This window comes from Lentzea sp. NPDC036949 (genome assembly GCF_055608075.1).
This window is the reverse complement of the sequence record NZ_JBVJRA010000001.1, coordinates 671,806-729,068: the sequence shown is the minus strand read 5'-3', so window position 1 is coordinate 729,068 and position 57,263 is coordinate 671,806. Positions and strand designations below refer to the sequence as shown.

Sequence of the window (57,263 nt, the reverse complement as noted above, 5' to 3'; positions counted from 1 at the left end):
CCTGCATCCGAACGCGTCCGCATTCGGTGCGATGGCTCGCCTCGTGCGGGTGTGACGAGCTGCCGGTCCGGCGCGTCCTCCAGCACGCCCGCCAACGGGTCGTCGCCCGCCATCCGCACCCGGTCGCGCTCCGGGTGGTAGATCTCCCGCAGGACCAGCACGCACAACCCGATGACCGCGGCGTCGCGCAGCAGCACGGCACCGAGGAACCAGTCGATCGGCAGCCCCTTGTTCTCCGTGCCCAGGTAGAAGTACATCCGCGGCACCCACACGAGCGCGTCGACCGTCATCCACGCCAGCAGCAGCTTCCACCGCGGCAGCGCGAGCACCGCCAGCGGCACCAGCCACAGCGAGTACTGCGGGCTCCACACCTTGTTCGTCAGCAGGAACGCCGCCACGACCAGGAACGACAGCTGCGCGAGCCGCGGCCGCGTCGGTGCCGACAGGGTCACGTACGCGATCCCGGCGCAGCAGACGATGAACAGCACCATGCTGACCGTGTTCAGCACGGTCGGCGCCTGCCCCTGGGTGAGACCGGGGTCGAAGCCCTGCCACCCGGTCCACTGCACCAGCACGTTGTAGAGAGTGTCCGGGTCGGCGTTGCGCTCGGTGTTGAGCCGGAAGAACTCCTTCCAGCCCGTGTGCGACGCCGGGTTCAACGCGATCGGCGCGTTCACGAGCGCCCACGCCCCGATGGCCGCCGCGGTGGCGGCGAAACCGGCCTTGAGCCGTTGCGAACGCCAGCACAGCAGCAGGATCGGCCCCAGCAGGAACAACGGGTACAGCTTCGCCGCACCGCCGAGCCCGAGCAGCACACCGGCCAGCACGGGCTTCTTCCGCGCCCACGCCAGCAACCCGGCCGTGGCGAACGCGGTCGCGATCGTGTCGAAGTTCGTGAACGCGTGCACGACGACCAGCGGTGACACCGCCACGATCGCCGCGTCCCACATCCGCCGCCGCGCGATCCGCGCCACCGAGAACACCGTGATCAGCCACGCCACCGCCAGCCAGAACGTCGTGACGTTGAAGTACACGATCACCGTCATCGGCAGCCCCGGCACCAGCACCGCGAGCCCCTGCGCCACCCGCGCGTTCAGCCACTGGAAGAGCCCCGTGACCACCGGGTACTCCATGTAGCGGACGTGCTCGGTCGGCTTGCCCTCGTCGTCCTTCCACGAGGTGATGTACGGGAACGACCCGCGCTGGTCCAGCCGCTCCGCCGTGTAGAGCGGCACGGTGTCGGAGTAGCAGAGCGCCGTGAACTGCTTGCTCCCCCGCCAGTCCAGCTGCACCTGCCCCTTCTCGTCCACGTACTGCTGGATGCACGGCGACTTCTGCAGGTACCCGAGCAGCAGCGTCAGCACAGCGAGCAGCAGCACCACCCGCAGCGCCGACCAGAACCAGTGCCGCCCGACCTGCGCGTGCCGGCCCAGCGGACCGCCGAACGGTCTGCTCAGGGTGCGGGCGAGCGACTCGGTCCAGGTGGGCGCGACCCGCTGCTGCGGGGTGAGCGAGTCGGTGTCCTCTGCGGGGAGCTCGACCTGGTTGGGCTCAACAGGGCTGGGCACGGGCGGGATGTTACGGCCAAGACCGTTTCGCCGTGGTCAACATCCGGGCCGGGGCACACCGCGCCCTTCACGGCGAAGGGGCCCGACGGCGGTGCGTCGGGCCCCTTCGCTTCCTGTCGGACAGCGGAACTGCTACGTGTCACCAGGGTCTCGGCCACCCGTGGGGTTGCCGGGTCCTGGCTTCGTGGTCGTCGGCTTGGTGCCCGACGGCGGGCACGGCAGGATGCCGCAGTTGCCGTTGTCCGGGTCGGTCGTCTTGGTCGGCGGCGTCCGCGTCGGCTCGGTGGTGGTCGTGTTCGTCTGCGTGCTCGGAGCGGTGTTCGACACCGGCGGCTTGGACGGCGGCGGCGGGTTGAAGTTGCCGAGCGGCCTGGGCTTCGCGAACGACTCCTTCTGGTAGCCGTCCAGCGCGACGTCCATGAACTTCTTCCAGATCAGACCGGGCAGGCCCGAGCCGAAGACCGGCCTGCCCGACCGGTCCCTGATCGGCTGGTCGCCCTTGTCCTTGCCGACCCACACGGAGGTGGACAGCTGCGGCGTGTAGCCGACCATCCAGGCCTTCGAGTTCTGGTCCTTGCTCTCGGGGAGCTCGTGCGTACCGGTCTTGCCGGCGCAGGGGCGGCTCGCCGCGCACGCGATCTTGCCGGTCGGGATCTCCTTCAACGTCTCGGTGACGTTGTCGGCGATGTCGCGGCTCTTCTCCTCGACCGGGTCGAACGCCGGCGTGCTCTTGTCCACGTGCTGGTAGAGCAGGTCGCCGTTCGGCGCCTCGATCTTCGTCACGAAGAACGGCGGGCGGTACATGCCGCGGGCGGCGAAGGTCGCGTACGCCGAGGCCATGTCGAACGGACGGACGCGGGCGTTGTCCGCGCCGATGGAGATACCGGTGTTGGGCGGACCGCCGCCTTCGCCGACGAGCGTCTGGAACGGCTTGCCGTCGTACGGCACCGTCTCCGGGATGCCGGCCGCGTGGGCCGCGTCCGCGACCGCCTTGGGGCCGGTGTCGTTCGCCACCATGTCGTAGAACACGGTGTTGAGCGACTCCTTCATGGCCTGCTTGATCGGGCACTGCGGGCCGCAGGTGCTGCTGGAGGCGTTGCGGATCTCGACGCCGGCGATCTTGCGCGGCGAGGTGCCGTCGTAGGTGTCGCCGATGCCCTTGCCGATCTTCAGGGCCGCCACGAGGTCGAACGGCTTGAACGACGAGCCGGCCTCCTGGATCGTGCCCTTCGCGTAGTCGATGCCCTTCAGACCGTCCTTGCCCGGGTAGTACGCCCGGACCGCGCCCGTGGTCGGGTCGATCGCGCTGAGCGAGGTGCGCAGTTCGGGGTCCTCGCCGTTCATCACGGCGTTGACCGCTTCGACCGCGGCGTTCTGCATCTTCGGGTCGACCGTCGTGTGGACGGTGACGCCGACCTTCTGCGCGCGCTCCATGGTCAGGCCGACCATGTCGCTGTCGATCTCGTTCTGGACCTGCTGGCTCACGCGGGCGAGCGGACCCTCGAGGCTCTGCGGCTGGGTCTCCTCGAACGGCAGCGGGACCGGGACCTTCTGGGCGTCGTAGTAGGCCTGGTCGATCCAGCCCTTCTGGAGCATCTGCCCCATCACGAACTCCCAGCGCCCCTGCGCGTGGTCCTTGTCCTCGGAGTACGACGGCAGCTGGATCATGCCCGCGATGTAGGCGGCCTCGGAAGGAGTGAGGTCCTTCATCTCCTTCTTGTAGTAGACCTGGGCGGCGGCCTTCATGCCGTTCGCGCCACGACCGAAGTACACCGTGTTGAGGTACGCGGTGAGGATCGTGTTGTGGTCCGACTCGTTGCTCATCTTGTAGGCCTTGACGAGCTCGGTGAACTTGCGGGTCAGCGTCGCTTCTTCTTTGCCCGTGGCCTTCTTGATGTACTGCTGGGTCAGGCCGGAACCACCCGAGCTGCCGCCGGTCGCCTGGATCCACACGGCGCGGACGATGGCCTTCGCGTCGAAGCCGGGGTTCTCGTAGAAGTTCGCGTCCTCCGCGGCGAGCACCGCGTGCTTGACGTTGTCCGGGATCTCCTCGTAGGTCAGCATCGTGCGGTTCTGACCGGGCGAGGTGATCTTGCCCATCTCCGAGCCGTCGGAGTACTTCAGCGTGATCGTCTTGTCCTGGTCGGCCGCGATCTCGTCCGGGCGCGGCCAGTTCACGAGCGGGTACGCCACGGCGACGGCGATCACCGGACCGAGGATCATCAGTCCGAGCGCGACGAAGGCACCGATCCGGACGCGCTTCCAGATCTTCTTCTTGCGCAGGCGGCGCTCCTCCTCCTCGGTGAGCTCCGGCTCGTCGTCGTCGTAGTACTCGTCGTCGTCGACCGGTGCGCCGGCGAGCAGGAACTCGTCGTCGGGCTCGCGGTGGGTCAGCAGGTCGGGTTCGCGCTGCGCCGGCGGCCGGTTGACCGGGGGCAGCTGCGTGGTCCGCTCCTCACCGGGCTTGCGCGGGGGAACGCCGGGGCGACCGGGACCACCCTGCGGGCCGGCGGGACCACCGGGGCCACCGGGGCGGCGGGCGCCGGGAGGCGGTGGGACCGGCATGCCACCGGGCGGCGTGGGCGGACGACCGCCGGGACCGCCTGGACCCTGACCACCGGGACCACCAGGACCTTGACCGCCGGGGCTGCCGGGACCAGGTGCACCGGGACCGCCCTGCGGACGGCCGGGACCACCCTGAGGCCCGCCAGGGGCGCCCTGGGGTCCGCCTGGTCCGTTCGGGCGGCGTGGGGGCTGCTGCTGTGGGAAACCACCGGGCGGCGTGCCACCCTGGGGAGGGCGTGCGAAACCGCCGGGCGGAGTGCCCGGTCGCGGCTGATTCGGGGCATCGCGCCTGCCGCCGTCCGGGTCGTCCCCGGTCGGCCACTGCGGCTCGCCGCCGCGCTGCCTGTCATCATGCTGGTCGTTCACGTGAAAAGGCCTCCCAGACCGGCGTGCATCAGCACACGGTTCGGTGGTCGTACTTCGTTCGCAGCAGGCTCACCGGTGGTTCACTCCGCCGCAGTCCTCCTGCGTGGCTTTTCCAGCCCACGCTTCCCCAGGACGTATGACTGCACCAGGTGGTTCCAACTGCATGTGCGACAGACTTCCACCACGTACACGGTGAACTCGTCGAAGAGGGTTGCCATGCGCGCGAGTTCTTCAGCTGTGCGGGCCGAGCCGGTCGCGTGCTTCAGCTCGTCACCGTAGACCCACGACACGTGGGTCAGCGGTTCCTTGCGGCACACCGGGCACGGCACGTCCGTCTGCGTGCCGTGAAACTTCGCAGCTCGGAGCAGGTAGGGGCTCGCGTCGCAGACCTCCATGGTGCCCGTCCGGCCGGAGTAGACCTCGGCCAGCAGCGCACGCCGCTGCAGCGAGTAGTCCACGACCTGCCGTTGGGTCAACACGTGACCAGAGTACGTGCCGAGTCCTTTCCGATGATGGGCCGTTCAGGGCAGCAGGGTCCGAGGCGGTATCACGGTGTGCCACATCCCACAACGAAGAGGGGTCCGCGATGTATCGCGTCGATATAATCACCTCACCTATCGGTGCAGGTGCGAGGAGGTGACTCGTGTTCGAGTTCGCGCTGCTCGGCCTGCTGCACGAGGCGCCCATGCACGGCTACGAGCTGCGCAAGCGCTTGCACGACCTGCTCGGAGCGTTTCGCGCGTTCTCCTACGGATCGCTGTACCCAACACTGCGGCGACTCCAGCGTGCGGGCCTGATCGTGGAGGAAGGGCCGGAGGAGTCGGCCCTTGCTTGGGGACGTCGGGCGCGCAAGGTCTACAAGCTCACTCCGGAAGGCAAGGAGAGGTTCGCCGACATGCTCGTCAACGCGGGTCCGCAGACCTGGGACGACGACTCGTTCGGCGTGCACCTGGCGTTCTTCTCGCGGACGCCGGCCGACGTCAGGATCCGGATCCTGGAAGGCCGGCGGCGGTGTGTCGAGGAACGCAGGGAGGGGCTGCGGGAGCGGCTCACGCGCACGGGTGAGCAGATCGACCGCTACACCCGTGAGCTGCACCGGCTGGGCCTGGAGGGCACGGAGCGCGAGGTGCGGTGGCTCAACGAGCTCATCGCGCACGAACAGTCCGAGCAGGACGAGTAGTACTCACCGTTGATCAAGGAGGACTGGGCAATGGGCGGAAATCGCCGCACCGTTCGCGTGGCCATCGTCGGGGTTGGCAACTGCGCGGCGTCGCTGGTGCAGGGCGTCCACTACTACCGGGACGCCGACCCGAGCACCCGCGTGCCCGGCCTGATGCACGTGCAGTTCGGCGACTACCACGTGCGCGACGTCGAGTTCGTCGCCGCGTTCGACGTCGACGCGAAGAAGGTCGGTGTCGACCTGGCCGAGGCGATCGTGGCCAGCCAGAACAACACGATCAAGATCGCGGACGTGCCGCCGCTGGGCGTGGTCGTGCAGCGCGGGCACACGTTCGACGGTCTCGGCCGCTTCTACCGCGAGACGATCGAGGAGTCCGACTCCGAGCCGGTCGACGTGGTCGCGGCGCTGCGCGAGGCCGAGGTCGACGTGCTGGTCTCGTACCTGCCCGTGGGCTCGGAGGAGGCCGACCGCTTCTACGCCCAGTGCGCGATCGACGCGGGTGTGGCGTTCGTCAACGCCCTGCCGGTGTTCATCGCCTCGGACCCGGAGTGGGCCGAGAAGTTCCGCGCGGCCGGCGTGCCGATCGTGGGTGACGACATCAAGTCGCAGGTCGGCGCCACCATCACGCACCGCGTGCTGGCCAAGCTCTTCGAGGACCGCGGCGTCCAGCTCGACCGCACCATGCAGCTGAACGTGGGCGGCAACATGGACTTCCTCAACATGAAGGAGCTGGAGCGCCTGGAGTCCAAGAAGGTCTCCAAGACCCAGTCCGTCACCTCGCAGCTGTCCCGCGACATCGGCAAGGACAACGTCCACATCGGCCCGTCCGACTACGTGGCGTGGCTCGACGACCGCAAGTGGGCGTACGTGCGCCTCGAAGGCCGCGCGTTCGGCGACGTGCCGCTGAACCTGGAGTACAAGCTGGAGGTCTGGGACTCCCCGAACTCCGCGGGCATCATCATCGACGCCGTGCGCGCCGCGAAGATCGCCCTGGACCGCGGTGTCGGCGGCCCGATCCTCTCGGCGTCGTCGTACTTCATGAAGTCCCCGCCCGTGCAGTACTCGGACTCCGAGGCCCACGCGGCCGTCGAGGCCTTCATCCGCGGCGAGTGATGTCCGGTCGTCTGCAAGTACCACCAACACGGGTGTTGGTGGTACTTGCAGACGCCGTTCAGCGCTTCGAGAGGCGCAGCCTCTGCCAGGTGCCGTCCGCGGTCCACCCGCCGTCCACCGGCAACGCCACCCCGTTGACGTACTTCGAGCCGTCACCCGCGAGGAACCGCACGGCCTGCGCGATGTCGTCCGGCGCCGCGAACCGCCCCATCGGCACGTGGTCCGTGATGTCGTCGTCCACGTAGTACCCGCCGGCCTGCGACTCGACGTCCATCTCCGTCTTGACCCAGCCGGGGCACACCGCGTTGACCCTGATCCCCCGCCCGCCCCACTCGACGGCGAGCGTGCGCGTCAACCCGATCAACCCGTGCTTCGTCGTGTTGTACGCCGCCCGGTCCGCCACCCCCTGCAACCCGGCGACGGACGCGATGTTGACGACACTGCCGCTGCGCTGCGCGAGCATCACCTTGCCCAGCGCCTGCGTGAGCAGGAACGGTCCGGTCAGGTTGACCGCCATGATCTGCTGCCACTGCTCCAGCGTGGTGTCCTCGAACGGCACGATGCCGGCGATCCCCGCGTTGTTGACCAGCACGTCCACCCGCCCGTAGGTGCTCGTGACGTGCTCGGTGAGGCGCTGCACGTCCTGGGCGTCGGCGACGTTGCCGACGATCCCGCCCTCGCTCTCCCGCAGGTCGAACCCGACGACGGTGAACCCGTCCGCGCGCAGCACCTCGGCGATGCTCCGGCCCATGCCCTGCGCCGTGCCGGTCACCACAGCCACTCGTTGCGTCATGAGCGCGAGGCTAGGCACCGCGCGGGCGCGGCGGGAGATGTGCGCACTGTGGTCTGGTGCTCAGCACCAGTCTTCGCGGCCGGTTACGCGAGCGCGTCCGGCAGGTCGGAGATCGACTCCAGCACCGTCACCTGGGCCAGCACGTCCTCCGCAGGCGGGAAGTGCGGGTTCGGCACGGCCAGCACGGTCATCCCGGCCGCCAGCGCGGCCTTCAACCCGTTCGTCGAGTCCTCCACGGCATAGCAACGAGCCGGGTCGACGCCCAACCGCGAAGCCGCCAGCAGGTACACGTCCGGCGACGGCTTCCCGGCGGCGCAGGACTCCGACGACACCGCCACGGGCACCGGCAACCCGGTCACGTCCAGGAACACCCTGATCAGCACGGCCGGCGCGGACGAGGCGATCGCCACCGGGAAACGGGACGCCACCGAGCGGACCGCGTCCACGGCGCCGGGGATCACCGGCAGGTGCGCCGCGTAGGCCTTCTCCATCTCCGCGATCACCCCGGCGGAGGCCTCGTCCGCCGACAGCCGGACGCCCAGCGACACCAGGTAGGCGCCCCACTCGGGTGTCGACATGCCCTGCATCGCCCTGGTCGCCTCGGCGGTCCACGTGCCGCCGTGCGCCGCCGCGAATGCCCGGCGCACCTCGTCCCACACCTGCTCGGAGTCGATCAGCACGCCGTCGAGGTCGAAGATCACCGCTTCCACGACTAGAACCGTACTGTGACGCGTTGTACTTCGCTATGCTAAGTAAATCTGTTAGGGTAGCTAAGTGAATTTCAAGGCTCAGCCCAAACAGGTGTGGATCACTGCTTTCGCAGCCGTGATCGCCTTCATGGGGATCGGGCTCGTGGACCCGATCCTGTTGTCCATCGCAGAGGGTCTGCACGCAACACCGTCGCAGGTCACCCTCCTCTTCTCCTCCTACCTCGGCGTGCAGGTCGTGGCGATGCTCTTCACGGGCGCGGCGACGGCGCGGTTCGGGGCCAAGCGCACGCTCGTCGGCGGGCTCGCGCTGATCGTGGTCGCCACGCTGGCGTGTTCGGCGGCGGGGAGCATCGGTCAGCTCGTCGGTCTCCGCGCGGTCTGGGGGCTCGGCAACGCGTTCTTCATCGCGACCGCGCTCAGCGTCATCGTCGGTGCGGCCAGCGGCGGGCAGAAGGGGGCGATCCTGCTCTACGAGGCCGCGCTCGGGCTCGGTTTGAGCGTCGGGCCGCTGCTCGGGGCGTTGCTCGGCAGCTTCTCGTGGCGCGGGCCGTTCCTCGGCACCGCCGTCCTCATGGCCGTCGCACTGGTCCTTTGTGCAACGTTCCTGGCTCGGGACGCGCACCACGAACGCCAGAAGATCGGCGTGCTCGACCCGCTCAAGGCGCTGCGGCACCCCGTTCTGCTGCGCACCTCCATCGGCGCGGCGCTCTACACGGCCGCGTTCTTCACGGTCCTGGCGTGGTCGCCGTTCGTGCTGCAGTGGGGTGCCGTCGAGATCGGGCTCATCTTCTTCGGCTGGGGCGTGTGCGTCGCCGTCTCCAGCGTCTTCCTCGCGCCGCGGCTCGCGGACCGCTTCGGTGAGAAGAGCGCGGTCATCGGGTCGGTGCTCGCGTTCGCCGCGCTGATGCTGCTGATGGCGGTGCCGAGCAAGCCGCTGCTGGTGGTCGCCGTGATCGTCAGCGGTGTCGTCAGCGGGCTGCTGAACACGCTGTTCACCGGTGCCGCGATGAGCGTCAGCGACGCGCCGCGGCCGGTGGCGAGCGCCGGGTACAACTTCCTGCGCTGGCTCGGTGGCGCGCTGGCGGCGACGTTCGTCAGCCACCTCGCGCAGCCGTTCGTCGTCGCGGCGGTGCTGTGCGCAGGCGCGGCGGTGCTGCTGGCGTTCAACCGCACGGACACGCACGAGGTACCGACGGAAGTCGTGATTGCCGGTGAGCAGCTAGTCGGTTAACGAAGGGTGAACTACGGTCGGTCGCGGTTCCCGAACCGACCGTAGGAGGCCCCCACCATGATCCCTCTGCCGCTCGTCAACCACCGGATCGGCAGAGCAGCGGTGACATGCGAGTACCGCTGCGGGGACGCGTGCTTCCACGACGTCCCGAACACCTCCGGCAACCCCTACTTCGGCGACCTCGTCAGCCGCCGCACCGCCCTCAGGGCCGGTGCCGTGGTCGCCGCCGCCGCGACGGTCGCACTGCCCGCGACCGCTGCCGCCGCCGCTGACGACGTTGTCACCACCGCCGCCCAGCCCGAGGCGCAGGGACACCGCCCGCCCAGGGGCCTCGACTTCACGCCGGTCGAGGTCAACACCAAGGACGAGGTCGTCGTCCCGGAGGGGTACGAGCAGGCGGTCGTGATCCGCTGGGGCGACCCGCTGTTCCCCGGCGTCCCCGACTTCGACTTCGACGACCAGACCGCCGCGAAGCAGGAGAAGCAGTTCGGCTTCAACTGCGACTTCGCCGCGATCCTGCCGCTGGACCCGCTGGAGCTGAGCGGGATCATGGTCACGAACCACGAGTACACCAGCGAGCCGTTCATGTTCCGCGGCTACGACCCGAACAACCCCACCGAGGAGCAGGTCAAGATCGCCTGGGCCGCGCACGGCCTGTCGGTGTTCATGATCAAGCGGTCGTACTTCTCCGGCCACTACCGGCCGCGGTTCAGCAGGTACAACCGCCGCATCACCCTCAACACGCCGTTCGAGGTGCGCGGCCCGGTCGCCGGCAGCGACCTGTTGAAGACCTCCGCCGACCCCACCGGCAGGAAGGTCCTCGGCACGATCAACAACTGCTCCGGAGGCGTCACGCCGTGGGGCACGATCCTGTCCGGCGAGGAGAACTTCAACCAGTACTTCGCCAACGCCGCCACCCGCAACGACCCGCGGCTGAGCCGCTACGGCGTCACCGGCACGGCGACCACGCGCAAGTGGGAGCGCTTCGACAAGCGCTGGGACCTCGCGCAGGAACCCAACGAGGTCAACAGGTTCGGCTGGGTCATCGAGCTCGACCCGCACGACCCGGACTCGACGCCGGTCAAGCACACGCACCTCGGCCGCTTCAAGCACGAGACCGCGAACATCCGCGTCGCCGAGGACGGCCGCGTGGTCGCGTACTCCGGTGACGACGAGCGGTTCGAGTACATCTACAAGTTCGTCTCCACCGGGAAGATGAAGCCCGGCAAGAGCAAGGCCGCGCGCCGGCACAACATGACGCTGCTCGACGACGGCACGCTCTACGTCGCGCGGTTCACCGGCGACAGCCCGGTCTCGGAGATCGACGGCACCGGCAAGCTGCCCAGCGACGGCAGGTTCGACGGCACCGGCGAGTGGATTCCGCTGGCCGCGGGCACCAGGTCGTTCGTGCCGGGCATGACCGCCGAGGAGGTGTACGTCTTCACGCGCATCGCGGCGGACAAGGTCGGCGCGACGAAGATGGACCGCCCCGAGGACATCGAATGCCACCCGCGCACCGGCACCGTCTACTGCGCGCTCAGCAACAACGTCGAACGCGGCGTCACCCCCGGCAGGGAGGGCGCGACCGAGCCGAACCCGCGCGTGAACAACCGGCACGGGCAGGTGCTGGAGCTGACCGAGCGCAAGGGCGACGCGCTCGCGCTGACGTTCGACTGGGACCTGTTCCTGGTCTGCGGCTTCCCCGAGGACCCGAACACGTACTTCGGCGGGTACGACAAGTCCCAGGTCAGCCCGATCTCCAGTCCGGACAACGTGGCGTTCGACCGCTTCGGCAACCTGTGGATCTCCACGGACGCCGACGGCAAGCTCAACGGGCTGAACGACGGCCTCTACGGCGTGCCGCTGGAGGGTCCGGAACGCGGTCACCTCAAGCTGTTCCTCACGGTCCCGCGCGGCGCCGAGACGTGCGGCCCGGTGATCGGCGAGCGGGTCATCACCGTGTGCGTGCAGCACCCCGGTGAGGTGGACGGCGCGAGCGCCGACAAGCCCGTCTCGAACTGGCCGGACCGCGGTACGAGCCGGCCGCGCCCGTCGGTCGTCGCTGTGTGGCGCAAGGGCCGTCGTCAGCTCGGTGAGATCGGCTGATCACCCTGCGTGCCGTGGTCTTTCGGGAGTAGTACGAGTTCGCCTGCCGTTCACCTGCTGGACGGCGGGCGATCTCGTTGGGCTCTTAGGTTCGGCCAGTTCCCACACTGACCGATCTCGGAGGCCTGCGTGTCCTCACCCACCGATCGGGGCCGCCGCCTGCTGCCCCTGCTCCCGACGAACCACCCGCTCGGGCGTCAGGCCGTCACCTGCGAGTTCCGCTGCGGCAACGCGTGTGCGCACGAGGCGCCCAACTCGTCGCGCAACGCCTACTTCGGCGACGTCGTCAAGGAGGTCGTGAGCCGCCGCGGCATGCTGAAGGCGGGTGCGGTCGTCGCCGCCGCCGGTGCCGGCGCGCTGGCGTTCTCCGGTGCGGCCGCCGCTGCCCCGGCGCACACCGGCGCCGAGGCCCTCGGCCGCGGCCACGGCGGTGGCAAGGACCCCGGCGGCCTCAACTTCGAGCCGGTGGCGCCCAACACCCTCGACCAGCTCAGCGTTCCGCAGGGGTTCCAGCAGGACGTCGTCATCCGCTGGGGTGACGCGGTGCTGGACGACGCGCCGAAGTTCGACTTCGACAACCAGACGCCGGAGGCGCAGGCCAAGCAGTTCGGCTTCAACAACGACTTCTGCGGCCTCGTCCCGGTGCCGGGCGACCCCAACAGCTGGCTCATGGTGAGCAACCACGAGTACACGACCGAGTCGTTCATGTTCAAGGACTGGTCGTCCACGACGATCACCGAGAAGCACGCCAAGATCGCGTGGGCCGCGCACGGCCTGTCGGTCGTGATGGTCGACCGCGACCCGCGCACCGGCCGGCTCTTCGTCTGCCCGGACGACAAGAAGAAGTACAACCGCCGCATCACCCTCACCACGCCGTTCGAGGTGAAGGGCCCGGCCGCCGGCTCGAAGCACCTGAGGACCTCCGCCGACCCGACCGGCCGCAGGGTGCTGGGCACGCAGAACAACTGCGCCGGTGGCGTCACGCCGTGGGGCACGATCCTGTCCGGCGAGGAGAACTTCAACCAGTACTTCGCCAACGGCGGCACCGTGACCGACCCGGACGCGAAGGCCAAGTTCGCCCGCTACGGCATCAGCGGCGGCGCGACCCTGCGCCAGTGGGAGCGCTTCGACAAGCGCTTCGACCTGGCCCAGGAACCCAACGAGGCCAACCGCTTCGGCTGGATCGTCGAGATCGACCCGCTGGACAAGAACTCGACGCCGGTCAAGCACACCGCGCTCGGCCGCTTCAAGCACGAGGGCGCGAACGTCATCGTCGCCAAGGACGGCCGCGTGGTCGCGTACATGGGCGACGACGAGCGCTTCGACTACATGTACAAGTTCGTCTCCGACGAGAAGATGCAGAAGGGCCAGTCGAAGCGCGCCCGCGAGCACAACAAGCAGTTGCTGGACAAGGGAACGCTCTACGTCGCGCGCTTCTCCGGCGACAGCCCGGCCGCCGAGATCGACGGCACCGGCAAGCTCCCCGCAGACGGCGAGTTCGACGGCACCGGCGAGTGGATCCCGCTGGCGCACAACGACAGGTCGTTCGTGCCCGGCTTCACCGCCGAGGAGGTCTACGTCTTCACGCGCCTGGCCGCCGACAAGGTGGGCGCCACGAAGATGGACCGCCCGGAGGACGTCGAGCCCTCGACGCACAACCGCCGGATCTACGCCGCGCTCACCAACAACACCGACCGCGGCAAGGCCGGCAAGGAGGGCCCGACCGAGATCAACCCGCGCAACGGCAACAAGCACGGCCACGTGCTGGAGATCGAGGAGCGCCGCAGCGACAACACGGCGACCACGTTCTCGTGGAAGCTGCTGCTGGTCTGCGGTGACCCCAACGACCCCGGCACGTACTTCGGCGGGTTCGACAAGTCCCAGGTCAGCGCGATCTCCTGCCCGGACAACGTCGCGTTCGACACGCACGGCAACCTGTGGATCTCCACGGACGGCAACGCGCTGGGCTCCAACGACGGCCTGTTCGCGGTGCCGGTCGAGGGCAAGCGCCGCGGTCAGGTGAAGCAGTTCCTCACCGTGCCGCGGGGTGCGGAGACGTGCGGCCCGGTCATCACCGAGGACTTCGTCCTGGTGTCGGTGCAGCACCCCGGTGAGATCGACGGGGCGTCGGCGAACAACCCGCTGTCGCACTGGCCGGACGGCGGCACGTCCCAGCCGCGTCCGTCCGTCGCGGTGGTGTGGCGCAAGGACCGTCGCAAGATCTGCGACTGACCCGAGGCCGACCGGTGCGGCCACCCGTCCCGTGACGGGTGGCCGTGCCACCGGCTGAGACGGTACTGAACCGGCCCGTAGCCCACGGTGTGATGAAACGTGCTGGCTTGGTCCTGGTCTCGTCGACCCTCCTGGGCATCCTCGCGGGAGGCGTGGGCTCCACCGCCGCGCCGACCCCGGACCTCCTCGGTGACTCCGCCGTGCGGACCGCACCCGCGGTCCAGGTCCCGCCCGGTCACCGGCTCGCCGCCAAGTTCTACGCCAAGGGCGTGCAGACCTACAGCTGCACGGCAGGTGCGTGGAAGGGCCTGGAACCCGCCGCCACCCTGGCCGACCGGCTCGGCCGGGCCGTGGGCCTGCACAGCCGCGGCCCGATCTGGGTGTCCACCGTGGACGGCAGCGCGGTCGAGGCCGCCCCGGTCGACGGTGCCCGCAACGAGGTGCAGGGCGCTGTTCCCGAACTGTTGCTGCAGGCCAAGTCCACCAGGGGCACCGGCGTGTTCTCCGGCGTCAGCTACGTGCAGCGGCTCGCCACCAAGGGCGGCGTCGCACCCGCGGGCGGCTGCACCGAGGGCGCCCAGACGTCCGTGCACTACGAGGCGCTCTACACCTTCTCCGTGCCCGCCCGCTGAACCAGCGCCACCACCGCTGCGCTGACCATCGTGATGCCGACGACCCACAGGCCGGTCTTCTGCGTCCCGGTGAGGTCGCGCAGCCACCCGGTGACGTAGGGCGCGGCGAACCCGCTCACGTTGCCCAGCGAGTTGATCAACGCGATCCCGCCGGCCGCCGCCGTGCCGCCCAGGAAGCTCGTGGGCAGCGCCCAGAACGTGGGCAGGGCGGCGCAGACGCCGATGGCGCACACCGAGACCGCCACCATCGCCGCGACGGGGTGCTCCAGGTGCAGCGCCACGGGGATCGCCGCGCCACCGAGCAGCATCGGCGCGGCGACGTGCCACTTCCGCTCCCCGGTGCGGTCGCCGTGCCTGGCCCACAGGACCATGGCGACCGCGCCGAGGACGTACGGGATGGCGTTGATCAGCCCGCGTTCGACGACGCCCGCACCCGGCGCGAGGCCCTTGATGATCGTCGGCAGGAAGAACCCCAGCGTGTACAGGCCGTACACGATGCCGAAGTACACGAAGCTCAACGCCAGGATTCGCGGGTGCGTGAGCGCCTTGCGCAGCGGCCAGTGCTCCTCCGCGGGCTGCTCGACGGCCTCCTCCGGCTTGTCCGGCAGCCAGAACCAGGTGACGAACGCCAGCGCGATGGCGGGCAGCCCCTCGACCAGGAACATCGTGCGCCAGTCCGTCCACTGGATCAGCAGCCCGCTGAGCGTGGCGCCCAGCGCCGTCGAGATCGGCACCGCGACCATGAACATCGCGACGACCTTCGCCCGGTCCTCCTGCGGGTACCAGTACGTCAGGTACAGGATGATCCCGGGGAAGAACCCGGCCTCCGCCACACCCAGCAGGAACCGCAGCACGATCAGCACGGTCCCGTTGGGCACGAACGCCATCGCGCTCGCCAGCACACCCCAGCTGATCATGATCCGCGCGATCCACCTGCGGGCGCCGAACCGGTGCAGCGCCAGGTTGCTGGGCACCTCCAGCAGCAGGTAGCCGAGGAAGAACACGCCGGAGGCGAACCCGAACACCGTCGCGGTGAGCTGGAGCTCCTCCGACATGCCGTTCGGCCCCGCGAACCCGATGTTGACCCGGTCCAGGTAGTTGATGAAGTAGAGCAGGCACAGGTACGGCAGGATCAGCTTCTTCGGCACTACAGTTCCCCCATGACTGATCGTCCGGTCGCCCTCGTCACCGGGGCCTCCAGCGGAATCGGCTCGGCCATCGCCAGAAGTCTGGCCCCGACCCACGACCTGTTGCTAGGCGGACGCGACGAAACGTCCCTCTCGCTGCTCGCCGCCGAGCTCCCAGGAGCGCAGGCCTGGCCGTTCGACCTGACGAACACCGCCTCCGCCGACCTCGGCGCGCTCCCCCGCCTGGACGTGCTGGTCCACAGCGCCGGCGTGGCGGTCCTCGGCCCGCTCGCCGAGGCCACGGAGGACGACTGGCGCAAGACCTTCGAGGTCAACGTCTTCGCCGTCGCCGCGCTGACGCAGCTGCTGCTGCCCCGGCTCCGCGAAGCCTCCGGCCAGGTCGTGCTGATCAACTCCGGCGCCGGTCTGCGCGTCAACCCGGGCTGGGGCGTCTACGCGGCCTCGAAGTTCGCACTCCGCGCCTACGCCGACGCCCTGCGCGCCGACGAGCCCGCACTGCGCGTGACCTCGGTCTTCCCCGGCCGCACGGACACGCCGATGCAGCAGGGCGTGCGGCGCCAGGAGGGCGGCGACTACGACGCCACCCAGTACCTGGACGCGGCCTCGGTGGGGCGGGCGGTGGCGTCGGCCGTGCTGGCCACGCCGGACGCCCACATCACCGAGCTGGTCCTCCGTCCACAGCCCCGCTGAAGTTGTCCACAGGATTGTCAACACCCTGTGGCTAGTGGCTGACGCTCTGTGAGAAAGCTTGGTTCGTCAACTGAGGATCGACTGATCAAGCGCATGCGAGTAGGGCGCAAAGAGATTTCTCTGCGCCCTCGCTCTGCTATAGTTGCTTTTGTTGATACGCTGCGCCGGCTGTGGTTGGCCGACCTGTTCCAACTGTTGTCCCAGTTGGAACAGGCTAAAGAAAGAGGCCTTCCAGCCACTCGTAGATGCGGCGCCCGACTCCATGGGCGAAGCCGCCCCCGAGTCCTGTCGCCCACCACCATCTACCTGAGGTGGAGTTCGACGCTGACCTGGGCGAGGGCAGTCTTCCGCGCTTGTGTCTTTTCTTGTTCAATAACATCTCCTTGTTTTTGGGATAGCAAAGAGCGCGGATACGATGGGACGCATCCGCGCTCTTTGCGATGACAAAACCATATCACTCGGTGGGGCTTGCCGTCAACCTTTCGTGATGTATCGGAGCGCATTCCGCAAGCGCTGGATCTAGCTGCATAAATGGCCTTCAGGCGCCCGAAGAGAGTGCGAATGAAGTCAGGCGCTCCGGAGTCGCTGCGCGACCGCCGTCACGCCGGCCTGCGCCTCCTGCCGGTCCACCCGCGTCGACTCCCCACCGGTGACGACGTGGTCGCCCGCCACCCACACGTCCGTGACCCGGCGCGAGCCCGCCGCCCAGACCAGGTTCGCCAGCAGTTGGTCGTCCGACGCGTCCAGCCCGGTCGCGAACGCGGGGTCGTCGGCGTCGACGTGCACGACGTCGGCCCAGCGGCCGGTCTCCAGTGCGCCGATGTCGTCGCGGCTCAACGCGTCGGCGCCGCCGCGGGTGGCCATCAGCAGCGCCTGCGCGGCGCCGAGTGCGGTGGCGTCCATGGCCGAGGCGCGGGCGAAGAGGGCGGCGAGGCGGGCCGCGGCGAGGAGGTCGAGGTCGTCGCTCGACGCGGGGCCGTCGGTGCCGAGGCCGACGTGCACGCCGGCGGTCAGCAGGTCGCGGACCCGTGCGATGCCCGAGGCCAGCTTCGCGTTCGAGGCGGGGCAGTGGGCCACGCCGACGCCGAACGACGCGTACAGGGCGATGTCGTCGTCGGACAGGTGGACCGAGTGCGCGGACAGCACGCGGCCGCCGAGCACGTCCGAGGCCTTCAGCAGCGCCGGCACCGAACCGAACTCGGCGCGGGCGGCCTCGTCCTCGAACGGCGACTCGGCCACGTGCACCATGAACAGCGCGCCGCGGGCCCGTGCCTCCTGCGCGATCGCCGTCAGCTGCGGGGCCGACAGCGTGTAGGCGGAGTGCGGCCCGTAGGCCAGCTCGACCCGCTCACCGGGGCCGAAGCGCAGGCCGTCGGCGTCGATCCAGGCGGAGATCTCGCCGGTCAGCGCCTTCCAGTCCATGCCGGGCACGTCGAGGATCGCCCCGCCGAACACCACCCGCGAGCCGGCCGCCAGCACCGACGACACCAGCTCGGGACCGTGGAAGTACATCTCGGCCGAGGTCGTCACGCCGTGCCGCAGCATCTCCACGGCGCCCAGCAGCATGCCGGTGCCGATGTCCGCCGGCGTCATCCGCGCCTCGTTCGGCCACATCTGCTCCTGCAGCCAGCGCAGCAGCGGCAGGTCGGAGCCCAGACCGCGCAGCACCGTCATCGGGCTGTGCGCGTGGGTGTTCACCAGACCGGGCATCAGGATGCCGGACAACGAACGGACCTCGCCGTCGAAGGCGGGCGCGTCCGAGAGCGGGCCCACGTGGGTGATGCGGCCGTCGACCACGTCCACGACCGCGTCGCGCAGGACGGAGCAGGACGGGTCGCAGGGCAGGACCACGGGGGCGTGCAGACGCAGTGACATGCGGAGGATCCTGCCATTGTGATGCCGATCACAAACATGCATAGGTGGGCGAAGTGGGGGAATCCCGTCCCTGTCGGGCGCGGGCCGACCCCCAGGGTCCGCCCCGACCAAAAACTTCACCCCATCCAAGGGGCCCGTCGCGTCGCGCGACGGGCCTTTTGTGCATCCCGCGCAACCGCGGGTGCGGCCCCGGCGTCACTTGATCATGTCGAAGAAGCCGTGCACGTCCCGTGGAGACCTCCGGCGCGCACAGAAGCCCGCCACCCCCAAGCCGCCCACCCGGCGCTGAGTTGGCATGATCACCTCGCACGGGTACGGGCGTGATCATGCGGAGGCATCAGTGGCCGACATCGACCCACAGAACGACGACCAGCTCACCGATGTCGAGATGACGCAGGAGTTCGACGTCATCCGCGACGACAGCTGAGCTAGCTGATCGGCAGCTCGGCGCGGACCGTCCACCCCGTCGGTTCGCGTCGGCCTGCGGAGAACGTCCCGCCGAGCAGCTCCACCCGCTCGCGCATCCCCACGATCCCGTAACCGCCCGACCCTCCGACGGGAACGCCGGAGGCGACGCCGTCGTCCGCCACGCCCAGCCGCAGCACACCGTCGCCGGAGGACAGTTCCACGTCCACTGAGGACACAGCGGCGGCGTGCTTCCTGGTGTTGGTCAACGACTCCTGCACCAGCCGCAGCACGGACCGCGCGAGCTCCTGCGGCACCGCGTCCCGCAGGTCGAACGACAGCCGCACCGGCAGCTCCGACTCCTCCGCCAGCGCGCGCACGTCGTCCTCCAGCGACGAGGACGCGGCCGGTCCGGTGGACGTCCCGTCCCGCATCGTCCCGACCAGGCGCCGCATCGCCGTCAACGCCTCCGCGCCGGACGCGGCGATGGACGGCAGCACGTCGACCTCGCGGTTCACCTGCCCGGCCTGGGCGTGCACCACGATCGCCGTCACGTAGTGCGCCACCACGTCGTGCAGCTCGCGCGCCAACGCCATCCGCTCGGCGTTCTGGGCGGCGGCGACGGACGCCGCCAGCTGGGATGCGCGTTCGTTGTCGCGGGCGCGGAAGTACAGGCCGGTGCCGACCGCGAGGACGAGCATGATGGTGGCGCCGAACAGGTACGACGTCGGGTCCGGCCGCCACTCGCGGTACTCGGTGGCCGACACGACCGGCCACCCCAGCACCTCCGCCGTGATGACCGCCGCGATGACCAGCAGCGTGCCCGCGACCGCACGCCAGGAGGAGCCTTCCCGCACGAGGATCGCGATGGTCGCCATCGCGGCACCGGTGACCGAGATGTTCACGCCGCTGACGAAGAAGTGCGGCTCGAACGCCACACCGAGGAACCGCAGGTACAGGGCGGTGCAGACGACCGCGAAGGCCAGCGCCAGCGCCGCGTCGAACGGCCGGCGCGGCGCGAGCACCGCGATCGCGCAGACGACCAGCACGCCGGGGACCTGCCACCAGCCGAGGTCGGTGGTGATCGAGCCGGTCTCGGCGATGACGATGCCGGTGAGCGAGAGCGCCAGCGGCCACTGGCGTTTGGCGAGCAACCGCCAGTTCAGATCCGTGCTCTCCACCCGGTACACGGTAAAGCCGGAGGTCTGATCCCGCGTCCGACCGGGGTCTGGGACGCCATCAGCCAGAAGGCTGAGTGGGCGACCTGCGGAAATACCCTCACGGCGGATGCCGGATCACGCCCCGGTCACGGACTCTGGAGGAGCTGAAGTCGGGGAACGGAGGACGTCGTGTTGTCAGTCGTGTTCACCTGGGCCGCCGCTGTGGTCGGTCTGCTGGTCCTTGCCCTCATGGCCCTGTCGGGCGTGCTGATCGACTCCAAGCACTAGGTGCGCGACCAGCGTGTGGTGGGGAAGTCAGACGCTGGTCAGGGAGTTCTGCTGGCGCAGCAGCTCGGCCAGCCTGCTGGTCGGCTGCGGACGCGTCTCGTCCACCGCGGCGGTGAAGCGCGCCGGAGCACCGGTCCGTGCGCGCGCCGCGGCAGCCGGGTCCAGCCGGAAGGCCGGACGGGCCGCGGACGGGCGCTGGCGCGAGCGCAGCCAGGCGAGCCGGTGCAGCGCCTCCGCGTGGTGGTCCGTGATCGTGACGGCCGCCTGGTCGAACGAGTGCAGCACTGCCGCGTTCAGGTGAACGGTCGCGAAGTCCCGCCACAGCGTGCGTTCGGACGAGGTGTCGAGGCCCATCGCCTCCGCCACCACGCGCGCCACCCCGTAGGCGCCTTCCTCCGCCAGTGACCGGGTGCCGATCTCCGCGCCGACGAACCACGAGTTGAACGGCGCCGCCGGGTAGTGCACGCCGCCGATCGACAGCCGCATGTTCGAGATCACCGGCACCGCGTGCCAGCGCAGCCCCATCTCGCCGAACCACGGCAGCGTCGGGTGCTCCAGCGGCACCTCGTGCACGACCTCGGGCGGCAACGTGAACAGCCGCGGCCCCTCGTGCTGCGTCTCCACCACCAGCGGCAGCACGTCGAACCGCGACCTGCGGGCCGGCGGCCGCCACCCCATGCCCTGCGCGGTCTCGGTGAACTGGGCGTAGCGCCGGTCGCCGGTGCCGTCGGCGTACCCGGCGTACCGGATCAGCTGCTCGTTCCAGATCACCGGCCCCGGCGAGCCGGGCGCGTCCGGCGCGAAGACGGTCACCAGCGGCCGGATCTCACCGCCGTTCGTCGCCAGCCGCAGGTGTTCCACGCACTCGCCCGCCACCGCGGCGGCGTTGCGGTAGCCGCGCAGGTCGCGGACCTTGAGCCGCCGCCACGGCACCCCGGAGGTGCACCAGCCGGAGTCGCGCAACGCGATCCGCGCGCCGTAGGCGAGCTCGTGGGTGGTGTGGCGGTAGGTTCCGGTCTCGGCGATCTCGGCGCGCACCTGAGCGATGCGGGCGGACAACGAGCCTGCGTCGGAGTGCGCCGCGTGGAACATGCGGACGAACTCCTCCGCGACGGGGAGGACGTCGGGGGTCACGGAGCGAGAACCTAATTCCGCGACGGCCTCACGCGTCACTGCCACTCGGGGCACATCGGGTGATCAACACCTGCCACCTGATCGGGTGACAGCAGGACCCGCAGTGGTGAACGCCGCAGCTTGAGACCTCGATCAGGTGAGGTCGTTCCGCTTGAACATCAGGTCGTGCGACACGCGCCCCTCGTTCACGGCCCGCTGCTCGAACTTCGTGACCGGCCGCCAGTCCGGCCGCGGCGCCCAGCCGTCGTACACGTTCGTCAGCAGCCGCTCGCCGGAGCACACCGCGAGCATCTGCTCCGCGTAGTTCTCCCAGTCGGTGGCGAGGTGCAGCACGCCACCCGGCTCCAGCCGCGAGGCCAGCAGCGCCACGAACTCGGGCTGCACCAGGCGGCGCTTGTGGTGCTTCTTCTTCGGCCACGGGTCCGGGAAGAAGATCCGCACGCCGTGCAACGACGCGGGTGCCACGTGGTCGGTCAGCAGGTCGACGGCGTCACCGCGCAGCACGCGCAGGTTGTCGAGCCCGCCCAGGTGCTCGGCGCGCAGCAGCAGCTGGGCCAGACCGGGCTTGTAGACCTCGACGGCGACGTAGTTCAGCTCGGGCGCGGCGGCCACGAGCTGGGAGGTGGTCTCGCCCATGCCGGAACCGATCTCCAGCAGGACGGGTGCGGGACGACCGAACCACGACGTGAAGTCGAGCGGCCCCTCGGGCAGCGTCTTCACGTCGTGGCCGAGCTTCTCCCAATGGGTGTCCCAGGCACGCTCCTGCCCCACGGTCATGCGCTCGCCGCGCTGCACGAAGCTGACGATGGAACGGTGGTGCTCAGGCCTGGTCACGACCGGACAGCCTAGGCGATGAGCTCGATGTCCTCGATTTGCGCACGCAGGTCGGCGACGGTGAAGTCGATCGGCTGGGCCTGGCCGGGACCCCGGTGCGCCGGCACCAGGTGGATCCAGCCGCGGTGGGAGTCGGTGAACTGGACGGTGGTGGGTGTCGCCGGACCGTAGACACCGGTTTCGGAGGGGACGTACTCCCAGTAACCGACCTCGCCGAAGTCGGCCCACGGCACGTACACCCAGCCGGGGCGGGACGACAGGAGCTCGGTGACGGCGTCCTCGACGGCGTGACCCTCGGCGCGGGACCGGAGTCTGCCCCGGTCGAGCGCGCGCAGCCACCAGGGTGCAGGTGCGTCCTCGACGTCTCGAACGGACCGGTACATCGCGAGGACCTGGTTTTCGTCGCCCTTGTTCACCCACGACTTGCGTGCGTCTGCAGGGGACAGAGCGAGATCAAGAGAGTTGGGCGCCTCGAGCGCACTAGCCCATTCGAGGCCGAGCATTGCTTCGACACGAACCACTGGCCACCTCCGGCCTCGGGATAACCCCATTGAACGCCAACTCAAACGTGAGGGATGTCCGAATAGTGGTGTTTCACGGGTTGTTAACACCACTATTACGCTGAGTGTGACCCCGGGCACGTTGCGCCGCGCAGCGGAAACACGATGTACCCGACGTGCCACTGCTCCCCGCTCTCGCCGTCGTGCTGCCGTTGCTGCTCGCCGCGCAGACGATCGAGGAGCAGGAGTGGCACCTCGACGCGCTCGACGTCTACAGCGCGCAGGCCCAGACCCGCGGCGACGGCGTGATCGTCGGCGTGATCGACTCCGGTGTCGACGCGAGGCACCCGGACCTGGTCGGACGCGTCCTGCCGGGCACCGGTTTCGGCAGCTCCAAGGGCACCGACGGCACCACCGACACCGACGGGCACGGCACCGCCATGGCCGCGATCATCGCGGGGACCGGTCGCAACGGCGGTGCCCTCGGCATCGCGCCCGGCGCGAAGGTCCTCCCCGTCGCGAGCGCGGAGAAGACGCAGTTCGCGCTCGACGTCGTGGCCGAGAGCATCCGGTGGGCCACCGACCACGGCGCCAAGGTGATCAACCTGTCGCTGGGCTTCACCGGCTCGACGACGCCGGGCCTCGTCCGTGCCGTGAACTACGCGGTGGAGAAGGACGTCGTCCTCGTCGCCGCGACCGGCAACGAGGGCAAGGCGGTCTCGGCGCCCGCGAACATCGGCGGCGTGATCGCGGTCGCGGGCACGAACCGCACCGGTCAGCCGTGGAAGTCCTCCAACGTCGGTGCGGGCACCGTGCTCGCCGCGCCCGCCGAGGGCATCGTCACCGCCGCGCCGGAGAGCGTGTACTCCAGCGGCTACGCCGAGATGGACGGCACGAGCGCGGCGTCGGCGATCGTGGCCGGTGCCGCGGCGCTGGTGCGGGCCAAGCACCCGGACATGGCGGCCAAGGACGTCGTCAACGCGCTGATCAGGACCGCGAAGGACGTCGACGTGCCCGGCCGCGACGACCGGACCGGTTTCGGCCTGGTCGACCCGGCCGCCGCCGTCGCGGCCCAGCTGCCGCCGGTGGAGCGCAACCCGCTGCTGCCGCCGCCCGCGCCGTCGACCGACCCGGCGCCGGCCGCGGTGGCGCAGGAACGGGTCGCGCAGCAGGTCGTCGTGAAGGACCGGCTGCCGTTCGTCGCCGGCACCGCCGGCGGCGTCGCGCTGCTCACGGCGTTGCTGATCGCGCTGCCCACCGCCCGGTCGCGCCGCCGCCCGCAGCCGGAACGGGTCAGTGCGCCTGGTACTCCACCGACTCCTTGGTGAGCTGCATGAACGCGTCCTCCAGCGACCCGCGCTGAGGGCTGAGCTCGTGCAGCACGACCTGGTGCTCCGCGGCGAGCTCACCGATCTGCTGCGCCGGGATGCCCTGCACCACCAGCGCTCCGCTCGCCGGGTCGTCGGTGACCGTCGCGTGCGCCGCGAGGACCTCGCGCAGCTTCGCGGCGTGCGGCGACCGCACCCGGACGGTGTCCTGGGTCGCGTCGGCGATGAACTGCTCGGTGGTGGTCTGCGCGATCAGCCGGCCGCGGCCGATCACGATGAGGTCCTGCGCGGTCTGCGCCATCTCCGAGAGCAGGTGGCTCGACACGAACACCGTGCGGCCCTCGTCCGCGAGCCGGTGCATGAACTGCCGGATCCACAGGATGCCCTCGGGGTCCAGGCCGTTGACCGGCTCGTCGAACAGCAGCACCTCGGGGTCGCCGAGCAGCGCGCCCGCGATGCCGAGCCGCTGCGACATGCCGAGCGAGAAGCCGCCCGCGTTCTTGTGCGCGACCTCGGTGAGGCCGACGACCTCCAGCACCTCGCCGACCCGGCTGACCGGGATCTTGTTGGAGACCGCGAGCCACTTCAGGTGCGAGCGGGCGGACCGGTTGGGGTGCACCCACTTCGCGTCGAGCAGCGCGCCGACCTTGCGCAGCGGCTGCTTGAGCTGGGCGTAGTGCTTGCCGTCGATCGTGACGTCGCCCCCGGTGGGGGTGTCGAGGCCGAGGATCATCCGCATCGTCGTGGACTTGCCCGCGCCGTTCGGTCCGAGGAAACCGGTCACGCGGCCCGGTCGGACGGTGAACGACAGGTCGTCGACGGCCTTGGTGCTGCCGTAGTGCTTGCGCAACCGCACTGCCTCGATCATGGCCTCTCCTGTTCGCTGGAAGAACTGACCGGGACGCAGGTCGCCCCCGACGGATGACCTGCGTCCCGCTCCCCCTTTACCTGGAACCGGTCACGCGTCCCGGCGCTTCGCGACGATCAGCGCGACCACCAGCAACGCGACCGCGATGCCGGCGAAGTAGGCCAGCGACCCCCACTGGCTGAGCTTGAAGTCGATGCCCGCCCCGCCCTGCTCCGGGCTCTCCGCGCCCATGGAGAGGAAGTGGGTGGCGTTCGTGAACGGCAGCCAGGCCTGGATCTTGATGCCGACCTTGGGGATGAACCCGATCAGGCCTTCCGCGGCCATCTGCCAGACGAGCAGGATCGAGACCGCACCGGCGGTCTGGCGGACCATGATCCCCACGGCGATCGCGATGACCGCGCCGATGGCGTAGACGAGGCCGACCCCGGCGACGTGCCGCCACTCCGCGGCCGTGTTGATCGCCAGGTCGGAGCCCGACGACAGCAGCTTCGCGATGCCCACCGAGCCGAAGGCGATGACCTCGCCGAGCACACCGGCGATGAACGCGACCACGACGGTCTTCGCGACGAGCGCCGACGTGCGGTTCGGCACCGCGAGGAAGGTCGAGCGGATGGTGCCGAAGCGGTACTCGGTGGTGACCGCGATCGCCGCCATCACCAGCACCACCGCGATGGCGAGCTGGGCGCTGCCGATCTGGGTCAGACCGAGCGACACCTGGCCCTCGCTGGCCGCGGCGATGATCGCGGTGAGGCCCACGCCCAGCACGATGGCGAGTGCGCTGCACCAGTACGGCGAGCGGGTCGAGAAGAGCTTGATCCGTTCGACTGCCAACAGGGTCATCAGACTCACTTCCCGATCTCTGCGTGGTACTCGACAGCATCGCCGGTCAACTGCATGAACGCCTCTTCGAGCGAACCGCGCTGCGGGCTCAGCTCGTGCAGCACCACACCGTTCGCCGCCGCGATGTCACCGATCTGGTCACTGGTGGCACCCGATACGGACAACGCCCCGTCGGCGCCGTCACGAACCGTGAAGCCCTTGTCCACGAGCAGCGGGCCGAGCTTCGACAGCTGCGGGCTGCGCACGAGCACGGAGTTGCCGGTCGAGCGGTCGATGAACTCCTGCGTGGTGCTCTGCGTGATCAGCTTCCCCCGGCCGATCACGACGAGCTCGCTGGCCGTCAGGGCCATCTCCGACAGCAGGTGGCTCGACACGAGGACCGTGCGGCCCTCGGCGGCCAGGTTCTGCATGAACGTGCGGATCCAGAGGATGCCCTCGGGGTCCAGGCCGTTCACCGGCTCGTCGAACAGCAGCACCCCCGGGTCACCGAGCAGTGCCCCGGCGATCCCCAGCCGCTGCGACATGCCGAGCGAGAACCCACCGGCCTTCTTGCCCGCCACCTGCGTCAGGCCCACGGCGTCGAGCACCGCGTCCACGCGCCCGTCCGGCAGCCCGTTGGACTTCGCGAGCCAGCGCAGGTGAGCCCGCGCACTCCGGTTGGGGTGCACCCACTTCGCGTCGAGCAGCGCCCCGACCGTCCGCAGTGGACGGTTCAGCTCCGCGTAGGGCTTGCCGTCGATCAGCACGCGGCCTGCCGTCGGACGGTCGAGCCCCAGGATCATGCGCATCGTGGTCGACTTGCCGGCACCGTTCGGACCGAGGAAGCCGGTCACCCGTCCAGGGTGGACGGTGAACGACAGGTCGTCGACCGCGACCGTCCTGCCGTATCTCTTGGTGAGGCCGATTGCCTCGATCATGGTGTCGTCCCCTCTTCGTGATGGGACAACTCTCCTGCGGCGAGGGGTGCCACCACATCGCCCTGCGGTCTGCGCGTGCGTCAACTTCCGTCGTCCGGTGGCGCTACCTCGGTCGTAGTTGAATGAGCCACATGGGATACACGGATGCTCCCGAAGGCTGGTGGCGTGAGTTCGTGCTGGCCACGCCGGCCCGCACCGGCAAGCTCGCGGTCACCCGCAAGGACGGCTCACCGCACATCGCGCCGGTGTGGGTCGACCTCGACGGCCCCGACCTCGTCTTCCTGACCGCGCGCGACACGGTCAAGGGCAAGTCGATCCTGCGCGACGGCCGGGTGGCCCTGTGCTTCGACGACGAGACGCCGCCGTTCAACTTCGTCACCATCACCGGCCGGGCCGTGACCGACGAGGACCCCGAGCAGCTGAGGTACTGGGCAGGCCGGACCGCCGCCCGCTACATGGGCGACGACCAGGCCGACGCCTACGCCGAGCGCAACGGAGTGCCCGGCGAGATGGTCGTCCGCGTGAAGGTGGACAAGGTCGTGGCCAAGACGAACGTGGCAACCTGACCCCTTGCTCGCAGATGCCGTGGAAGCTAGGCCGGGAAGAAGCGGGTCAGCGCCTGTGCGGCACCGTCTTCCAGGACGGTGCCGGTCACCTCGTCGGCCGCCGCCTGCACGACCGCCGGTGCCTGGCCCATCGCGATCCCGCGTGCCGCCCACCGCAGCATCTCGACGTCGTTGGAGCCGTCCCCGATCGCCAGCGTGTCCGCGGCGTCGACCCCCAGCGACTTCCGCAGGTCCTCCAGCGCCCAGCCCTTCGTGACGCCCGGTGGCACCGCGGTCAGCCACGCCTCGGTGTGGTCGACGCTCCACGAGACGCCGGGCAGCTCCAGCTCCCGCACGGCGAACGCCAGCTCGGCCGGGGTGTGGTCGAGCCAGCGCATCACCAGTCGCGGGGTCGGTGTGGCCGCGAGCTCCTCGAAGGTCGCCTGCGTCGTCTCGCCCCACAGGTCGTGCGGCAGGAAGCTGCCGAGCGAGAGGTTGCCGACGCCGGTCTGCTCGACCGCGAACACCGAACCGGGCAGCAGCGCCTGCAACGTCCTGATCGTCGGGCCCGGTTCGAACGTCGTGCGCCGGGTGATCTCCGCCGTCGCCGGGTCCCACCACACCGCGCCGTTCGAGCACAGCGCGAGGGAGACCGGCAGCTGCGGGGCGACCGGGGTGGTGCCGATGAGGCTGCGGCCGGTGCACAGGACCACGTGCGTGCCGTGGCCTGCCGCACGGGTGACGGCGGCTTTCACGGCGGGTGAGACGTCGTTCGAGCCGACTCCGGTGAGGGTTCCGTCGATGTCCAGCGCAACCAGGTGCGGTCTCCAGTTCACGTGGAGCCACCCTAGGCGAAGGTTAGTGAACTGTGGTTCACTAACGCGGTGGCACGGCCTCGCACCATCTCCGACGAACGCGTCCTCACCGCGGTCGCGACCGTGATCGACCGGCGTGGCCCGGAGTTCACGGTGGCGGACGTCGCCGCCGAGGCCGGGGTGTCGGTCGGTGCGGTGGCGAAGCGGTTCGGCTCGAAGAGCGGCCTGCTGCAGGCGCTGACCAGGGCCGGAACGGAGGACGTCGTCCGCAGGACGCGAGAGGCAGGCGGTGTCCGGGCGGCGCTGCTGACCTGGTTCGACCGGCTGGCCGACCCGGTCGTGGCGACGAACAACCTGGCACAGCTGGGGGTCGACCTGATCGACCCGGAGCTGCGGGCGTTGCTGGCCGGGCACTACGCGGCGATGGAGGCCGAGCTGGAGGTCCTGTGCGCGGCCGAGGGGCTGCCACCGAACGCGGCGCGCGTGCTGGCCGCACTGGTGTACGGGATCGCCATGGACTGGTCGATCCGGCCGCGCGGAGAGCTGATGGCACGCATGGAGGAAGACGTCGACCTGGTGTTGGAAGGGATGCGCTGAATGGCGACCTGGGCGGAGTTCGCGGCCGAGGAGCCCGAGCTGGCCGCGTTCGTGGAGGGCCGGTTCGCCGCTGACCGGCACGCGTTGATCGCCACCCTGCGCAGGGACGGCGCACCGCGGCTCAGCGGTGTGGAACCGGACTTCGCGCGCGGCGAACTGTGGACGGGCATGATGCTCGACTCGCTGAAGTCGCGCGACCTGCGGCGTGACCCGCGATTTTCGCTGCACTGCACCACCACGGCCGCCTCGATGGCGGAGGCCGGTGACGCGAAGATCAGCGGCACCGCGGAGTTCTGGACGGACAAGGAGGACTACCTGAAAGACCTGTACGACCGCACCGGCTGGATGCCGGACGCCCTGGACCTGTTCCGGATGAACGTCACCGAGGTCGTGTCGATCACTGTCGAGGGCGACGAGATGGTCGTCGTGTCCTGGCACGAGGGAAGGGGAGCTCGTCGTGTCGCGAAGAAGCCCTGACCTGAGCGGGAAGGTCGCCGTCGTCACCGGCGCCACGCGCGGTGCCGGCCGGGCGATCGCGGTCGAACTGGGCGCCGCGGGGGCCACGGTGTTCGTCGCCGGCCGGACCACGCGCACGCGGCAGTCGGAGGTCGGGCGGTCGGAGACCATCGAGGACACCGCGGAACTGGTCGACGCCGCCGGGGGCAGGGGGATCGCGGTCCGGTGCGACCTGACCGACCCGTCCGACGTGGCCGCGCTGGCGGCGCGCATCGACCGGCTCGACGTGTTCGTCGACAACGCCTGGGGCGGCGAGAACCTCGTCGAGTGGGGCAAGTTCTGGGAGCACGACCTCGACCGGCAGCTGCGCATGTGGCGCAACGGCGTCGAGTCGCACCTGGTCGCGATCCACCGGCTGGTGCCGCTGGTGCTCAAGTCCGACGACGGGCTCGTCGTCGAGGTGACCGACGGCGAGGACGGCGACGCCTACTTCGTGAACCTGCCGTACGACGCGGTGAAGAGCTCGGTGCGGCGGTTCGGCGAGGTGCTGGCGAAGGACCTGGAGGACCACCCGAACGTCACGGCGCTCTCGGCCACGCCGGGGTTCCTGCGGTCCGAGCAGATGCTGGAGGGCTTCGGCGTCACCGAGGCGAACTGGCGCGACGCGGTCAAGGACGTGCCGGACTACGCGTTGTCCGAGACACCGCACTACCTCGGCCGCGGTCTCGCGCACCTCGCCGCGGACCCGGACCGGCGCCGGTTCGCCGGGCGGTGCCTGTCGTCGTGGAAGTTGATGCGCGAGTACGGGTTCACCGACCTCGACGGCTCGCAGCCCGACTGGGGCCGCTGGTACGACGAGGTGGCGAAGCCGCGGAGGGCCGGTCAGACCGTGGAGGCGGACCCGGAGGACTACCGCTAGGCGTCACCGGGGCGGACGAGACCGGTCTCGTAGGCCAGCACCACGGCCTGCACCCGGTCTCGCAGCTCCAGCTTCGCGAGGATCCGGCCGACGTGCGTCTTCACCGTCGCCTCCGACAGGAAGAGCTTGCGCGCGATCTCGGTGTTCGACAGGCCCTTGGCGATCAGCACGAGAACCTCGCGCTCGCGTTCGGTCAGCACGTCCAGCACGGTCGCGTCGCGCAGCTCACCGCCGCCGTCGCCGAGGAACCGGCCGAGCAGCCGCTTCGTCACCGACGGCGAGACCACCGCGTCGCCGGACGCGACGGCCCGCAGCGCGGAGACCAGGTCGCCGGGCGGGGTGTCCTTCAGCAGGAACCCGCTGGCGCCGTTGCGCAACGCCGACAGCGCGTACTCGTCCATGTCGAACGTCGTCATGACCAGCACCTTGGCCGTGTCGGCCTCGGTGATGCGCTTGGTCGCCTCGACCCCGTCGAGCACGGGCATGCGGACGTCCATCAGCACGACGTCGGGCCGCAGCTTGTCGGCCATCTGCACGGCGTCCAGGCCGTCGGCGGCCTCGCCGATGACGTCGATGTCCTCCTGCGCCCCCAGCACCATGCGGAAGCCCATGCGCATGAGTTCCTGGTCGTCGACCAGCAGCACCCGAATCACGTGATCACCCTATGCGGCGAGCGGGAAGACCGCGCGGACGCGCCAGCCACCACCGGGGTTGGGGCCCGCCTCGAACTCACCGCCCAGCACCGCCGCCCTTTCCCTCATGCCGATGAGACCGTTGCCGCCGGACACCTTGACCACGTCGTGCGGTGTGCCGAAGCCGTCGTCGACGACCTCGAGGTGCAGCTGCTCCGGCGTGCGGGCCAGCCGGACGGTCGCCGTCGAACCGGTGCCCGCGTGCTTGATGGTGTTGGTCAGTGCTTCCTGCACGATCCGGTAGGTGCTCAGGCCGACACCGGCGGGCAGGTCGTCGACGTCGCCGGTGATCTCCAGGCGGACCGGGACCCCGGCCGCGCGGGCGTTCTCGGCGAGCTCGACCACGCCGCGCGCGTCGGGCTGCGGCTCCCACTGCGTCTCGGAGTCCTCGCTGCGCAGCACGCCCAGCAGCCGCCGCATCTCGGTGAGCGCGAGCCGGCCGGTCTCGGCGATCGTGCGCACGGCGTTCTCGGCGACCTCCGGCTGCTTGCGGATCGTGTACGCGGCGCCGTCGGCGTGGACGATCATGACGCTGACCGCGTGGGCGACCACGTCGTGCAGCTCGCGGGCGATGCGGGAGCGCTCCTCGCCGACCGCGATCCGCGCCTGCTGGTCGCGTTCGGTCTCCAGCAGCTTGAGGCGTTGCTCCAGTTCGCTCTGGTAGGCGCGGCGGGCCCCGATGAACTCGCCCATCGCCCAGCTGAAGCCGAAGATCACGAAGATCATGAACACGAACAGGACGGCCTCTGGCTGGCCGACCTGGAAGACCGCCCAGAGCAGCGTGCCCGCGATCAGCCAGGCCAGGTAGATCAACCCGGCCTTGCGGCCCATGTACGCGACGAGCGTGTACAGCGCGATGGCCAGCGCGAAGTCGGCCATCCGCACCGGCAGCCCGGTCTCCCACCCGCCGTGCGTGAACAGCTGCAGGAACCCGCCCGCGAGGATCAGGTAGCTGGAGCCGACCGGGTGGTAGCGCCGGAACGGCAGCGGGCCGAGCAGCAGCAGCGTGACGGCGAGGAACGCGGACACGGACAGGCCGCGGTCGACGCCCGCGACGCCCGCTGCCAGGTCGAACAACGCCAAGATCCCGGCGATCAGGGAGTCCCCGAACGCCGGGTGTGCCTTCATCCACAGGCTGAACCGCCGCACCGGACAAGGTTAGGTGCGAGTCGAACTTCCGCGCGTCGCGCCACGGGCTGACACCGGGTACTACTGCGGAGTGAGTTCCTGTGTCGAGGGGTTGATGCACCGCGGGCGTGCTCACGACAGGACGAAGGCAGGGCACCGTGGTGGCTGCCCTGCCTTCATCTGCACTGGACGCCGTCCGCGCGCACTACTTCGCGGAGTAGGGCGACTCGATCTTCGGTGCGGGTCGCGGGTCGCTCACATGTGCGTGGCGCTCCTCGTAGATGCGGTGCTCCTCCGCCATCTGGTCGGCGAGCTGCTGCTGCACCTGGCGATCCCTGATCCTGGCCAGGATCGCCATCGTGACGCCGTGGGCCAGTGCCAGGAGCAGCAGCACGATCCCCAGCTTCACGACCACGTTCTTCACCGCGTCACCGGTCTCGATGCCAATCGTCGAGACCAACGCGAGCAGGCCGAGCACGACGAGGTGGAACAGGACGGCCGTCAGCTTCATCATGCCGCCGGCCTGGTCGTCGTCGTACGCCGCGCGCTTCAGGTATTCCTTGCCACTGCGGTAGATCAGCTGGCCGTCTACGACGACCAGGACGATCCCCAGCACTAGGAACGTCACGTAGCTGTCACCCATGCACGGTGGCTACCCGAGTACGTACGTGCACAAACCGTGGCAGGATTCGGACGTGACGGCGTTGCAGGGACGACAACTGGCCGGCCCGCTCTGCGCGGCGGTGGCCCACCTGTGCGTCGCGCTGCAACAGCAGGTCTCCCCCGCCACGGCCGCCGGTTTCCAGGAGGTCCTGCGCCGGCTGCACGCACCGTTGCAGGTCGCGGTCGCCGGCCGCATCAAGTCCGGCAAGTCGACGCTGGTCAACGCCTTGATCGGGCGCCGGGTCGCACCCACCGACGTCGGCGAGTGCACGCGGCTCGTGACCCGGTACCAGTACGGGACGGTCGACCGGATCGAGGTCGTGCTGCAGGACGGGCGGCGGCAGGTGCTGCCGTTCGACGCGGCCGGCATGATCCCCGCCTCGCTCGGCCTCGACGGCGTCTCGCACATCGAGGCCTACCTGACGAACGCGGTCCTGCGCGACTTCACCGTCATCGACACGCCCGGCCTGGGCTCCCTGGACGCGAGCTCGGTCGCGCGGACCGAGGAGCTGCTGGACCCGGTGTCGCGCAACGCGGTCGCCGGCGCCGAGGCCGTGCTGTACGTCGTGACGCAGGGCGTGCGCGCCGACGACCACCAGACGCTGGCCGCCTTCACCGCCGCCACGGCGTCGCGGGAGGCGGGGCCGGTCAACGCGGTGGCGGCGTTGAACAAGGTCGACGCGGTCGCCCCGGAGTCGGTCGCGGGGTCGGACGGCGACGTGTGGCGCGCCGCCGAGATCCTGGCGGCGAAGCAGGCCGAGCTGCTCAAGCCGCGGGTGGCCGACGTGCTGCCGGTGATCAGCCTGCTCGCCGAGTCCGCGGAGACCGGCGAGTTCACCTCAGCCGACGCCGACGCGCTGCGGCAGCTGGCCGCGCTGGACGCGGACACCCGCACGATGATGCTGATGTCCGGCGACCTCTTCACGTCGTGGGACTGCGCGGTGCCGGCGGGCGTGCGGTCGCGGTTGCTGGAGAAGCTCGACCTGTACGGCATCGGCCGCGCACTGGCCGCCCTGGACGCCGAACCCGGTCTCACCGCCGGCGCGTTGCGGCGGGTGCTGTTCGACGCGTCGGGGTTCGCCGCCGTGCGGGCGCGGCTCGACGCGGTGTTCCGCTCCCGTGCCGACGGCATCAAGGCCGCGGCCGCGCTCGCGTCGGTGACGTCGCTGGCCGCGGCCGACCCCGGTGAACGGCAGCGCGTGCACGACGCGATCGAGGTGCTGCTGGCCCGGCCGGAGGCGCACCAGCTGCGGTTGCTGGAGGCGTTGACGCTGGTCTCGTCGGGTGCGGTGGTGCTGGCGCCGGACCTGACCGAGGAGGTGCTGCGGCTGGGCAGCACCCCCGGCGTGTCCGGCCGGCTGGGACTGCCCGGCCGGCCGGTGGCGGAGCTGCAGGCGTTCGCGCTGGAACGGGCCGGCTGGTGGCGTTCGTTCGCCTCCTTCGGCGCGACGCCGGCGCAGGCCCGGGTGGCGCACGTCGTCCACAGGGCGTATTTCCTCATTTGGCAGCAACTACGTGCTGGGGGGCACCGATGAGCGTGGGTGGAACCGATCCGGCGGACCTGGCGTCGGACGCTGGTGTGGAGACCATTGCCGACGAGCTGCTCGACCAGGCGCTGGCCGAACGCCGCGCACTGGTCCAGCTCTGCCTGTACGCGCTCGACCGCGCGAGCTCCGGCGTGGTGCAGCGCATCGAGGAAGGTCTGTCGTCCATAGGAGTGGTCGCGGTCCGCGCGGACGGCCAGCGGTTCGACCCCGCACAGCACGAGGCGGGCGGCACGGTGCCGACGGACGACGTGTCGTTGCTCGGCCTGGTCGCCGAGACCGAGGTCCCCGGCTTCTGCGACCGCGGCCGAGTTCTGCGCGCACCGATCGTGACGGTCTACACGCCCCGATGAGCAACCTCCCGCAGACGGTCCGCGCGACCCGTGAACGCCTCACGGCGGTGGTCCGCGACCTCGACCCGGCGATGGCCGACTGGGTCTCCCGCCGCTCGGTGCCGGAGACCTCGTCCGTCGTTGTCGTCGGCGAGACCAACCGCGGCAAGTCGTCGCTGGTCAACGCACTGCTGGCCGCACCGGGCCTGTCGCCGGTCGACGCCGACGTGGCCACCTCGACCTACCTGGTCTTCCAGCACGGCCCCGACTGGGCCGCCCGCGCCTGCTACCCCGGTGTGCTGGCGCCCGTGTCGTTCCCGCTGCCCGCCTTGATCAACTGGGTGTCCGCGGCCCACGAGCTGCCGCCCGGCGAGCTGCCACCGCGCTACGTCGAGGTCGACGCGCCGATCCCGCTGCTCTCGCGGATGTCCGTTGTGGACACTCCGGGTGTCGGCGGGCTGGAGTCCGTGCACGGCGAGCTGGCCCTGGAGGCCGTCACCTCCGCCACCGCGCTGGTGTTCGTGGTCGACGCCTCCTCCCCGTTCACCCGCGGTGAGCTGGACTTCCTCAAGCGCGTCGGCGACCGGGTCGAGACCGTCGTCTTCGCCCTGACGAAGACCGACCGGTACCGCGGCTGGCGCCAGGTCCAGGACGCGAACACGGCCCTGCTGGCCGAGCACGCCCCGCGCTTCGCCGAGGCGGCGTGGTTCCCGGTCTCCTCCCGCATGTTCGAGATGGCCGCCCAGGCCCCGAACCCCGACGCCGCCGCGATGCTCCGCGAGCGTTCCGGCGTCGCCGCGTTGCAGACCTCGTTGCAGGAGCTGGTCTCCGGCCGCGCCGGGATGCTCGCCGAGGCCAACGCCCTGCGCGCACTGACGACGGTGCTCGCCGAGCTGACCATCCGCCTCGACCACGAGAAGCGCGCCCTGTCCGTCGGCGAGGACGAGGCGGAGGTGCTGCGCGCCCGCCGCGAGGAGCTCGTCACCGAACGCCGTTCCTCCACCCGCGGCTGGCAGGTCCGCCTGCGCGGCGAGGTCCAGCGCGCCCGCGTCGAGAACTCCCACGAGATCTCCCGTCAGATGCGCGACCTGCAGACCTGGTACCGCCAGGCCATCGACACCGCCGACCGCACGGCGCTGGCGGCGTTGCCCGCCCAGGTCGACACGGCACTGCAGGTCGTCTCCAGCCGCATCTCCACCGTGCTGTCGGTGCGCCTGGCCGCCATCGCCGACACCGTGCTGTCCTCGTTGTTCAGCCCCGACGAGCTGACCCTGATCCGCGGCCAGTTCGCCCGCGGCGAGCGACCCCCGGTCGTGTTGCGCCCCAAGGAGAAACGCCCACCCACGGCAGAGGACAAACTGCTGGTGTTCATGGGCGTCTCCGGCGGCCTCGGCGCCGGCAAGCTCGCCGTCATGCCGCTGGCGGGCCTCGGCATCGCCGCGCTGAACCCGATCGTCCTGCCGGTGACCATCGCGCTGGGCCTGGGCGCCGGCTGGTGGATGGCCAGGACCCGCACCCACACCGCCGAGAAGCAACACGTCAAGCAGTGGCTCTCCGACGCCATCGCCGACGCGCGGTCGATGGTCGACCAGCTCGCCGCCGAACAGCTCATCGAGGCCGAACAGGCGTTGTCGCTGGCGCTGGACGAGGCGCTGGCCAAGCGGATCGAGGCCATCGAGGCCGAGCTGCGCGAGGTCGACAAGGCCCTCCGCATGGAGGCCGGTGAACGCGGCCGCGAGCTGCAGGCCGTGACGCGTCAGCTGGCGGAGGTGGAGTCGGGGCGGTCCAGGGCGGAGGAGCTGCTGGGCCGCATCCGCCAGGTCCGCGACCGCACCTAGGCTTCGGTGACCTGCACGACCAGCGGCCACGACTCCTCGGCGAGGTAGTGGTGGCCCGGGAAGTGGTCGACGTGCACGTGAAGCTCGAAGTCCGCCTCCTCGGCCAGATCGCGCAGCACCTCGCCCAGCACCGCCAGGTGCTCGGCCCCACCGCTGACCACGAGCTCCTGGTCCACCACGTCGACCACGACCTCGCCCCCGGTCACCCGGACCTCCAGTGCCCGCAGGCACGTCTCGTACGGGGCCGGGTCGGTCAGCTCCGTCTCCACCCGCCCGCCCGTGCAGAAGAACAGGTCGGCGGCCTGCGCGACCGACCCTCGGGAGCCCGACAGGTCGACCTCCCGCGTACGCGACGAGCAGCGCAACACGACTGCCATGACTGTTCCTCCGGTCGGCGGGTGTGGTTGGCGGTGGAACCAAACCGGCATAACGTAGGTCAGACCGGTACGCAGAAGGTGTAGGAGGTGTGTCCCGGTGTACATCGACGAGAACGGTGCGGCCGACGCCGAGCTGAAGGTGACCGTCGAGGACGAGGAGTACACCGCCGACGTCACCTTCGACCTGAACGACGACGGCGTGAACGACTCCGCCGTGGTCGAGACGGACGACGGCGGCCATCTGGCGTTCACCGACACGAACGGCGACGGTGACGCCGATCTGATGAGCACGTTCGACAAGGACGGCAATCTCCTGAGCCAGGCGCGGTTCGAGGAGAATTCCGGTGAGTGGGTTGCCGTCCACCCGGACGACCAGACGCAACAAAAGACGAATTCCGGTGCTTCGCAGACGATTGTCGTGGACACCGACGAAGGTGAGCGAAAGGTCGGTCCGGCGACCGAGGACACCGACGGCGACGGCAAGGCCGACACCGCGGTGGTCAAGGACGACGAGGGCGACACCTGGCTGTTCACCGACAAGAACGGTGACGGGCGTGCCGACGTGGCGACCGAGATCACACGGTCTGGCGAGGTCACGATGTCCGAGCAGCGCGGTGACGACTGGGTCGAGGTCGAGCACGGGCACATCGAGTCCGACGGCCGGTACGTGACGGACTCCAAGAGCGGCGTTCTGGACGACTCGGACGAGTGGTTCGAGGAAGAACGGTTCAACGGGGTCGTCCGAATCGATTCCACGACCGGGCAGTGGATCAGCCCCAACTGAAGCGCAGCTCACAGGCCCCGATGTGGTGAGAACCGCATCGGGGCCTCTTGTGTTTTTCCCCCGTCGTGGACGCCTTAACTCCGTCCGTGTGCTGAATCGATTCCAGAATCGGTTTTGTGAGGCAAGCGACAGGCTGGGGGTGCGTTACCTGCCATTCACCGGGCTAACCTCGGTCCATCCCCTTCCACGTGCGCCCGGCCCCACCGGGCGTTGTGGAGCTATTCCCGAGGACGACGAAGTCCCGCACACCGGACGATCCACGTCCTCGGGCGGCCGAGGCGTTCAGTCAGGAGACGAGACGAGATGACGGCAGTGACCATTCCCGGTCTCGACCACGCACCTACCAACCACGCGCGTCTGCTCGCATGGGTTCAGGAAGTCGCAGAGCTGACCTGCCCCGACGAGGTTGTTTGGGCTGACGGGTCCCAGGCCGAATGGGACCGCCTCACGAAGAAGCTCGTCGACGCCGGCACGTTCGTGCCGCTGAAGAAGAAGCCGAACTCGTTCTGGGCCGCCTCCGACCCCAGCGACGTGGCCCGCGTGGAGGAGCGCACGTACATCTGTTCGGTGCGCGAGGAGGACTCGGGCGCGACGAACAACTGGATGGACCCTTCCGAGATGAAGGCCATCATGACCGAGCTCTACCGGGGCTGCATGCGTGGCCGCACGATGTACGTGATCCCGTTCTGCATGGGCCCGCTCGACGCGGAGAAGCCGATGCTGGGCGTCGAGATCACGGACTCGGAGTACGTGGTCGTCTCGATGCACATCATGACCCGCATGGGCAGCAAGGCCCTCGCGGTCTTCGGTGACGACGCGGACTTCGTGCCCGCGCTGCACTCGCTGGGCGCTCCGCTGGAGCACGGCCAGGAGGACGTGCAGTGGCCGTGCAACGAGACCAAGTACATCTCGCACTTCCCGGAGACCCGCGAGATCTGGAGCTTCGGCTCCGGCTACGGCGGCAACGCCCTGCTCGGCAAGAAGTGCTACTCGCTGCGCATCGCGTCCGTGATGGCGCGCGACGAGGGCTGGCTCGCCGAGCACATGCTGATCCTCAAGCTCACCTCGCCGGAGAACAAGGCGTACTACGTCGCCGCCGCGTTCCCGTCGGCCTGCGGCAAGACGAACCTCGCCATGCTGGAGCCCACCATCCCGGGCTGGAAGGTCGAGACGCTCGGCGACGACATCGCCTGGATGCGCTTCGGTGAGGACGGCCGCCTGTACGCGGTGAACCCGGAGAACGGCTTCTTCGGCGTCGCGCCTGGCACCGACTACCACACCAACCCGAACGCGATGCGCACCATCGCCAAGGGCAACTCGCTGTTCACGAACGTCGCGCTGACCGACGACGGCGACATCTGGTGGGAGGGCATGGGCGAGCCCCCGGCCCACCTCACCTCGTGGAAGCACCAGGACTGGACGCCGGACAGCGAGGAGCTCTCCTCGCACCCGAACTCCCGCTACTGCACGCCGATCGAGCAGTGCGACATCAAGGCGCCCGAGTGGGACGACCCGAAGGGCGTGCCGATCAGCGCGATCTTCTTCGGTGGCCGTCGCGCCACGACGATCCCGCTGGTCACCGAGTCGCGCGACTGGCAGCACGGCACCTACATGGGCGCCACGCTGTCGTCGGAGACCACGGCCGCCGCGGTCGGCAAGACCGGTGTCGTGCGTCGTGACCCGATGGCGATGCTGCCGTTCATCGGCTACAACGCCGGCGACTACTTCCAGCACTGGGTCGACCTCGGCAAGCGCGCCGACGCCGACAAGCTGCCGAAGATCTTCTACGTCAACTGGTTCCGCCGCGGCGACGACAAGCGCTTCCTGTGGCCCGGGTTCGGCGAGAACTCGCGCGTGCTGAAGTGGGCCATCGAGCGCATCGAGGGCAAGGCCGCCGCCCAGGAGACGCCGATCGGCTACGTGCCGACCGCGGCTGACCTGGACCTGGAGGGCCTGGACGCGCCGATCGAGGACATCGAGGCCTCGCTCGCGTTCGACGCTGACGAGTGGCGTGCCGAGATCCCGCTGGTCGAGGAGTGGTTCGACAAGATCGGCGAGAAGGTGCCGACCACGCTCCGCGACCAGTTGGCCGCTCTGAAGCAGCGCCTCGGCTGACCTTTCACGGCACGCGGGGACCTCGCGTTCCCCCAGAGGGAACGCGAGGTCCCCGCGTGCGTTTTCAGCGGAGGCGGGGAGTGACTGGGTCGCTGAGGTGGGGTATCACTGAGGGGTGACGCAGGACGAGGACTTCCTCGGCGGACTCCACTACGACGGCACCAGCCGCGACGTCGCGGTCGGTCCCTCCACGGGCATCGTCCGCTACTACCCCGTGCCGCCCGCACCACCGTCCCGCACGCCGTGGTGGCGCTACGCCCTCGTGTTCCTCGTCGGACTCGCGCTCGGCGTTGCCGCCGGCGTGGTCCTGTGCAGCGAATTCCTCTGAGTCCGCGCAGCTCATCGTCCATTGCGGACGAAGTTGTCCACAGCTGTGGACGGCTCTGTGCACAGGTTGTGGATGGTTGTGGACAGCCCTGTGGGCACACCGGGGCGCGGTCTCTATCGGGAGAAGCGGTCCCGCTCCAGGAATGAACCCGGCCCCTCCCGGGAACGTCTTGTACATGTGATGGCGATCACCAAGATCGTCACCGGGGACGGAAAGGGAGGTGTGCCGTGGGAATCGCAGGAGTCGCGATGCTGGTGCTGTCCCTCGCCGCCGTGCTGATGGTCGTGATCGCCGGATCAGTTGGGCAGCGGGTTGTCGCGGATGCCGAGGAGAGTGCCGCTGAAGGCCCTGGTGGCCTCCGCGTAGCAGATGGCGTTGGTCCAACCCTCTGACCACGCCTGCGAACCGGGGTTCCGCCACGCCGGGAAGACGTCCGTGCGCTTGGACGAACCCAGGTAGTCGTGCACGGCCTTGGTGCACTTTTCCGTCGCGATGGCGTTCATCTGCTCCTTGGACGGAGCCGGGTCGCTCGGCTTGCCGAGGGAGACCACACCGCCGGGCACGGCCTCGGCGAGGTGCGCGCCGTTGCAGGCCGTCACCTTCACCTCCGCGTCCTTCGACGGTGAGCCGCTGGTGCAGGTCTGGAACGTCGAGAAGCCGTTCTGGCCGAGGATGTTCTTCACGGAACCCTTGCGCGCCAGCGGCTTCTCGTCGGGGCTGATCTCCACGACGGTGCACAGCCGCCAGCGCTGACCGTCCTTCCAGCCCTGCTCGTTCGGCCAGAAGGCCCACACCCGCAGGCGCGTCGAGTCCGCGTCGCCACTGCCCAGGTACTCGGTCAGCACCGAACGGCACGGCGGCAGCGCGACCTTGCGCAGCGCCTGCGTGTCCGGGTAGCTCGCGCCGAGACCGGAGAGCTCACCGACGCTCATCACCTCGGCCTCGTGCGCCCCGGCGCAGTCGAGGACCTTGAGGTCGAACGCGTTCATGCACTGCCCCGCCTTCGGCAGCGTCGGCGCGGACGCGCTGGCGGTGGACGGCATCGGTCCGGGGACCGCCTGCCCGCCCACGTTGATCGTGCAGGCCGAGACCGCCCACGCGCTCAAGAAGATGCCCACCGCCAGCCGCACACGAGTCACACCGCAGAGACTAGGGCCTTGACCTGATCGGCGATGGCCCGGCGCTGGTTTTCGAAGGCCGCATCGGTCAGCGCGGCCGGGTCGGCGGGCTGCCCGAGGACCGGCGTGTGCAGGTGTCCACCGAGGACTTCCGTTGCCCCGTAACCGATCCGCAGCCGGTTCGCGCGGTACATGCTCTCGTTCGACAGGTAGTCGCCGCCACCGCCGACCGCCGCGACCGCACCGGGGGTGGGCTCGTCCGTGCGGCAGTCCTGCTGCGAACCGACCGGCGTGCCGACCTTCCACTCGCAGAAGCTGCGGTTGAGCACCACGGGGTACGGACCGGTGCCCGCGTCGATCATCTTCTGGTACGGCAACGAGGTCTCGATGAACTCGGTCGCCGGCTGCGGCCACCCGGCCGCGTCCGCGACGCTGCCGAACGTGCGCACGTCGTTGTTGTCCGGCGAGCCGCCCCGCCAGCGAGCCGCCCACCGTTCGACGTCGAACCGGTCCGGCCGGCCCTGGCTGATCGTCACGAACCCGTCCGGCCGGTTCCGCTGCTGCAACGCGGAACCGTAGAACTGCTCGACGATCCCCTCGTCGAAACCGCCCCACAGCACCGGGAGCACCGCCGCCTGCACCACGACCTTGCCGCCGGGAGTGTCGATCTCACGGCCGTCGAGCTGCAACGCCGCCGCACCGGCCGGGTTGGCGCGCCGGACGTTCGTGCCGGTGAGCTGGAACGGGTCGAAGCCGGTCACCGCGATCCGCCGCACCCCCGGCCTCACCGGGAACGCCGCGTCGCTCAGCCCGCGCGAGGCCCAGTCGAACTGCTGGATCAGCTTCGCCCGGTCGTTGACGGACAACGCGAACCGCGGCTTCCACTGCCGCAGCGCGCTGGTGAGCTGCAAGCGCGCCCAGTAGAGCGGGCGGTCGTCGTAGGCGTCGTGCGCGAGCGGTTTCGCGCTCTGCGCGCGGGCGACGGCGGCCTTCCACAGCGCGTTGCCCTCGTTCACGACGAACTGCCGCGCCTGCTTCGCGACGATCTGGCGGCACAGCTTGGCGGTGAAGTCCCCGACCCTGCCGTCGAACCCGCCGAGCGCCACCAGTGCGGGACCGACCGCGGGCCCGCCGGGCACGAGCACGTCGTCGAGCCGCTGCTCCTCGACCGTGAGCGGTGCGGCGGTGTCGTAGCAGTGCGCGTCCTGGGCCTGCGCGACCCCCGGCGCCACGACGAGCGACGCCGTCGCGATGAGTCCGACCAGACCGGCGATGGTTTTCACACCTAGATGCTTAGCGCAACAGGCCACCCGGCAAACCCGCCAGGTGGCCCGTTGTCGTCAGCCTTGCGTCTCGACAGGTGTCAGTGCGCGGCCACCGGCTTGACCCGCGGGCTGTCCTCGTCGACGTGGTAGTCCGACGGGTCGGTGTGGTCGACGCCGTTGGAGACCCCGGCCTTCCTCGCGATCAGCGTGGCGATCACCGCGACCAGCAGGTTCACCACCAGCGCCACGATGCCGACGTAGATCTGCACGGTAGAGGCGCCGAACGGGTGCCAGCCGAAGATCGACAGCTTGCCGAGCGGCAGCGCCGACCCGGCGAAGTGCGCCTTGCCGATGGCCGGGTTGCCGATGTTGTAGAGCAGCCACATGCCGTAGCCCATGCCCGCGACCCAGCCGGCGATCAGGCCGTAGACGTGGAACCAGCGGGTGTACAGCGCGATCGCGACCGCCGGCAGCGTCTGCAGGATCATCACGCCGCCGATGAGCTGCAGGTCGATCGAGAACTGCGGGTCGACGAACACGATGAACGCGACAGCGCCGAACTTCACGACCAGCGACGCGAGCTTGGCCTGCTTCGCCTCCTGCGCCGGCGTCGCGTCCTTCTTCACGTACTCCTTGTAGACGTTGCGCGTCCACAGGTTCGCCGCCGCGATCGACATGATCGCCGCGGGCACCAGCGCACCGATGCCGATGGCCGCGAACGCGATGCCCGCGAACCACGACGGGAAGTTCTGGCCGAACAGCTCGGGAACGATCGTGTTCGTGTCGGGGCGGCCGGTCGCCTGGTTGACGATCGGCTTGGTGCCCGCGCTGATCGCGACGTAGCCCAGCAGCGCCAGCAGACCCAGCACCAGCGAGTACGCCGGCAGCGCGACCATGTTGCGCTTGATGACGTTGCGGCCGCGGCTCGCGAGGATGCCGGTCAGCGAGTGCGGGTAGATGAACAGCGCCAGCGCGGAGCCCAGCGCCAGCGTCGCGTACTGCAGCTGGTTGTTGCTGTTCAACAGGATGCCGTCGGTCTTGGCCGGCGTCGCGTCGAACTTGGCCTGCGCGTCGTTGAAGATCTCGCCCCAGCCGCCGAACTTCGCGGGCAGGTAGACGATCGCCACGAGGATGACGATGTAGATCAGGATGTCCTTGACGAACGCGATCAGCGCCGGCGCCCGCAGGCCCGACTGGTAGGTGTAGAGCGCGAGGATCACGAACGCGATGAACAGCGGCAGGTGGCCGAGGATGCCGGAGCCGTTGAGGCCCATCGACCGCAGCACCGCTTCGAGACCGACCAGCTGCAGCGCGATGTACGGCATGGTCGCGACGATGCCGGTGACGGCGATGATCAGTGCCAGCCAGTGCGAGCCGTAGCGGCCCTTCACGAAGTCGGCGGGCGTGACGTAGCCGTGCACGCGGCTGACCGACCACATGCGCACCAGCGGCAGGAAGACGATCGGGTAGAGCACCACCGTGTACGGCAGGGCGTAGAAGCCGAGCGCACCGGCACCGAACATCAGCGCCGGCACAGCGACGAACGTGTACGCGGTGTAGAGGTCGCCACCGACCAGGAACCACGTGATCCAGCTGCCGAACTTCCGGCCGCCCAGACCCCACTCGTCGAGGTGGTCGAGGGTCTCGCCCTTCTGCCACCGCGCCGCCACGAAACCCATGACCGTGACGAGCAGGAAGAGGACGCTGAAGACGATCAGCTCAGTCCACTGCATCAGTTCGCTCCCTCGTCCAGGTCGTCGACACCCAGCTCGTCCGGCTTACCGGTGACGACCGGCGCGTCCTTGGTCTTCACGTAGACCAGACCGACGGCGAGCACGCCGACCGGCACGAACACGAACTGGTACCAGTAGAAGAAGGGGAGCCCGAAGAGGCGGGGCTCGTCCATGTTGAACCACGGTGTGATGAGCATCAGCAGCGGGACTATCAGCAACAGGTTCCAGTTGCTCCAGCGCAAGCCGGTCCTGGGTTCCGACGGCATGGGGCCCTCCGTGTACGCGGTGTTGCGCGGATGTTAGGCCTGACGACACGGCTCGTCAGCACGCTGATCGGAATCGTTGCACTCCGCTTAACACTTTCTTTGGGCGGTCAGCTCCGCGCTTCCCCGAGCTGCTCGACGAGGTCGGCCTCCGCGAGGTCGAAGTACTCCCGCAGCTTGCCGGTCGCGCGGTCCACGTCACCCGCGTTGAGCAGCTCGACTATCTCCCGGTTCAGCGGCAGGTACGCCAGGTGCAGCCGCTTCGGATCGCTGACCACCCGGAACGCCAGCATGAGCTCCGCGAACAGCCGGTCGGACTCCTCGCTCAGCCGGCTGCTGCCCGCCAGCCCCACGATCCCGCGGTGGAACCGCACGTTGGCCGTCCCGACCCGCCCCCAGTCCTTCCTGGACCCGTGCGAGAGCGCTTCCTCGACCGGCATCCGCACCGCGTTGCGCCGCGCCTCGTCGACGTCGGCCCACTTCTGCAGCGCACCGCACTCGATCACCCGCCGCGCCGCGTAGAGGTCGCGCACGTCCTCGGCCGTCGGCGTCCGCACGAACACCCCGCGGCTGTGCTCGTGCACGAGAATTCGATCCCGCGTGAGCAGCCGGAACGCCTCCCGCAGCGTGTTGCGGCTGACCCCGAGCGCCCCGCCGATCGCCTCCTCGCTGAGCCGCAGGCCCGGTGCCAGCTCCCCGTCGAGCACGCGCTCGCGCAGCATGTCGGCGACCTTCTGCGCGGTGCTGGCCCGCTCCAGGCCGCCCTTGCCCTGCGCCAGCGTCGACACCCACGTCTCGGTCACCGCGCCAGTCTATTTGCGGGATCGTTCGATTGCAGTATCGTTCAACAATTCTACAATCGCGCGCCGGTGCCCACGCATCGCCGCACCGGATCGCGCCTGCCCCGCCTCACCGTGCCTGGACCAGCGCCGCCGCCCCGACCAACCCCGCTTCCCCACCGAGCTCCGCCGCCCGCACCTCAAGACCCGCCAGGTACGACAAACCGGCGTGCGACTTCAACGCCCGCCGCACCGGCTCGAACAGCAGCTCACCGGCCTGCGCCACCCCGCCGCCGATCACCGCCACGTCCAGGTCGCACACCGCAGCCGCCCCCGCGATGGCCATCCCGACGGCTTGGCCAGCGCGGTCGAAGGCGGCCAGCGGGATCTCCTCACCGGCGAGCGCTGCGGCGGCGAGCAGGGCGGCGTCGGCGTCGTCCGGGGCCTGCCAGCCCGCGTGGCGCGCCCAGGCGACCATGCGGGGGCCTGCGGCCACGGTTTCCACGCAGCCGCGGCCACCGCACGTGCACGGCGTGCCGTCCGGGTCCACGACGACGTGGCCGATGTGGCCGGCGTTTCCGGTGCGACCGCCGAACGGACGGCCGTCGAGGACCAGGCCGCCGCCGACGCCGGTCGAGACGACCAGGCCGACCAGGTAGCGGCTGCCCTGGCCGGCGCCGCGCCAGTGCTCACCGAGGGCCATGCAGACGCCGTCGCCGGCCAGTTCCACCGGCACGCCGGGGAGCAGGGACGCCACCGAGTCGCGCAGCGGGAAGTTCCGCCAGGACGGCACGTTGATCGGCGACACGGTGCCGTCCACCGTGTTGACCGGGCCGGCCGAGGCGATGCCCACACCGGCCACCGCCACGTCGGCGACCACCGACGTGACCAGCGACGACACCGCGGGCCACGGGTCCGCGGCGGGAGTGGGGACGCGGGTGGTCCGCACCACCGCGCCGGAGGGGTCGACGAGGGCGGCGGCGATCTTGGTGCCGCCGAAGTCCAGTGCCAGCACCAGATCAGTCACGGTCGCCGATCCTAATCCGCGCACCCCGGCAGCGGCTCCACACCGATCACAGTGGACGGTGTGGCGGCGGGGTCAGCGCTTCAGCATCCGGGTGAGACCGGCAGCCACGGTCGTCGCCAGCACCCAGCCGGACACGATCAGGCCGGACGCGATCCACATCGACGTGCCGGGCGTCTGCCAGCGGTTCTTGTTGCCGAAGTCCACGATGGGCACGACCAGGTCGATCGTGTAGAGCCACGCGTTCCACGGCAGGTGGTCGTCCTCGTTGATCGGCACCAGCGGGCCCTTGTGCTGGAACCAGATGCTCCCGATCAGCCACGCGGTGATCAGCCACCCCAACGCGCGCGCCGGGCGGTAGCCGTAGCCGACCATCGAGCGCTGCAGGAAGCTCCACAGCAGCACCAGCGGCCCGAAGAACCGCATGCCCTCGGCGACCGCGCGGTACCGCAGGCGCTGCTTCTCGATCAGCACGGTGGAGGCGTGCTCCTCGTTGCCGGCTGCGGTCAGCATCTCCGCGAACTGGTCGTACGGGCGCGGGTGGTAGCTGCGCCGCATCGCGTGCCGCAGCCAGCGCAGCCGCTGCTCGACCTGGGCGTCGTCGCGCAGGTCGATCGGGTGGGCCAGCGAGTCGTAGCGGAAGTCGTCGAGGTCGATGAAACCGGTGGCGTTCCAGAAGTTCTCGTTGTCGTCCAACGAGTTGCAGCGCGCCTGCCGCAGCGTCACGAGACCCTTCGGCGGTGACACCACGTTCAGCATCAGCTCCTGGACCTGCATGCCCATGCCGTTCAACGCGTGGCTGTCGAGCTTGTAGCCGAGCACGCCGCCGTTGAAGTTCGCCATGCGGCCGATCACCGCGCGCCGGCACCGCACCCCGCCGTGCGCCACGAACTCCTTCTCACCGCGCGCGCAGATGAGGTCGCGGCCGATGGTGGCACCGCCGATGTCCAGCGACGGCTTCTCCCGCGGCTGGTGGCGGTACTTGCCCGGCTTGGTCAACCGGCTGCCGCGCAGGTCGAGGTTCGCGCCCACGGTCACGGCGCGCAGCTCCAGCCCGCCGGAGACGTTCGACTCGCGCACCACGAAGTTGCTGCCCACCCGCGTCCGGTTCGCCAGCACGGCGTCCGCGAACGGGTTGTCCACAACGGCGCGTTCCACGGTGATGCTGCCGCGCACGTGCGTGTCGACCATCCGCAGCTGGCCCTGGATGTGCACGCCGCGGCCCACGACGTCACCGCCGATCTCCGCGCCGTCGACGTGCAACGCGCGCCCGGCGCCGGTCGGCTCGGTGCCGACGGCGGGGGGCGACACGGCGTCCAGCACGGCGTCGGCGAACGACAGCGTGCCGCCGATCTTCGCGTTCACCGCGCGGATCGTGCCCGCACTGGTGAAACCGCGGTCGAGCTCGACGTCACCGGACACGTCCACGCGGTCGAGGACCAGCGTCGCCGACGGGTCCGCGTGCGGGTCGGTGGTCTCGTCGAACTCCGCGCCGCGCGACAGCACCGCGCCGCGCAACGACAACGCCGAGCTGATCCGGGCGTTCGCGAGGAACACCACGCCGTGCGAGGTGAACGTGCCGAGGAAGTTGCCGCCGACCTGCACCCCGTTGCCGTTCAACGTGAACCCGTCGGCGTTGCTCAGCACCGCGCTGACGAGGTTGACGTTGCCGCCGATCCGCGCACCGGCGATCCGGATCTCGCCCTCGGTGCGGATGCCGAAGCCGAGCAACGCGCCGGCGAGCGTCACCCGGTCGGCGTGCACGCACAGCCCGCCGGGAACGCTGAACTCGCTGTCGCGCAACAGGACCGAGCCCGCGATGTCGGCGTCGGTCAGGTCGACGAGCCCGCCGACGCGACAGCCGAGCAGCGAGACGTCATTGCTGCTGTGCAGGTTGCGCGCCTGCAGACCGGGCAGGTCGCAGTCGGTGAAGGAGATGCCGGCGAGGTTCGCCTGCCGCAGGTCCGGTGTCGCCTCGAACCGGCAGCGCTCGAACTCCAGCACGTACGGCACCTCGACCGCGCGCAGGTCGAGCACGCCGGTGACGACGTGGTCCACCACGCGGATGACGGGTGGGGTGCTCGGCTTGCGCCGCGGCAACCGCCACCCGCCACCGCCGGTGCTGTTCTCGTTCTCCCCCAGGCCGCGCAGTACGTCAGCCGCAGGGAGCCTCTTCTGCGTGGCCACCGCACCAGTGTGACCGGCCGCGCCGCGTTTCGAGGTCGATCACGGGGAACCGGCGCGGCTACGCGGACGGCCCCTGGTGCGTCGGGTCGAGCACGCGCGACAGGAACGACTTGGTGCGCTCCTCCTGCGGGTTGCCGATCACCTCGGCCGCCGGGCCCGCCTCGACGATGTAGCCGCCGTCCATGAAGATCACCTTGTCGGCGACCTCGCGGGCGAACTGCATCTCGTGCGTGACGACCAGCATGGTCATGCCCTCGTCGGCGAGCTGCCGCATGACGCCGAGCACGTCACCGACGAGCTCGGGGTCGAGCGCGGAGGTCGGCTCGTCGAACAGCATCACCTCGGGGTCCATCGACAGCGCGCGGGCGATCGCCACGCGCTGCTGCTGCCCGCCGGACAGCTCCGCGGGCATGGAGTTGGCCTTCTCCTTGAGCCCCACGCGTTCGAGGTTGCGCAACGCGATCTCGTTCGCCGCCTGCTCGCTGCGCTTGAGCACCTTGCGCTGCGCCACGGTCAGGTTGTTCATGACGTTGAGGTGCGCGAACAGGTTGAAGCCCTGGAAGACCATGCCGATCTTCGTGCGCGCGAGGTCGATGTCGACGTCCGGGTCGGTGAGCTCGACGCCGTTGACGACGATCCGGCCTCCCTGGGGCTCCTCCAGCAGGTTGATGCAGCGCAGCAACGTGGACTTGCCGGAACCGGACGGGCCGATGATGCAGACCACGTCACCGCGGTTGACCTGGAGGTCGATGTTCTTCAGGACCTCGAGCGGGCCGAACGACTTCTTCAGCCCGCTGATCTCGACACTGACGTCGCTCATACGACGGCCACCTTCTTCCCGCCGGAGCGCCGTTCCAGGTACCGCGACAGGTAGCCCAGCGGCAGCGTGATCACCAGGTAGGACAGGCCGACCACGAGGATCGGCGTCAGCGTGGGGCTGCGGCTGAGGAACTCGCGGCCGAACTTGAGCAGCTCGTAGTCGTCGCGCGCCAGGCCGATGACGTAGACCAGCGACGAGTCCTTGGTGAGCAGGATCAGCTCGTTGGTCAGCGGCGGCAGGATGATCCGGAACGCCTGCGGGATCACGATCGTGATCATCGCGCGGCCCCGCGACATGCCCAGCGAGCGCGCGGCCTCGACCTGGCCCTTCGGCACCGCCTGGATGCCGGCGCGGACCGTCTCCGCGATGTAGGCACCGCCGACGAGGCCGAGCGCCATCATCACGATCGAGTAGATGTCGAACTTCAGCTGGAACGCCAGCGGCACCGCGACGGTGAACGCGAGGAACACCAGCAGGGCGGGGACACCGCGGAAGAACTCGATGTAGACGGTGGCGATCCACCGGTACGGTGCCACCGACGAGAGCTTCATCAGTGCCAGCAGCAGGCCGAGCACCAACGCGAGCCCGAACCCGAACAGCGTGTAGATGACGGTGTTCTTGAACGCGACCGTGATGAGCTCGGGGAACATCGCCCCCGCGGTATCCACGTCGAAGAACGTGTGCGCGATCTCCGACCAGTTCGCGGTGAACGCCACCACCAGTGCGACCAGCACCAGCAGGCCGTACTGCGCGTACCTGAAGTATGTGGCGCGCTTTCGCTTGGACAGCGCCATGTGAGGCTCCTAGCGGATCGGTCCGGACGTGAGACGGGGTCGGCAGGTCCTCTGCCGACCCCGTGGGAAGCCGCTTACTTCGACGCCGGCTTCTTGCCGAACCACTTCTCGTAGATCTTGTCGTACTCGCCGCTGCTCTTCGCGTCCTTCAACACCTGGTTGACGACGTCGAGCAGGGCCTTGTTGTCCTTCTTGATGCCGATGCCGTACTTGTCGCCGGTCGGGAACTCCGTCGTCACCTCGGTGTCGGGGAACTCCTTGGCGTAGTCGTACAGCGGGCCGTTGTCGTTGATCGCGGCGTCGACGGACCCGGTGCGGACCGCCGTCTCCTGCAACGTCAGGTCCTCGAACTGCACGACCTCGTAGCCGTACTTCTCCTTGTTCTCGTTCGCGTAGATCTCACCGGTGGTGGACTGCTGCACGCCGAGCTTCTTGCCCTTCAGCGCGGCCAGGTCCTTGTAACCGGTGCCCTTCTTCACGAGCAGGGCCTGCTCGGCGTCGAAGTACGGGTCCGAGAAGTCGAGCGCCTTCTTGCGCTCGTCGGTGATCGTCATCGCCGCGGCGGCGACGTCGCAGTCGCCGACGTTGAGGCTCTGGCCGTTCTGGATGCCCTCGAACGCGGTGTCGAGGATCTCCTGCTGGACGTTCAGCTTCTTGGCCACCAGGTCGACGAGGTCGACGTCGAAGCCGATGGTCTTGTCGCCCTCGCTGTACTGGAAGGGCTTGTACGACAGGTGCGTGCAGGTGACGAGCTTGCCGTCCTTGACGAGCTTCACCCCGCTGTCGCTGCTGGTGCCGCCACCGCTGTTGGTGCTCGTCGCGCAGCCGGTCAGCGCGGTCAGCGCTAGGGCCGCTGCGGGCAGCAGGGCGAGCACGTGCCTGGTTCGACGAGCCACTGCGTCACTCCTCGTAACTGTTGCGGACGAGTGAACGGGATACTGCCACCCGGGTGACGTGGTGGACAGCACGTGCGTGTTACAGGCCACTCCGTTGCAACAATTTTGCGTGACATGGGCAAATCGGCCGCAGGATGTTGCGCAAATTGGCCTAGATCACACAACGTCTGCACGTATTGCACACGAATGGTGACGAACTGCGAGCGCGTCCTTGATCAGGATTTGATCACGGGGACCGCGGGTCGGTCCGGTTCCGCCTCAGCTGCTCCGTTCCGCGAGCAGCCCCGCCACCAGCGCCGTCCACCCCGTCTGGTGCGTCGCCCCGAGCCCTTCGCCCGTGTCGCCGTCGAAGTACTCGCTGAACGTCACGTGCCGCCGCCAAAGGGGTGACTCCGACGCCTCGATCCGCTTGCCGTCCGACGGCCGGCGCCCGTCGTGGTCGGGCAGGAACAGCCCGACCAGCCGGTCGCTCAGCTCGTCCGCGACCTGACCGGCCGTCATCGCCCGCCCGGAGTTCGTCGGCATCTCCACCTGGAACTCGCCGCGGTGGAACGCCTCGACCGTGCGCAGCGCCTCGACCAGCAGGGCGTTCGTGGGCAGCCAGACCGGGCCGCGCCAGTTCGAGTTGCCGCCGAACATCGGGGTGTGCGACTCGCCCGGCTCGTAGCCCATCCGGTGGTCCTGCCCGGCGACCTTGACCTCCAGGCCCTCGCGGTGCGCGGCGCTCAGCGACCGGATGCCGTGCGGCGAGAGGAACTCGTGCTCGTCGAGCATCCGGTGCAGCACCCGCCGCAGCCTGTGCTCGTCCAGCAACGACGCGAACGCGCCGCGCTCGTAGTGGAACGTGATGAACTGCCGCAGCTCCGGCCGCCGCTTGAGCAGGTGCTCCAGGCGTGACGTGAAGCCGTGCAGCTCCTCCAGCACCCACGGTTCCAGCACCGCGGACGCCAGCAGCGGGATCAGGCCCACCATCGACCGCACCCGCACCGGTTCGGACTCCACTGACCCGTCGTGGGCGCGCCGGGAGACCCGGTCGTAGCAGAAGCCGTCCTCGTCGTGCCAGATGCCGCTGCCCGACGACCCGAAGTGCGTGAACGCCTCCGCGATCGACAGGAAGTGCTCGACGAACTTGGTCGCCACGTCCTCGTACGACTCGTCGTCGCGCGCCAGCTCCAGCGCGATCTGCATGAGGTGCAGGCTGTAGGCGGCCATCCACGACGTGGCGTCGGACTGCTCCAGCCGCCACTCGCCGAGCATCGGCTCCGACCGGTTGACCGGGCCGATGTTGTCCATGCCGAGGAAGCCGCCCTCGAACAGGTAGCTGCCGCCGGCGTCCTTGCGGTTGACCCACCAGGAGAAGTTCAGCAGCAGCTTGTGGAAGACCTTGGCGAGGAACCCGCGGTCCCTGCTGCCGTCCGCGCGGTAGACCTGCAGCGCCGCCCACGCGTGCACGGGCGGGTTGACGTCGCCGAACTCCCACTCGTAGGCGGGGATCTGGCCGTTCGGGTGCATCATCCACTCGCGGCAGAACAGCAGCAGCTGCTCCTTCGCGAACGCCGGGTCGACCAGCGTGAACGGGATCGTGTGGAACGCGAGGTCCCACGCCGCGAACCAGGGGTACTCCCACTCGTCCGGCATCGAGATCACGTCGGCCACGTCGAGGTGCCGCCAGTGCACGTTGCGCGCCTCGGGGGTGCGCCGCGAGCTGGGCGCCTCGGGCTTCGTCGGGTCGCCGTCGAGCCAGTCGCGGGTGCGGAAGCGGTAGTGCTGCTTCGTCCACATCAGACCGGCGAGCGCGCGCCGCAGCACGTGCCTCTGCTCAGGCCCCGCCTCGGGCGCGATCGCGTCGTGGAACTCGTCGGCCTCCCGCCTGCGGGCGGCCATGGTCTCGGCGAAGCTCGGCCCGAACGGGTCCACGTGCCCGTCGCCGCCGGTCAGCCGCAGCCGCACCGTCACCGTCTCGCCCGGCTCCACCGGGTCGAACGAGTACCAGGCCGCGAACTTCGTGCCCGCCGCACCGGGGTCGTCCGGCCCCACGACCTGGCAGGCGCTGGTCGAGCCGCGCACCACGTACTCGCAGATGCCGTCCTTGGCCCACGGCGACGGGTTGCGCTCGGCCCCGAAGAGCGCCACCTCGTTGCTCTCGTTGTCCGTCATCAGCAACGACGGCGAGTCGTCCAGGTGCAGCGTGTACCGGCCGAGGTTGCCGTGGTCCGCGGTCACCTTGCGCCCGGTCGTGGTGCTCGCGACCAGCCGGCACGGCCGCCCGTCCCGCCCCCACGCCCAGGTGTTGCGGAACCACAGCTGCGGCAGCAGGTGCAGCGGCGCGTCCTCCGGCCCGCAGTTCGTGGCGCTGATCTCGACGCAGATGTCGTCGGTCTCCGCCTTCGCGTACGTGACCACGACGTCGAAGAACCGGTTCTCGTCGAGCACCCCGGTGTCGGACAGCTCCGGCTCCCGGTTCTCCCGCCCCGCGGTGCGCGCCATCTCCCTGAGCCGCTCGTACGGGTACTCGCGCTGCGGGTAGCGGTAGACCACCTGCATCCAGGAGTGGGTGGGCGTCCCGTCGGTCACCCACCAGTGCTCCTTGACGTCCTCGCCGTGGTTGCCCTCCTCGTTGGCGAGACCGAAGTACCGCTCCTTGAGGATCGGGTCCCTGCCGTTCCACAGCGCCAGGGCGAGGTTGAGGAACCCGTGCACGTCGCAGATGCCCGCGATGCCGTCCTCGCCCCACCGGTAGGCCCGCGAGCGGGCGTGGTCGAACGGGAACGACGCCCAGGCGTCACCGCCGGGCGAGTAGTCCTCGCGGACCGTGCCCCACTGCCGGCCGGAGAGGTACGGCCCCCACAGCCGCCACGGCGAAGTCGGTGTGCCCGACTCCGCGAGACGCGCCCGTTCCGCTTCTTCGCCCATCGGCCCAGTGTGCGTCACGGATTCGGAGGTCCGGTCACCTCCTGGTCAGCGCTGAGTCGTTCCTCACTCGAGCCCTGCCCACAAGTACCTGCGCTTGGGGCTGTTGGGTGCGCCCTCGACCCGCGCCAGACCGGCCTTGACCAACTCGTCCAGTCTGGTCAGCACTGTCTGCCGCGAGTAGCCGGTGGCGGCGGCGAGCTCGGCCGCGCGCGCCACCCCCCTCACGCGGAGTGCGTCGGCAACCTCTGGTCGGGGTTGGTCGACGGTGAACAGATCGGGCGTCTCGGCGGTCACGCCCAGCGAATAGGTCGCGTACCGCCGGCCGCCCGTGCGGACCGCCAGCTCCTTGGTGACCAGGTCGCGGAGCACGGTCGTGGCCTCCGCCCGACTCGCCCCGAACTGCCGGAGGGCCGCGTTGCTGATCGGCCGGCCGTGGAACATGGTGGCGAGTGCGAGCTCGTGCAGCTGGGTGAGTCCCGACTGCCGGAGCCCGGTGAGCCACCGCCGCGTTCTGAGGTCGAGCAGTTCGGACCGGCTGAACTCCACCTCGAACCGGCTCAACGGACTGCGGAAGATCGGTCGCGCCAGTCCCGAGCGCTGCAACTCCCTGATCATCGCGGGGATGCCGGACGCCCTGTTCTCCGCTACGAGCCGATCGCTGCCCGGCAGGAAGGTGTCCGACAGCAGCGAGGCGAGGAACGCGTTGCGCGACGAGCTGACGCCCTCGGCGCCGAGGTCCTCGAGCAGGACCGGACCGAAGAGGCCGCCTGGGCTGCGGACGACCAGCCGGTCCGGGTGCAGCTCGATCTGTACTTGGACACCCCTCGTGCCACCGCTGTAGTCGCGGTGCAGCACGGCGTTGACCACGGCCTCGCGAACCGCTTCCATCGGGTAGTCCGGCATCTCGCGCCTGCCGGAGCCGTCGACGAACGAACGGGTGCGCATGTGGCGGCGCAGCACCGCCATGGTCTCGGCCACCAGCTCGGGTATCGGACCGCGGATCACCGGGTTGTCCGTGAAACGCGCTTCGGTGTCGTCACCGCCGTAGACCACGACCGACACGGTGAGCTGGGGGAAGTACTGCTGCGGGTAGGTGCCGAACGTCAACAGCCCGCCCAGGGACGGGACCAGGTGACCGTTGTCGGCACGGACCAGGACGCGCATGCGCTCCAATGCCGTGACCTCGTCCACGTCGCGGAACGCGCGGGTGGTCTGGCGGACGCGTTCGATCGTGCGACCGAAGGCGACCCGGTCCAGGTCGCCGACGACGGCGTCCGGCACGGCCTCCAGGTCGTAGCGGGGTTGGCCGCGGTTGGCGATCGCCAGACCGATCTCCACCTGCGTCATCCGGCGGTCGCCGTCACCGACGCGGACGTAGGAGCCGGACGCGATGCCCTTCGCCTCGACGTAGCAAGGCCGTTGGTCCGCTGGGAGCGGGTCGATCTCGGCGACCACGACCGGTGCGCCCTCGAAGTCCAGGACGTCCACCGCGATGCGCAGCGGCGGGTGCAGGGAGTCGCTCGCCTGCGAAGCCAGGTCGTCGCGCAACTTGGCCGGAGCCGTGAGCTCAACCGGCCGGAACCCCTCGTTCTCGGCCAAGCCCAGGACGAGGGTGCCGCCGTGGGTGTTGGCGAACGCGGACAGCGTCTCGAGCGTGCTCTTCGGCAGGCCGCCCGCAGCGGCCTTCACCTCGACGTCGGCCATCTCCGCGCCTGCTCGGCGCAGGCGGTCGACGAGTGAGGTCAACGCTGAGGTGTCCACCGGCACCACTCTCTGCTCTCAAGTACTCTCCAACTGAGTGGAGAGTACTTGAGAGTAGTGGGGAGTAGCGGAGGGTTATGACCCCTGTGCCGCGTGCGCGTCCAGCACCAGCGCGACCGCCTCGGTGACCCTGGCCGCGTGCGCCAGGTGCAGCCACTCGTCCGGCACGTGGCAGTTCGAGTCCGGTCCGATCACGCCGGTGACCACGAACTGCGCCTCCGGGTACGCCTCGTGCAGCAGCCCCATGAACGGGATCGAGCCGCCCAGCGACACGGTCCGCCACGGTGCCCCGAAGACGTCCTTGCCCGCCTCGTCGAGCACGGCGGACAGCCACGGGGCCAGCTCGGGCGCGTTCCAGCCGTCGGCGGCCTCGACGCGGGAGAGCTCCACGGTCGCGTTGTAGGGCACGTCGGTGGTGAGCAGCGTGCGCACCGCCTCCAGCGCGGCCGCGGAGGACGCGGTCGGCGGCAGGCGGAACGACAGGACCAGCGAGGTGTACGGGCGCAGCACGTTGCCCGCGTCGTCGGGCAGCGGCAGGCCCTCGGCGCCGGTCACGGACAGGGTGGGCCGCCAACCGGAGTTCAGCGCGAGCTCGACCTCGTCCGGGGACATCGGCCGCAGGTCGCCGACGCGCGGGACCGGGTCCCACAGGGCACCTGGTGCGGCCTCGACGGCCTCGCGGACCTCCGCCAGCCGGTGAGCGGGGATCTCGACGTGCATCTCCGGCACCAGGACCTCGCCGGTCTCGGAGTTCTCGATGCGGTCGAGCAGGGTGCGGGCGATCCGGAACGACGACGGCACGATGCCCGACGCCATGCCGGAGTGCAGGCCGCCCTCCAGCACCCGCACGGTGACCGTGACCTGCACCAACCCGCGCAGCGACGTGGTCAGCCACATGCGGTCGTAGTCGGAGCCGCCCGAGTCGAGGCAGACGACCAGCGACACGCGGCCCAGCCGGTCGGACAGGTGCTCCAGGTACGCCGGCAGATCGGGCGAACCGGACTCCTCGCCGGTCTCCAGCAGCACGACGCAACGGGCGTGCGAACCGCCCGACGCGCGCACGGCCTCGATTGCGGCAACTGCGGCATAACCGGAGTAACCGTCATCGGCAGCGCCGCGCCCGTAGAGACGTCCGTCACGCAGCACAGGGGTCCAGGGGCCGAGTCCTTCGCCCCACCCGCCCACCGGGGGCTGCTTGTCGAGGTGTCCGTAGAGCAACACCGTGTCGTCGCCGGAGTTGCCGGAGGCCGGCACGTCGACCACGAGCAGCGGCGTGCGTCCCGCCAGTTGGACGACCTCCAGGGTCGCGCCGGGGAGGTTTCGCAAGGCGATCCACGCGCGCACGTGGTCGATGGCGGCGGCCAGTTCGCCGTGTTCCTCCCACGCCGGGTCGAAGGCGGGGGAAACGGCAGGCACGGCCACGAGCCGAGACAGGCTCGGGACGATCTCGGAGTCCCAGAGCGTCCGGACGGTGCTGGTCACAACGGAGCGGTCCACCTCTCGATCCTGTCACGACTCCGCCTCTGCCCGCGTCGTCAGACTCTTACCAGGAGGCCCGCACAGAAGTTAACGATCGGTAACCGGGACAGTGGCGTCCGGTAGTCGGACGTCCTACTCGGAGGACAAAAGGTCGAACCTCCGACTGTTGTCGCTGATCAGAACGTTGACTCGTGTGTTACGAAGTGGGACGGGTCTCACCAACTCGGGTGAGGCCGTGTCAGGATGTGGTCGTAAGCCACCGTCACCGTCGACGGCTGCCTCCGGCCCCACAGGGCTGGCGGCGACCGCCGACGTCGCCGCACGAGGTCGTCACGAGCGATCGGGCGGTCGGAGAAGACAGAGGAGAAGGCGCATGTCGTCCCCTGAGCAATGGACGCACCCTGAGCCGGACGCAGCGCCGGCCGCCACTGCCGCGAAACCGACGGCGGAACAGGTGATCGCGGGCTTGCGAGCGACCGACGAGGGCGGCGCCGACCTGGTGCAGCTCCTCACCCCCGAGGGCGAGCGGGTCGAGCACCCCGACTTCGACATCGACATCTCGGCGGAGGAGCTGCGCGGCCTGTACCGCGACATGGTCCTGATCCGCCGCGTCGA

At 69.7% G+C, this 57,263-nt stretch carries 53 protein-coding genes (3 of these 53 cut by a window edge); 21 read left to right on the top strand and 32 right to left on the bottom strand.

Features of this window, described 5'->3' with window-relative positions; translation table 11 throughout:
• Positions 1-55: the 3' portion of a GDSL-type esterase/lipase family protein gene (locus tag ACZ7CD_RS03725; protein ID WP_360393900.1), read on the top strand. It extends 953 nt beyond the left edge of the window; the window shows 55 of its 1,008 coding nt (coding positions 954-1,008); the start codon falls outside the window, past its left edge; its stop codon occupies positions 53-55.
• On the opposite strand, the gene ACZ7CD_RS03720 is transcribed toward ACZ7CD_RS03725, so the two are convergent.
• The 3 genes from ACZ7CD_RS03720 to ACZ7CD_RS03710 form a co-directional block, all read right to left on the bottom strand.
• Positions 1-1,568, bottom strand: the 5' portion of a protein-coding gene (locus ACZ7CD_RS03720) for a glycosyltransferase family 87 protein (RefSeq protein WP_470378267.1). The gene continues 34 nt to the left of window position 1, outside the view; the window shows 1,568 of its 1,602 coding nt (coding positions 1-1,568); its start codon is at positions 1,566-1,568; its stop codon lies off the left edge, out of view. The genes ACZ7CD_RS03725 and ACZ7CD_RS03720 overlap by 89 nt on opposite strands.
• Before the next feature lie 132 nt (positions 1,569-1,700).
• A complete protein-coding gene (locus ACZ7CD_RS03715; RefSeq protein ID WP_470378266.1) occupies positions 1,701-4,133 on the bottom strand; it encodes a transglycosylase domain-containing protein in 2,433 nt (810 codons plus the stop codon).
• Positions 4,134-4,579: 446 nt separating this feature from the next.
• Positions 4,580-4,978: a DUF5318 domain-containing protein gene (locus ACZ7CD_RS03710; RefSeq protein ID WP_360393909.1), complete on the bottom strand. Its 399-nt coding sequence runs from the start codon at positions 4,976-4,978 to the stop codon at positions 4,580-4,582.
• A gap of 164 nt (positions 4,979-5,142) precedes the next feature.
• Here ACZ7CD_RS03710 and ACZ7CD_RS03705 point away from each other — a divergent pair, with 164 nt between their 5' ends.
• Positions 5,143-5,679, top strand: a complete 537-nt coding sequence (locus tag ACZ7CD_RS03705) for a PadR family transcriptional regulator (RefSeq protein ID WP_360393912.1) — start codon at positions 5,143-5,145, stop codon at positions 5,677-5,679.
• Positions 5,680-5,709: 30 nt separating this feature from the next.
• Positions 5,710-6,792: an inositol-3-phosphate synthase gene (locus tag ACZ7CD_RS03700; protein ID WP_360393915.1), complete on the top strand. Its 1,083-nt coding sequence runs from the start codon at positions 5,710-5,712 to the stop codon at positions 6,790-6,792.
• A 58-nt stretch (positions 6,793-6,850) separates the two neighbouring features.
• Here the strand turns inward: ACZ7CD_RS03700 and ACZ7CD_RS03695 are convergent, their stop codons facing one another.
• Positions 6,851-7,585 carry an SDR family NAD(P)-dependent oxidoreductase gene (locus ACZ7CD_RS03695; protein ID WP_360393918.1) on the bottom strand — a complete coding sequence of 245 codons (735 nt, stop codon included), beginning with the start codon at positions 7,583-7,585 and terminating at the stop codon, positions 6,851-6,853.
• A gap of 83 nt (positions 7,586-7,668) precedes the next feature.
• Entirely contained in the window at positions 7,669-8,295 is a 627-nt protein-coding gene (locus ACZ7CD_RS03690; protein WP_360393925.1) for an HAD family hydrolase, read from the bottom strand.
• A gap of 64 nt (positions 8,296-8,359) precedes the next feature.
• Here ACZ7CD_RS03690 and ACZ7CD_RS03685 point away from each other — a divergent pair, with 64 nt between their 5' ends.
• The 4 genes from ACZ7CD_RS03685 to ACZ7CD_RS03670 all read left to right on the top strand — a co-directional run bounded on the left by ACZ7CD_RS03685 (position 8,360) and on the right by ACZ7CD_RS03670 (position 14,496).
• Entirely contained in the window at positions 8,360-9,526 is a 1,167-nt protein-coding gene (locus tag ACZ7CD_RS03685) for an MFS transporter (protein ID WP_360393928.1), read from the top strand.
• Positions 9,527-9,583: 57 nt separating this feature from the next.
• Positions 9,584-11,632: a PhoX family protein gene (locus ACZ7CD_RS03680; protein ID WP_360393930.1), complete on the top strand. Its 2,049-nt coding sequence runs from the start codon at positions 9,584-9,586 to the stop codon at positions 11,630-11,632.
• Between the two features lie 129 nt (positions 11,633-11,761).
• On the top strand, positions 11,762-13,864 hold the full coding sequence (locus ACZ7CD_RS03675) for a PhoX family protein (RefSeq protein ID WP_470378265.1): 2,103 nt from the start codon (positions 11,762-11,764) through the stop codon (positions 13,862-13,864).
• Between the two features lie 92 nt (positions 13,865-13,956).
• Complete coding sequence (locus tag ACZ7CD_RS03670) at positions 13,957-14,496, top strand: DUF3455 domain-containing protein (RefSeq protein WP_360393936.1); 540 nt, start codon at positions 13,957-13,959, stop codon at positions 14,494-14,496.
• Here ACZ7CD_RS03670 and ACZ7CD_RS03665 read toward each other — a convergent pair.
• Positions 14,469-15,644, bottom strand: coding sequence for an MFS transporter (locus ACZ7CD_RS03665; RefSeq protein WP_360393939.1), 1,176 nt, complete (start codon positions 15,642-15,644; stop codon positions 14,469-14,471). The two genes, ACZ7CD_RS03670 and ACZ7CD_RS03665, sit on opposite strands and share 28 nt — an antisense overlap.
• A 12-nt stretch (positions 15,645-15,656) precedes the next feature.
• Here ACZ7CD_RS03665 and ACZ7CD_RS03660 point away from each other — a divergent pair, with 12 nt between their 5' ends.
• Positions 15,657-16,334, top strand: a complete 678-nt coding sequence (locus ACZ7CD_RS03660) for an SDR family oxidoreductase (RefSeq protein WP_360393941.1) — start codon at positions 15,657-15,659, stop codon at positions 16,332-16,334.
• A gap of 567 nt (positions 16,335-16,901) precedes the next feature.
• Here the strand turns inward: ACZ7CD_RS03660 and ACZ7CD_RS03655 are convergent.
• A complete protein-coding gene (locus tag ACZ7CD_RS03655; protein ID WP_470378264.1) occupies positions 16,902-18,209 on the bottom strand; it encodes an amidohydrolase family protein in 1,308 nt (435 codons plus the stop codon).
• Positions 18,210-18,504: 295 nt separating this feature from the next.
• Between ACZ7CD_RS03655 and ACZ7CD_RS03650 the strand changes: the two genes are divergently transcribed.
• Complete coding sequence (locus tag ACZ7CD_RS03650; protein WP_360393946.1) at positions 18,505-18,636, top strand: hypothetical protein; 132 nt, start codon at positions 18,505-18,507, stop codon at positions 18,634-18,636.
• Between the two features lies 1 nt (position 18,637).
• On the opposite strand, the gene ACZ7CD_RS03645 is transcribed toward ACZ7CD_RS03650, so the two are convergent.
• The 4 genes from ACZ7CD_RS03645 to ACZ7CD_RS03630 all read right to left on the bottom strand — a co-directional run bounded on the left by ACZ7CD_RS03645 (position 18,638) and on the right by ACZ7CD_RS03630 (position 22,446).
• Positions 18,638-19,795, bottom strand: coding sequence for a sensor histidine kinase (locus ACZ7CD_RS03645; RefSeq protein WP_458429875.1), 1,158 nt, complete (start codon positions 19,793-19,795; stop codon positions 18,638-18,640).
• A gap of 294 nt (positions 19,796-20,089) precedes the next feature.
• A complete protein-coding gene (locus ACZ7CD_RS03640; protein WP_470369775.1) occupies positions 20,090-21,196 on the bottom strand; it encodes a nitric oxide synthase oxygenase in 1,107 nt (368 codons plus the stop codon).
• A gap of 132 nt (positions 21,197-21,328) precedes the next feature.
• Positions 21,329-21,973, bottom strand: a complete 645-nt coding sequence (trmB, locus tag ACZ7CD_RS03635) for a tRNA (guanosine(46)-N7)-methyltransferase TrmB (protein WP_360394809.1) — start codon at positions 21,971-21,973, stop codon at positions 21,329-21,331.
• Between the two features lie 68 nt (positions 21,974-22,041).
• Positions 22,042-22,446, bottom strand: coding sequence for a hypothetical protein (locus tag ACZ7CD_RS03630; RefSeq protein WP_360393953.1), 405 nt, complete (start codon positions 22,444-22,446; stop codon positions 22,042-22,044).
• A gap of 260 nt (positions 22,447-22,706) precedes the next feature.
• On the opposite strand from ACZ7CD_RS03630, the gene ACZ7CD_RS03625 reads away from it, so the two are divergent.
• Positions 22,707-23,858, top strand: coding sequence for a S8 family serine peptidase (locus ACZ7CD_RS03625; RefSeq protein WP_458429878.1), 1,152 nt, complete (start codon positions 22,707-22,709; stop codon positions 23,856-23,858).
• Here the strand turns inward: ACZ7CD_RS03625 and ACZ7CD_RS03620 are convergent.
• From ACZ7CD_RS03620 to ACZ7CD_RS03610, 3 genes are all read right to left on the bottom strand, one after another.
• The gene (locus tag ACZ7CD_RS03620; RefSeq protein WP_470369776.1) at positions 23,824-24,726 is read right to left on the bottom strand and encodes an ABC transporter ATP-binding protein; all 903 of its coding nucleotides are present in this window, start codon (positions 24,724-24,726) and stop codon (positions 23,824-23,826) included. The genes ACZ7CD_RS03625 and ACZ7CD_RS03620 overlap by 35 nt on opposite strands.
• A gap of 90 nt (positions 24,727-24,816) precedes the next feature.
• Complete coding sequence (locus ACZ7CD_RS03615; RefSeq protein ID WP_458429879.1) at positions 24,817-25,566, bottom strand: hypothetical protein; 750 nt, start codon at positions 25,564-25,566, stop codon at positions 24,817-24,819.
• 5 nt (positions 25,567-25,571) lie between these two features.
• Positions 25,572-26,483: an ABC transporter ATP-binding protein gene (locus ACZ7CD_RS03610; RefSeq protein ID WP_360393964.1), complete on the bottom strand. Its 912-nt coding sequence runs from the start codon at positions 26,481-26,483 to the stop codon at positions 25,572-25,574.
• Between the two features lie 131 nt (positions 26,484-26,614).
• Here ACZ7CD_RS03610 and ACZ7CD_RS03605 point away from each other — a divergent pair, with 131 nt between their 5' ends.
• Entirely contained in the window at positions 26,615-27,049 is a 435-nt protein-coding gene (locus ACZ7CD_RS03605) for a PPOX class F420-dependent oxidoreductase (RefSeq protein WP_360393967.1), read from the top strand.
• Positions 27,050-27,075: 26 nt separating this feature from the next.
• Here the strand turns inward: ACZ7CD_RS03605 and ACZ7CD_RS03600 are convergent, their stop codons facing one another.
• A complete protein-coding gene (locus ACZ7CD_RS03600; RefSeq protein ID WP_470369777.1) occupies positions 27,076-27,864 on the bottom strand; it encodes an HAD family hydrolase in 789 nt (262 codons plus the stop codon).
• 48 nt (positions 27,865-27,912) lie between these two features.
• Between ACZ7CD_RS03600 and ACZ7CD_RS03595 the strand changes: the two genes are divergently transcribed.
• The 3 genes from ACZ7CD_RS03595 to ACZ7CD_RS03585 are packed head-to-tail and all read left to right on the top strand — an operon-like array spanning position 27,913 to position 29,815.
• Complete coding sequence (locus ACZ7CD_RS03595) at positions 27,913-28,440, top strand: TetR/AcrR family transcriptional regulator (protein ID WP_360393973.1); 528 nt, start codon at positions 27,913-27,915, stop codon at positions 28,438-28,440.
• A complete protein-coding gene (locus tag ACZ7CD_RS03590; protein WP_360393975.1) occupies positions 28,441-28,917 on the top strand; it encodes a pyridoxamine 5'-phosphate oxidase family protein in 477 nt (158 codons plus the stop codon).
• On the top strand, positions 28,898-29,815 hold the full coding sequence (locus ACZ7CD_RS03585) for an SDR family oxidoreductase (RefSeq protein WP_360393978.1): 918 nt from the start codon (positions 28,898-28,900) through the stop codon (positions 29,813-29,815). The genes ACZ7CD_RS03590 and ACZ7CD_RS03585 overlap by 20 nt, the downstream gene beginning before the upstream one ends.
• Here the strand turns inward: ACZ7CD_RS03585 and ACZ7CD_RS03580 are convergent.
• The 3 genes from ACZ7CD_RS03580 to ACZ7CD_RS03570 form a co-directional block, all read right to left on the bottom strand.
• Entirely contained in the window at positions 29,812-30,468 is a 657-nt protein-coding gene (locus ACZ7CD_RS03580; protein WP_065915577.1) for a response regulator, read from the bottom strand. The two genes, ACZ7CD_RS03585 and ACZ7CD_RS03580, sit on opposite strands and share 4 nt — an antisense overlap.
• 9 nt (positions 30,469-30,477) lie before the next feature.
• Positions 30,478-31,656: a sensor histidine kinase gene (locus ACZ7CD_RS03575; protein ID WP_470378263.1), complete on the bottom strand. Its 1,179-nt coding sequence runs from the start codon at positions 31,654-31,656 to the stop codon at positions 30,478-30,480.
• Between the two features lie 184 nt (positions 31,657-31,840).
• Entirely contained in the window at positions 31,841-32,278 is a 438-nt protein-coding gene (locus tag ACZ7CD_RS03570; protein ID WP_360393986.1) for a hypothetical protein, read from the bottom strand.
• A 52-nt stretch (positions 32,279-32,330) separates the two neighbouring features.
• Here ACZ7CD_RS03570 and ACZ7CD_RS03565 point away from each other — a divergent pair, with 52 nt between their 5' ends.
• Genes ACZ7CD_RS03565 through ACZ7CD_RS03555 form a run of 3 tightly spaced genes read left to right on the top strand, consistent with a single transcriptional unit; the run spans position 32,331 to position 36,012 of the window.
• Positions 32,331-33,833, top strand: coding sequence for a dynamin family protein (locus ACZ7CD_RS03565; RefSeq protein ID WP_360393989.1), 1,503 nt, complete (start codon positions 32,331-32,333; stop codon positions 33,831-33,833).
• Positions 33,830-34,195: a nucleotide exchange factor GrpE gene (gene grpE, locus ACZ7CD_RS03560; protein WP_360393992.1), complete on the top strand. Its 366-nt coding sequence runs from the start codon at positions 33,830-33,832 to the stop codon at positions 34,193-34,195. The genes ACZ7CD_RS03565 and grpE overlap by 4 nt, the downstream gene beginning before the upstream one ends.
• Positions 34,192-36,012, top strand: coding sequence for a dynamin family protein (locus ACZ7CD_RS03555; RefSeq protein ID WP_470369780.1), 1,821 nt, complete (start codon positions 34,192-34,194; stop codon positions 36,010-36,012). The genes grpE and ACZ7CD_RS03555 overlap by 4 nt, the downstream gene beginning before the upstream one ends.
• On the opposite strand, the gene ACZ7CD_RS03550 is transcribed toward ACZ7CD_RS03555, so the two are convergent.
• Positions 36,009-36,389 (bottom strand): Imm32 family immunity protein, encoded by a 381-nt coding sequence (locus ACZ7CD_RS03550; RefSeq protein WP_470378262.1) that lies wholly within the window; start codon positions 36,387-36,389, stop codon positions 36,009-36,011. The genes ACZ7CD_RS03555 and ACZ7CD_RS03550 overlap by 4 nt on opposite strands.
• Before the next feature lie 97 nt (positions 36,390-36,486).
• Between ACZ7CD_RS03550 and ACZ7CD_RS03545 the strand changes: the two genes are divergently transcribed.
• The 3 genes from ACZ7CD_RS03545 to ACZ7CD_RS03535 all read left to right on the top strand — a co-directional run bounded on the left by ACZ7CD_RS03545 (position 36,487) and on the right by ACZ7CD_RS03535 (position 39,616).
• A complete protein-coding gene (locus ACZ7CD_RS03545; RefSeq protein ID WP_360394001.1) occupies positions 36,487-37,173 on the top strand; it encodes a hypothetical protein in 687 nt (228 codons plus the stop codon).
• A gap of 303 nt (positions 37,174-37,476) precedes the next feature.
• Positions 37,477-39,288 (top strand): phosphoenolpyruvate carboxykinase (GTP), encoded by a 1,812-nt coding sequence (locus ACZ7CD_RS03540; protein ID WP_360394004.1) that lies wholly within the window; start codon positions 37,477-37,479, stop codon positions 39,286-39,288.
• A gap of 115 nt (positions 39,289-39,403) precedes the next feature.
• Positions 39,404-39,616, top strand: a complete 213-nt coding sequence (locus tag ACZ7CD_RS03535; RefSeq protein WP_470372929.1) for a hypothetical protein — start codon at positions 39,404-39,406, stop codon at positions 39,614-39,616.
• Between the two features lie 296 nt (positions 39,617-39,912).
• On the opposite strand, the gene ACZ7CD_RS03530 is transcribed toward ACZ7CD_RS03535, so the two are convergent.
• The 13 genes from ACZ7CD_RS03530 to ACZ7CD_RS03470 all read right to left on the bottom strand — a co-directional run bounded on the left by ACZ7CD_RS03530 (position 39,913) and on the right by ACZ7CD_RS03470 (position 56,666).
• Entirely contained in the window at positions 39,913-40,755 is an 843-nt protein-coding gene (locus tag ACZ7CD_RS03530; protein WP_470372930.1) for a septum formation family protein, read from the bottom strand.
• The gene (locus ACZ7CD_RS03525; protein WP_470378261.1) at positions 40,752-42,017 is read right to left on the bottom strand and encodes a pyroglutamyl-peptidase I; all 1,266 of its coding nucleotides are present in this window, start codon (positions 42,015-42,017) and stop codon (positions 40,752-40,754) included. Before ACZ7CD_RS03525 ends, ACZ7CD_RS03530 begins: the two co-directional genes overlap by 4 nt.
• An 80-nt stretch (positions 42,018-42,097) precedes the next feature.
• Positions 42,098-43,732: a monocarboxylate uptake permease MctP gene (gene mctP, locus ACZ7CD_RS03520; RefSeq protein ID WP_360394016.1), complete on the bottom strand. Its 1,635-nt coding sequence runs from the start codon at positions 43,730-43,732 to the stop codon at positions 42,098-42,100.
• The gene (locus ACZ7CD_RS03515) at positions 43,732-43,998 is read right to left on the bottom strand and encodes a DUF3311 domain-containing protein (RefSeq protein ID WP_360394018.1); all 267 of its coding nucleotides are present in this window, start codon (positions 43,996-43,998) and stop codon (positions 43,732-43,734) included. Before ACZ7CD_RS03515 ends, mctP begins: the two co-directional genes overlap by 1 nt.
• A 107-nt stretch (positions 43,999-44,105) precedes the next feature.
• Positions 44,106-44,798, bottom strand: coding sequence for a GntR family transcriptional regulator (locus ACZ7CD_RS03510; RefSeq protein ID WP_360394020.1), 693 nt, complete (start codon positions 44,796-44,798; stop codon positions 44,106-44,108).
• 106 nt (positions 44,799-44,904) lie between these two features.
• The gene (locus ACZ7CD_RS03505; protein ID WP_360394023.1) at positions 44,905-45,801 is read right to left on the bottom strand and encodes an ROK family protein; all 897 of its coding nucleotides are present in this window, start codon (positions 45,799-45,801) and stop codon (positions 44,905-44,907) included.
• 72 nt (positions 45,802-45,873) lie between these two features.
• On the bottom strand, positions 45,874-47,985 hold the full coding sequence (locus ACZ7CD_RS03500) for a pentapeptide repeat-containing protein (RefSeq protein ID WP_458429891.1): 2,112 nt from the start codon (positions 47,983-47,985) through the stop codon (positions 45,874-45,876).
• 58 nt (positions 47,986-48,043) lie between these two features.
• Positions 48,044-48,805 (bottom strand): amino acid ABC transporter ATP-binding protein, encoded by a 762-nt coding sequence (locus ACZ7CD_RS03495; RefSeq protein ID WP_360394028.1) that lies wholly within the window; start codon positions 48,803-48,805, stop codon positions 48,044-48,046.
• A complete protein-coding gene (locus tag ACZ7CD_RS03490) occupies positions 48,802-49,599 on the bottom strand; it encodes an amino acid ABC transporter permease (protein WP_360394031.1) in 798 nt (265 codons plus the stop codon). The genes ACZ7CD_RS03495 and ACZ7CD_RS03490 overlap by 4 nt, the downstream gene beginning before the upstream one ends.
• A gap of 74 nt (positions 49,600-49,673) precedes the next feature.
• On the bottom strand, positions 49,674-50,495 hold the full coding sequence (locus tag ACZ7CD_RS03485; RefSeq protein ID WP_360394033.1) for a transporter substrate-binding domain-containing protein: 822 nt from the start codon (positions 50,493-50,495) through the stop codon (positions 49,674-49,676).
• 258 nt (positions 50,496-50,753) lie between these two features.
• Entirely contained in the window at positions 50,754-53,408 is a 2,655-nt protein-coding gene (locus ACZ7CD_RS03480; protein ID WP_470372934.1) for an MGH1-like glycoside hydrolase domain-containing protein, read from the bottom strand.
• 63 nt (positions 53,409-53,471) lie between these two features.
• Entirely contained in the window at positions 53,472-55,169 is a 1,698-nt protein-coding gene (locus ACZ7CD_RS03475; RefSeq protein WP_360394038.1) for an ATP-binding protein, read from the bottom strand.
• 75 nt (positions 55,170-55,244) lie between these two features.
• Entirely contained in the window at positions 55,245-56,666 is a 1,422-nt protein-coding gene (locus ACZ7CD_RS03470) for a M20/M25/M40 family metallo-hydrolase (RefSeq protein WP_470378260.1), read from the bottom strand.
• Between the two features lie 355 nt (positions 56,667-57,021).
• On the opposite strand from ACZ7CD_RS03470, the gene pdhA reads away from it, so the two are divergent.
• Positions 57,022-57,263: the start of a pyruvate dehydrogenase (acetyl-transferring) E1 component subunit alpha gene (pdhA, locus tag ACZ7CD_RS03465; RefSeq protein ID WP_360394044.1), read on the top strand. 955 nt of this gene lie beyond the right edge of the window; the window shows 242 of its 1,197 coding nt (coding positions 1-242); it begins with the start codon at positions 57,022-57,024; its stop codon lies beyond the right edge, outside the window.

Excerpts from the sequence above, each read along its gene's own strand:
- ACZ7CD_RS03715 (WP_470378266.1), bottom strand. The coding sequence starts at position 4,133 with ATGCCGGTCCCACCGCCTCCCGGCGCCCGCCGCCCCGGTGGCCCCGGT.
- ACZ7CD_RS03700 (WP_360393915.1), top strand. The coding sequence starts at position 5,710 with ATGGGCGGAAATCGCCGCACCGTTCGCGTGGCCATCGTCGGGGTTGGC.
- ACZ7CD_RS03695 (WP_360393918.1), bottom strand. The coding sequence starts at position 7,585 with ATGACGCAACGAGTGGCTGTGGTGACCGGCACGGCGCAGGGCATGGGC.
- ACZ7CD_RS03680 (WP_360393930.1), top strand. The coding sequence starts at position 9,584 with ATGATCCCTCTGCCGCTCGTCAACCACCGGATCGGCAGAGCAGCGGTG.
- ACZ7CD_RS03670 (WP_360393936.1), top strand. The coding sequence starts at position 13,957 with ATGAAACGTGCTGGCTTGGTCCTGGTCTCGTCGACCCTCCTGGGCATC.
- ACZ7CD_RS03660 (WP_360393941.1), top strand. The coding sequence starts at position 15,657 with ATGACTGATCGTCCGGTCGCCCTCGTCACCGGGGCCTCCAGCGGAATC.
- ACZ7CD_RS03655 (WP_470378264.1), bottom strand. The coding sequence starts at position 18,209 with ATGTCACTGCGTCTGCACGCCCCCGTGGTCCTGCCCTGCGACCCGTCC.
- ACZ7CD_RS03650 (WP_360393946.1), top strand. The coding sequence starts at position 18,505 with ATGATCACCTCGCACGGGTACGGGCGTGATCATGCGGAGGCATCAGTG.
- trmB (WP_360394809.1), bottom strand. The coding sequence starts at position 21,973 with ATGACCGTGGGGCAGGAGCGTGCCTGGGACACCCATTGGGAGAAGCTC.
- ACZ7CD_RS03620 (WP_470369776.1), bottom strand. The coding sequence starts at position 24,726 with ATGATCGAGGCAGTGCGGTTGCGCAAGCACTACGGCAGCACCAAGGCC.
- ACZ7CD_RS03615 (WP_458429879.1), bottom strand. The coding sequence starts at position 25,566 with ATGACCCTGTTGGCAGTCGAACGGATCAAGCTCTTCTCGACCCGCTCG.
- ACZ7CD_RS03610 (WP_360393964.1), bottom strand. The coding sequence starts at position 26,483 with ATGATCGAGGCAATCGGCCTCACCAAGAGATACGGCAGGACGGTCGCG.
- ACZ7CD_RS03605 (WP_360393967.1), top strand. The coding sequence starts at position 26,615 with ATGGGATACACGGATGCTCCCGAAGGCTGGTGGCGTGAGTTCGTGCTG.
- ACZ7CD_RS03590 (WP_360393975.1), top strand. The coding sequence starts at position 28,441 with ATGGCGACCTGGGCGGAGTTCGCGGCCGAGGAGCCCGAGCTGGCCGCG.
- ACZ7CD_RS03570 (WP_360393986.1), bottom strand. The coding sequence starts at position 32,278 with ATGGGTGACAGCTACGTGACGTTCCTAGTGCTGGGGATCGTCCTGGTC.
- grpE (WP_360393992.1), top strand. The coding sequence starts at position 33,830 with ATGAGCGTGGGTGGAACCGATCCGGCGGACCTGGCGTCGGACGCTGGT.
- ACZ7CD_RS03555 (WP_470369780.1), top strand. The coding sequence starts at position 34,192 with ATGAGCAACCTCCCGCAGACGGTCCGCGCGACCCGTGAACGCCTCACG.
- ACZ7CD_RS03550 (WP_470378262.1), bottom strand. The coding sequence starts at position 36,389 with ATGGCAGTCGTGTTGCGCTGCTCGTCGCGTACGCGGGAGGTCGACCTG.
- ACZ7CD_RS03540 (WP_360394004.1), top strand. The coding sequence starts at position 37,477 with ATGACGGCAGTGACCATTCCCGGTCTCGACCACGCACCTACCAACCAC.
- mctP (WP_360394016.1), bottom strand. The coding sequence starts at position 43,732 with ATGCAGTGGACTGAGCTGATCGTCTTCAGCGTCCTCTTCCTGCTCGTC.
- ACZ7CD_RS03515 (WP_360394018.1), bottom strand. The coding sequence starts at position 43,998 with ATGCCGTCGGAACCCAGGACCGGCTTGCGCTGGAGCAACTGGAACCTG.
- ACZ7CD_RS03495 (WP_360394028.1), bottom strand. The coding sequence starts at position 48,805 with ATGAGCGACGTCAGTGTCGAGATCAGCGGGCTGAAGAAGTCGTTCGGC.
- ACZ7CD_RS03490 (WP_360394031.1), bottom strand. The coding sequence starts at position 49,599 with ATGGCGCTGTCCAAGCGAAAGCGCGCCACATACTTCAGGTACGCGCAG.
- ACZ7CD_RS03480 (WP_470372934.1), bottom strand. The coding sequence starts at position 53,408 with ATGGGCGAAGAAGCGGAACGGGCGCGTCTCGCGGAGTCGGGCACACCG.